This is a genomic window from Aerococcus sp. HMSC062A02 (assembly GCF_001809535.1).
In the GTDB taxonomy this organism is placed as follows: Bacteria; Bacillota; Bacilli; order Lactobacillales; family Aerococcaceae; genus Aerococcus.
Genome location: NZ_KV797949.1, coordinates 1 through 57671, shown reverse-complemented (window position 1 = coordinate 57671; position 57671 = coordinate 1). Strand labels below are relative to the sequence as shown.

General features: G+C 45.8%; 56 protein-coding genes and 1 riboswitch. Of the genes, 15 read left to right on the top strand and 41 right to left on the bottom strand.

Going from position 1 to position 57671, the window contains the following annotated elements; all coding sequences use genetic code 11:
- Positions 1–330: 330 nt before the first annotated feature.
- From HMPREF2626_RS09535 to HMPREF2626_RS09455, 17 genes are all read right to left on the bottom strand, one after another.
- The gene (locus HMPREF2626_RS09535) at positions 331–711 is read right to left on the bottom strand and encodes a PTS sugar transporter subunit IIA (RefSeq protein WP_070620632.1); all 381 of its coding nucleotides are present in this window, start codon (positions 709–711) and stop codon (positions 331–333) included.
- 26 nt (positions 712–737) lie between these two features.
- A complete protein-coding gene (locus HMPREF2626_RS09530; protein WP_070620629.1) occupies positions 738–1583 on the bottom strand; it encodes a PTS system mannose/fructose/sorbose family transporter subunit IID in 846 nt (281 codons plus the stop codon).
- A complete protein-coding gene (locus HMPREF2626_RS09525; protein ID WP_070620626.1) occupies positions 1570–2514 on the bottom strand; it encodes a PTS mannose/fructose/sorbose/N-acetylgalactosamine transporter subunit IIC in 945 nt (314 codons plus the stop codon). The genes HMPREF2626_RS09530 and HMPREF2626_RS09525 overlap by 14 nt, the downstream gene beginning before the upstream one ends.
- Positions 2515–2543: 29 nt before the next feature.
- The gene (locus HMPREF2626_RS09520) at positions 2544–3032 is read right to left on the bottom strand and encodes a PTS sugar transporter subunit IIB (RefSeq protein ID WP_070620623.1); all 489 of its coding nucleotides are present in this window, start codon (positions 3030–3032) and stop codon (positions 2544–2546) included.
- 6 nt (positions 3033–3038) lie between these two features.
- Positions 3039–4826 (bottom strand): glycoside hydrolase family 35 protein, encoded by a 1788-nt coding sequence (locus HMPREF2626_RS09515; protein WP_070620621.1) that lies wholly within the window; start codon positions 4824–4826, stop codon positions 3039–3041.
- Positions 4827–4869: 43 nt separating this feature from the next.
- Positions 4870–6036, bottom strand: coding sequence for an AgaS family sugar isomerase (locus HMPREF2626_RS09510; protein WP_070620618.1), 1167 nt, complete (start codon positions 6034–6036; stop codon positions 4870–4872).
- A 17-nt stretch (positions 6037–6053) separates the two neighbouring features.
- Positions 6054–7202 (bottom strand): N-acetylglucosamine-6-phosphate deacetylase, encoded by a 1149-nt coding sequence (gene nagA / locus HMPREF2626_RS09505; protein ID WP_070620615.1) that lies wholly within the window; start codon positions 7200–7202, stop codon positions 6054–6056.
- A gap of 161 nt (positions 7203–7363) precedes the next feature.
- Positions 7364–8098 (bottom strand): GntR family transcriptional regulator, encoded by a 735-nt coding sequence (locus HMPREF2626_RS09500; protein WP_070620612.1) that lies wholly within the window; start codon positions 8096–8098, stop codon positions 7364–7366.
- A gap of 558 nt (positions 8099–8656) precedes the next feature.
- Positions 8657–9658 carry an SIS domain-containing protein gene (locus tag HMPREF2626_RS09495; protein WP_070620609.1) on the bottom strand — a complete coding sequence of 334 codons (1002 nt, stop codon included), beginning with the start codon at positions 9656–9658 and terminating at the stop codon, positions 8657–8659.
- A 9-nt stretch (positions 9659–9667) separates the two neighbouring features.
- Positions 9668–10729: an SIS domain-containing protein gene (locus tag HMPREF2626_RS09490; protein WP_070620606.1), complete on the bottom strand. Its 1062-nt coding sequence runs from the start codon at positions 10727–10729 to the stop codon at positions 9668–9670.
- 1 nt (position 10730) lies between these two features.
- Complete coding sequence (locus tag HMPREF2626_RS09485; RefSeq protein WP_070620604.1) at positions 10731–11558, bottom strand: PTS system mannose/fructose/sorbose family transporter subunit IID; 828 nt, start codon at positions 11556–11558, stop codon at positions 10731–10733.
- Positions 11539–12363 (bottom strand): PTS mannose/fructose/sorbose/N-acetylgalactosamine transporter subunit IIC, encoded by an 825-nt coding sequence (locus HMPREF2626_RS09480; RefSeq protein WP_070620601.1) that lies wholly within the window; start codon positions 12361–12363, stop codon positions 11539–11541. The genes HMPREF2626_RS09485 and HMPREF2626_RS09480 overlap by 20 nt, the downstream gene beginning before the upstream one ends.
- A 12-nt stretch (positions 12364–12375) precedes the next feature.
- Complete coding sequence (locus HMPREF2626_RS09475) at positions 12376–12855, bottom strand: PTS sugar transporter subunit IIB (protein WP_070620598.1); 480 nt, start codon at positions 12853–12855, stop codon at positions 12376–12378.
- A gap of 141 nt (positions 12856–12996) precedes the next feature.
- Positions 12997–13818: a PTS system mannose/fructose/sorbose family transporter subunit IID gene (locus HMPREF2626_RS09470; protein WP_070620595.1), complete on the bottom strand. Its 822-nt coding sequence runs from the start codon at positions 13816–13818 to the stop codon at positions 12997–12999.
- A 15-nt stretch (positions 13819–13833) separates the two neighbouring features.
- Positions 13834–14727 (bottom strand): PTS mannose/fructose/sorbose/N-acetylgalactosamine transporter subunit IIC, encoded by an 894-nt coding sequence (locus HMPREF2626_RS09465; RefSeq protein ID WP_070620592.1) that lies wholly within the window; start codon positions 14725–14727, stop codon positions 13834–13836.
- 11 nt (positions 14728–14738) lie between these two features.
- A complete protein-coding gene (locus HMPREF2626_RS09460) occupies positions 14739–15230 on the bottom strand; it encodes a PTS sugar transporter subunit IIB (RefSeq protein WP_070620589.1) in 492 nt (163 codons plus the stop codon).
- Positions 15231–15255: 25 nt separating this feature from the next.
- Positions 15256–15657 (bottom strand): PTS sugar transporter subunit IIA, encoded by a 402-nt coding sequence (locus HMPREF2626_RS09455; RefSeq protein ID WP_070620586.1) that lies wholly within the window; start codon positions 15655–15657, stop codon positions 15256–15258.
- A 207-nt stretch (positions 15658–15864) separates the two neighbouring features.
- On the opposite strand from HMPREF2626_RS09455, the gene deoC reads away from it, so the two are divergent.
- The gene (deoC, locus tag HMPREF2626_RS09450; protein ID WP_070620583.1) at positions 15865–16575 is read left to right on the top strand and encodes a deoxyribose-phosphate aldolase; all 711 of its coding nucleotides are present in this window, start codon (positions 15865–15867) and stop codon (positions 16573–16575) included.
- 61 nt (positions 16576–16636) lie between these two features.
- Complete coding sequence (locus HMPREF2626_RS09445) at positions 16637–17344, top strand: GntR family transcriptional regulator (protein WP_070620580.1); 708 nt, start codon at positions 16637–16639, stop codon at positions 17342–17344.
- 69 nt (positions 17345–17413) lie between these two features.
- On the opposite strand, the gene HMPREF2626_RS09440 is transcribed toward HMPREF2626_RS09445, so the two are convergent.
- The 10 genes from HMPREF2626_RS09440 to HMPREF2626_RS09395 all read right to left on the bottom strand — a co-directional run bounded on the left by HMPREF2626_RS09440 (position 17414) and on the right by HMPREF2626_RS09395 (position 25689).
- On the bottom strand, positions 17414–18535 hold the full coding sequence (locus tag HMPREF2626_RS09440; RefSeq protein WP_083294433.1) for an acyl-CoA dehydrogenase family protein: 1122 nt from the start codon (positions 18533–18535) through the stop codon (positions 17414–17416).
- 14 nt (positions 18536–18549) lie between these two features.
- A complete protein-coding gene (locus HMPREF2626_RS09435; RefSeq protein ID WP_070620577.1) occupies positions 18550–19617 on the bottom strand; it encodes an ABC transporter substrate-binding protein in 1068 nt (355 codons plus the stop codon).
- A 9-nt stretch (positions 19618–19626) separates the two neighbouring features.
- Complete coding sequence (locus HMPREF2626_RS09430) at positions 19627–20385, bottom strand: ABC transporter permease (protein WP_070620574.1); 759 nt, start codon at positions 20383–20385, stop codon at positions 19627–19629.
- A 1-nt stretch (position 20386) separates the two neighbouring features.
- Positions 20387–21187 carry an ABC transporter ATP-binding protein gene (locus HMPREF2626_RS09425; RefSeq protein WP_070620572.1) on the bottom strand — a complete coding sequence of 267 codons (801 nt, stop codon included), beginning with the start codon at positions 21185–21187 and terminating at the stop codon, positions 20387–20389.
- A 26-nt stretch (positions 21188–21213) separates the two neighbouring features.
- Entirely contained in the window at positions 21214–22050 is an 837-nt protein-coding gene (locus HMPREF2626_RS09420) for a phosphate/phosphite/phosphonate ABC transporter substrate-binding protein (protein WP_070620569.1), read from the bottom strand.
- A gap of 34 nt (positions 22051–22084) precedes the next feature.
- Entirely contained in the window at positions 22085–23032 is a 948-nt protein-coding gene (cysK, locus tag HMPREF2626_RS09415) for a cysteine synthase A (RefSeq protein WP_070620567.1), read from the bottom strand.
- 23 nt (positions 23033–23055) lie between these two features.
- Positions 23056–23505, bottom strand: coding sequence for a GNAT family N-acetyltransferase (locus HMPREF2626_RS09410; RefSeq protein ID WP_070620565.1), 450 nt, complete (start codon positions 23503–23505; stop codon positions 23056–23058).
- A gap of 3 nt (positions 23506–23508) precedes the next feature.
- Positions 23509–24150 carry a glutathione S-transferase family protein gene (locus tag HMPREF2626_RS09405; protein ID WP_070620564.1) on the bottom strand — a complete coding sequence of 214 codons (642 nt, stop codon included), beginning with the start codon at positions 24148–24150 and terminating at the stop codon, positions 23509–23511.
- Positions 24151–24239: 89 nt separating this feature from the next.
- Positions 24240–25256: a glutathione S-transferase C-terminal domain-containing protein gene (locus HMPREF2626_RS09400; protein ID WP_070620561.1), complete on the bottom strand. Its 1017-nt coding sequence runs from the start codon at positions 25254–25256 to the stop codon at positions 24240–24242.
- A gap of 1 nt (position 25257) precedes the next feature.
- Entirely contained in the window at positions 25258–25689 is a 432-nt protein-coding gene (locus tag HMPREF2626_RS09395) for an OsmC family protein (protein ID WP_070620557.1), read from the bottom strand.
- A 594-nt stretch (positions 25690–26283) separates the two neighbouring features.
- On the opposite strand from HMPREF2626_RS09395, the gene HMPREF2626_RS09390 reads away from it, so the two are divergent.
- The 8 genes from HMPREF2626_RS09390 (at position 26284) to HMPREF2626_RS09355 (ending at position 32704) form a co-directional block, all read left to right on the top strand.
- Positions 26284–27441: a 5-methyltetrahydropteroyltriglutamate--homocysteine S-methyltransferase gene (locus HMPREF2626_RS09390; protein WP_070620554.1), complete on the top strand. Its 1158-nt coding sequence runs from the start codon at positions 26284–26286 to the stop codon at positions 27439–27441.
- Positions 27442–27459: 18 nt separating this feature from the next.
- On the top strand, positions 27460–28344 hold the full coding sequence (locus HMPREF2626_RS09385; protein WP_070620550.1) for a transporter substrate-binding domain-containing protein: 885 nt from the start codon (positions 27460–27462) through the stop codon (positions 28342–28344).
- A gap of 12 nt (positions 28345–28356) precedes the next feature.
- Positions 28357–28821 (top strand): GNAT family N-acetyltransferase, encoded by a 465-nt coding sequence (locus HMPREF2626_RS09380; protein ID WP_070620547.1) that lies wholly within the window; start codon positions 28357–28359, stop codon positions 28819–28821.
- Positions 28814–29773, top strand: coding sequence for a glutathione S-transferase family protein (locus HMPREF2626_RS09375; protein ID WP_070620544.1), 960 nt, complete (start codon positions 28814–28816; stop codon positions 29771–29773). The genes HMPREF2626_RS09380 and HMPREF2626_RS09375 overlap by 8 nt, the downstream gene beginning before the upstream one ends.
- 11 nt (positions 29774–29784) lie before the next feature.
- Positions 29785–30729 carry a glutathione S-transferase C-terminal domain-containing protein gene (locus tag HMPREF2626_RS09370; RefSeq protein WP_070620540.1) on the top strand — a complete coding sequence of 315 codons (945 nt, stop codon included), beginning with the start codon at positions 29785–29787 and terminating at the stop codon, positions 30727–30729.
- Positions 30730–30751: 22 nt separating this feature from the next.
- A complete protein-coding gene (locus HMPREF2626_RS09365; RefSeq protein ID WP_141744624.1) occupies positions 30752–31480 on the top strand; it encodes an amino acid ABC transporter permease in 729 nt (242 codons plus the stop codon).
- Between the two features lie 3 nt (positions 31481–31483).
- Positions 31484–32224, top strand: a complete 741-nt coding sequence (locus HMPREF2626_RS09360; RefSeq protein WP_070620537.1) for an amino acid ABC transporter ATP-binding protein — start codon at positions 31484–31486, stop codon at positions 32222–32224.
- A gap of 156 nt (positions 32225–32380) precedes the next feature.
- Complete coding sequence (locus HMPREF2626_RS09355) at positions 32381–32704, top strand: hypothetical protein (RefSeq protein WP_070620534.1); 324 nt, start codon at positions 32381–32383, stop codon at positions 32702–32704.
- 539 nt (positions 32705–33243) lie between these two features.
- Here HMPREF2626_RS09355 and HMPREF2626_RS09350 read toward each other — a convergent pair.
- Both HMPREF2626_RS09350 and HMPREF2626_RS09345 read right to left on the bottom strand, forming a co-directional pair.
- Positions 33244–34410 (bottom strand): M20 family metallopeptidase, encoded by a 1167-nt coding sequence (locus HMPREF2626_RS09350; protein ID WP_070620532.1) that lies wholly within the window; start codon positions 34408–34410, stop codon positions 33244–33246.
- 14 nt (positions 34411–34424) lie between these two features.
- Positions 34425–35840, bottom strand: coding sequence for a YfcC family protein (locus HMPREF2626_RS09345; RefSeq protein ID WP_210382816.1), 1416 nt, complete (start codon positions 35838–35840; stop codon positions 34425–34427).
- Between the two features lie 833 nt (positions 35841–36673).
- Positions 36674–36762: riboswitch (TPP riboswitch) on the top strand.
- A 66-nt stretch (positions 36763–36828) separates the two neighbouring features.
- On the opposite strand from HMPREF2626_RS09345, the gene thiM reads away from it, so the two are divergent.
- The 4 genes from thiM to HMPREF2626_RS09325 all read left to right on the top strand — a co-directional run bounded on the left by thiM (position 36829) and on the right by HMPREF2626_RS09325 (position 40505).
- Positions 36829–37662: a hydroxyethylthiazole kinase gene (gene thiM / locus HMPREF2626_RS09340; RefSeq protein ID WP_070620525.1), complete on the top strand. Its 834-nt coding sequence runs from the start codon at positions 36829–36831 to the stop codon at positions 37660–37662.
- Positions 37662–38372 (top strand): thiamine phosphate synthase, encoded by a 711-nt coding sequence (locus HMPREF2626_RS09335; protein WP_070620523.1) that lies wholly within the window; start codon positions 37662–37664, stop codon positions 38370–38372. Before thiM ends, HMPREF2626_RS09335 begins: the two co-directional genes overlap by 1 nt.
- Complete coding sequence (gene thiD / locus HMPREF2626_RS09330) at positions 38373–39161, top strand: bifunctional hydroxymethylpyrimidine kinase/phosphomethylpyrimidine kinase (protein ID WP_070620520.1); 789 nt, start codon at positions 38373–38375, stop codon at positions 39159–39161.
- Between the two features lie 207 nt (positions 39162–39368).
- Positions 39369–40505: a haloacid dehalogenase-like hydrolase gene (locus tag HMPREF2626_RS09325; RefSeq protein WP_070620517.1), complete on the top strand. Its 1137-nt coding sequence runs from the start codon at positions 39369–39371 to the stop codon at positions 40503–40505.
- A gap of 78 nt (positions 40506–40583) precedes the next feature.
- Here HMPREF2626_RS09325 and HMPREF2626_RS09320 read toward each other — a convergent pair whose 3' ends face one another.
- From HMPREF2626_RS09320 to HMPREF2626_RS09265, 12 genes are all read right to left on the bottom strand, one after another.
- Complete coding sequence (locus HMPREF2626_RS09320; RefSeq protein ID WP_070620514.1) at positions 40584–41969, bottom strand: MFS transporter; 1386 nt, start codon at positions 41967–41969, stop codon at positions 40584–40586.
- 2 nt (positions 41970–41971) lie between these two features.
- Positions 41972–43453: an alpha/beta hydrolase domain-containing protein gene (locus HMPREF2626_RS09315; RefSeq protein WP_070620511.1), complete on the bottom strand. Its 1482-nt coding sequence runs from the start codon at positions 43451–43453 to the stop codon at positions 41972–41974.
- A complete protein-coding gene (locus HMPREF2626_RS09310) occupies positions 43437–44354 on the bottom strand; it encodes a ChbG/HpnK family deacetylase (protein ID WP_070620509.1) in 918 nt (305 codons plus the stop codon). The genes HMPREF2626_RS09315 and HMPREF2626_RS09310 overlap by 17 nt, the downstream gene beginning before the upstream one ends.
- Before the next feature lie 89 nt (positions 44355–44443).
- Positions 44444–45178 carry a helix-turn-helix transcriptional regulator gene (locus tag HMPREF2626_RS09305; protein WP_070620505.1) on the bottom strand — a complete coding sequence of 245 codons (735 nt, stop codon included), beginning with the start codon at positions 45176–45178 and terminating at the stop codon, positions 44444–44446.
- Between the two features lie 162 nt (positions 45179–45340).
- Complete coding sequence (locus HMPREF2626_RS09300; RefSeq protein WP_070620502.1) at positions 45341–45868, bottom strand: hypothetical protein; 528 nt, start codon at positions 45866–45868, stop codon at positions 45341–45343.
- A gap of 191 nt (positions 45869–46059) precedes the next feature.
- The gene (locus HMPREF2626_RS09295) at positions 46060–47388 is read right to left on the bottom strand and encodes a GntP family permease (protein WP_070620499.1); all 1329 of its coding nucleotides are present in this window, start codon (positions 47386–47388) and stop codon (positions 46060–46062) included.
- A gap of 456 nt (positions 47389–47844) precedes the next feature.
- Positions 47845–50259 carry a flavocytochrome c gene (locus HMPREF2626_RS09290; protein WP_070620497.1) on the bottom strand — a complete coding sequence of 805 codons (2415 nt, stop codon included), beginning with the start codon at positions 50257–50259 and terminating at the stop codon, positions 47845–47847.
- 14 nt (positions 50260–50273) lie between these two features.
- The gene (locus HMPREF2626_RS09285) at positions 50274–50885 is read right to left on the bottom strand and encodes an NADPH-dependent FMN reductase (RefSeq protein ID WP_070620494.1); all 612 of its coding nucleotides are present in this window, start codon (positions 50883–50885) and stop codon (positions 50274–50276) included.
- Positions 50886–51224: 339 nt separating this feature from the next.
- Complete coding sequence (locus HMPREF2626_RS09280; RefSeq protein WP_070620490.1) at positions 51225–52445, bottom strand: dicarboxylate/amino acid:cation symporter; 1221 nt, start codon at positions 52443–52445, stop codon at positions 51225–51227.
- A gap of 103 nt (positions 52446–52548) precedes the next feature.
- Positions 52549–53493 (bottom strand): L-threonine 3-dehydrogenase, encoded by a 945-nt coding sequence (locus tag HMPREF2626_RS09275; protein ID WP_070620487.1) that lies wholly within the window; start codon positions 53491–53493, stop codon positions 52549–52551.
- A 9-nt stretch (positions 53494–53502) separates the two neighbouring features.
- Positions 53503–54693 carry a glycine C-acetyltransferase gene (locus tag HMPREF2626_RS09270; protein ID WP_070620485.1) on the bottom strand — a complete coding sequence of 397 codons (1191 nt, stop codon included), beginning with the start codon at positions 54691–54693 and terminating at the stop codon, positions 53503–53505.
- Positions 54694–55083: 390 nt separating this feature from the next.
- Positions 55084–56223, bottom strand: a complete 1140-nt coding sequence (locus HMPREF2626_RS09265; protein ID WP_070620483.1) for a glycerate kinase — start codon at positions 56221–56223, stop codon at positions 55084–55086.
- Between the two features lie 94 nt (positions 56224–56317).
- Between HMPREF2626_RS09265 and HMPREF2626_RS09260 the strand changes: the two genes are divergently transcribed.
- Complete coding sequence (locus HMPREF2626_RS09260) at positions 56318–57619, top strand: GntP family permease (RefSeq protein ID WP_070620481.1); 1302 nt, start codon at positions 56318–56320, stop codon at positions 57617–57619.
- Positions 57620–57671 lie beyond the last annotated feature (52 nt).

Genomic DNA, 57671 nt, shown 5'->3' with positions numbered 1-57671 from the left:
ATTGGAAGTAGAAAGTAACGAACTTTCAAATGGGAGCCCTAGTCAAAAGTCGCCCGCCCTGAACTTTCAAACAGAGCCCTCATTCGAAAGTAGCTCATTAAAAGATCTATTCAACTCTCTACAATAAAAAACAATCTAGCAAGCTTAAACAGTGCTTTGCTAGATTGTTTTCGTTAGGAATGATGTGTTACCTGCCTTTGCTCATGGCCTTTAGTCGGGTTCGCAAAGGCAGAAAGGAAGTGACTTCAGAAAAGTGGAGCGATCGGCTAAAGCCGCTCTTATCCACTTTTCCTCCAGTCATCCCTTTCTGGACGCCTTTGCTCTCACCCTTTAAAGTCCGAGTTGTTCGTTCACGTTGACTGTATTGGTCTTAGCTTCTTCGAGATAGTTCATATCTGTATCAAGGAGTTGACCGTTGACGAAAGCAATCACCATGGGTAGGTTCATGCCCGCATAAAGTTGAAAGTCTTTGCCTTCCAGTAATTGGCGGGCGGCAACATTGTTAGGTGTCCCCCCGGCTAAGTCGGCGAAGACAACGAAATCATCCAACTGATCGATGAGGTCAGTAAATTTCTTCTCAAAGTCTTCCGCTCCTTCTTCAGGTAGTAGACTGAGCGAATAGATATTTTCTTGTGGTCCCATAATCATTTCGGCACTTTCTTTGATGCCTTGACTGAAGCTCCCATGACTGATTAAAACTAATGCTTTCATTTTAAATTCTCCTTTATTTGCTTAAACTATCCGAGTACACCTAAAGCTGATAAGGCAATCGATAAGATCAATACGATAAAGATAGCCTTAGTTGAAGTAATGTTCTTCTTACCCAGTAACCAGTAGACGAATCCCACAATCAATGCTGGTACCATTTTCGGTAAGATTTGGTCGAGAATATTTTGGAAGTTAACTGTTACACCTGCAACTTCTGGGGCGAAGGCAATTTCTACATTGACCATGGTAGCAATTAACCCCCCCACCATGAAGACCCCCATGAGAGAGGCTGCTTCTGTTAGAGCACTTAGCTGTCCTTGCATTTCATTAACTAAGGAAGATCCTTCCCGGTAGGCATACTTTAATTGTCTCCAGCGGAAGACACAGATCACTAGGCCAGCAGCGACCCATAAGAGAACACCGAATGGATTTCCTTGAGAGGCGAGGTTAGCAGCAATAGCCCCAAAAATCGTTGGTACTAAGGCTGCAAAGAGTGAGTCCCCAATCGCAGCGAAGGGGCCCATTAAACCAGCTTTCAAACCTGCTACGGTATCCAGGCTCTCTGCTCCCTCCTCTTCTTCGATGGCAAGGTCAATCCCTGTAACAATCGTATTGAAGAAGTTTGAGGTGTTGAAGAATTGGGCATGGGTCTTCATGGCTTCCTTCAATTCATCCGTCTTATCACCATAGATCTTGCGCAATTGGGGCAGGATGGTGTAGAGATAACCTGAGCCCTGCATCCGTTCATAGTTCCAGCCCGCTTGGAAAGCGAATAGACTTCTTAAGTTAATTTGTTTAAAATCTTGTTCAGTGAGTTTGTAGCCTGTTTTCTTCTCAGAAGTTTTTACTTGAACTTGTTCCTTAGAGTTCGTCATCGAGAATCTCTCCTTCCTCTACTGGATTGCCTTCAACTGCTGAGTCTGCTGAACCTTCATTAACCGCTCCCGCAGCAGGCGCCTTAGCTAACTTATCCTCTAAGGCTTGGCGTTCGACAGTATTCTTGTAGTGGATAAAGGCTAGGGCAAAACCAATCAGGGATACCCCTAACATTGGCAGTGGAACGAATGTCCCGCTCAATTCTTCAGCGAGTTTGCCTAATTCGCCACTGATCGCAGTAATATTTGAGAAGACAGTTGATAATAAAGCTGTAATCACAAAGCCAAGCGCTAAGTAAGCAATGTTCTTCTTAACAGGGAGGTAACGCAAGAGAATTGCGAAACCTACTGCAGGTAGAACACGTCCAGCTAGGGTTAAGCCATCTGCTAACCAAGCGAGGTTAGTGTTCAGATAGTCCACTGCGGTTTGAACTACGCCACCACCGAAGGCCAGCGCGAGGAAGATTGGAATCATCCGGGATAAGGCCCAAGGTAGGATCCCCATGAGATAGTTGCGTTCAATTCCCTTGTAGTCATGTTTCTCGATTGCAGAGTCGATCCGGTGTGCAAAGTAGGTATTGGCAAAGCGTGCCAAGACGTCCGTTTGAATCATAAGAGCTGCTACAGGCACTGCCAAAGCTGCCACTGCTTGTTCGGGTTCCATGCCGATTGCTACAGAGAAAGCTGTCGCTAGAACAGTCCCGGAGTTGGCATCGATACGTGAAGCTCCCCCGAAGGTCCCTACACCGAGAATGGTTAACTGCATGGCCCCACCGATGATTAGACCCGTCTTCACATCACCCATTACAAGGCCAGTGAATAAACCTGCGAAAACGGCTGACCCGGCTGAGGTCACCAAATGGAGCTCGTCCCAAATTTGATAGCCAGAATACAACGTGAGTAATAAAATTTGCCACCATTGAATAGCCATTATAATCCCTCCTTAAAATTTTTAATTCATTATGACTTAAACTTAGATTCAAGTAGGGGCATGAATTCCTTAGCGGGATCGCTCGGTGCCATTTGGGCGATTAATTTCACCCCATGGTCTGCGATCTTATGGAAATCATCCACATCTTTTTGAACCACATTAATGGAATTACTAATCGAAGTGGTTTCATCTGTTTGGGACATATTGCCCACATTGATCTCTTCGATTGGAACGCCTGCTTCAATCAATTCGAGGAAGATCGCTGGCGTCTTAGCGACAATCAGAACGCGTTGCGACTTGTAACGGTCTTCATTAATTTGTTTGGCTGCTCGGGCCACGGGCAGGACACTGAGGCGGACACCATTAGGGGTTGCGAGGCGCAAACCGGCTTTGTCGATCTTATTCTCCGAAACCACGTCGTCAACAACGATGATCCGTTCGATCGATAACTTAGGGGTCCACAAGTTAGCCACTTGCCCGTGTACCAGGCGGCCATCAATACGACATGCAATAATCATGGCTGATCACTCCTTAATATTAATAAATGTATGTTCTTCTCTTAAATAAATATGGTCTGCTGACCGACCTTCTGTTTCAAAGACCAGGATCTCATTCTTGCCTGCTTGTAAGAAAGCACCTGGGCAGTAGAGGCTACGAATCGGGCCACGCTCCCAGTAGCGGCCGAGATTATGACCGTTGACTAGGACAATCCCCTTGCCAAAGCCGGTCAAATCGAGGAAGGTATCTTCCACTTGGTCTAAGTCTAACTCGAAGCGATAGAAAGCAGCTTGTCCTTCTGACCAGTCCTTGCTGAAATCGATTTGGTCTGCACGGTCAAAGTCGATCAGGTAATGGTCCCAATTGAGCATAAAGTGCAGGTCGGCCATGGCCCCTTGACGGAGTCCTTTTTCCTGGGTGTCAGCTTGTAGCTTGTGCCCATAGTTGACCCGGCCCATGTTCTCAAAGAGAATATCTAATTGGTTCTGGTCTTCACTTAAATCAACTTCAATATCCTCCCCAATTTCCTCTTGGTATTGGGTAGCCACCAAATCTTGGTTGACATAGACATGGGCCCGGTCCCGGCCATCGATGAGGCGGAGGCGCTCTGTCTCAGTATCCTTCTCAAACTGGGTCCGGTAGACCATGTAGCCATAGTACTGGCCAACTTGGTCCATGGATTGAGGGTAGAGGCTCGACTTCTTATCAGAGATGTCCTCTAAGACTTCAAAGAGATTAACTCGATCAGCCAGCTTCAGCTCTTGTTCAGCTAAGCAAGACTTAATCCGAGGTTTAGCTTGACTCAGATCTGGGAACATCTCATGGATAAGTTCCTGGATGGCATAGTACTTGTCAGTCGGATTTCCCTGTTCATCTAGGGGAGCCCCGTAATCATAAGAACTAATTTGGGGCAGGTCCCGCGTCCCTCGGGCAGAACAGCCATTCATGAAGCCGAAGTTAGTTCCCCCGTGGAACATGTAGAGGTTAATACTACCGATTTCTAGTGCTTCTCTAACAGCATCGACCAACTCGGAAGTTTCCCGAGTAACAATGTCGCTTCCCCAGCGGTTAAACCAGCCGTCCCAGAATTCCATACACATAAGAGGACCGACCTGACCAACTTCTTCTTGGTAAGCGCGTAGGGCCGTGAAATTCTTCTTGGCCCGGGAGCCGAAGTTACCTGTCATGAGGATGTTTTCCTCTTCCAAGTCAGTTAAGGTCCCTGCTCTTAGGGTGGCCCGCCAAGCGCCATCTGAGGTGAAGAGGGGGACATCGATGCCGCCTGCTCGAAGCATCCGATAGATCGCCTTGAGATAAGCCTTATCCTCGCCATAGGACCCGTATTCATTCTCAATCTGAACCATGAGAATGGGGCCCCCTTCAGTGATTTGATAGGGCTTAAGCTTGGGGAGGAGGACATCATAATAGTTTTGCACGGCCTGGAGGTAATCGGGGTCAGAGCTCCGCATCCGTTGACATTTCTTAGGCAACCAGCCGGGCAAGCCGCCAAATTCCCACTCGGCACAAATATATGGCGAGGGACGGATAATGACATAGAGGCCTAAAGCTTCGGCCGTCTCGATAAAGGCGCAGACATCTTTGTCCCCTTCAAAATCAAATTCACCTTCTTGGGGCTCATGCCAGTTCCAAGGAATATAAGTCTCTACAGTGTTGAAGCCCAACGCTTTTAGATTATAGAGGGAGTGCTCCCAATCTGCGCGCGGCAGTCGGAAGTAGTGGATAGCCCCTGACAAGATCTTAAAGGGCTGGCCATCGAGGACAAAATCTTCGCCTTGGATGTTGAATGAAGTCATCGGTCAAATCCTTTCCAGTCTTGGTCGCGTCTGTCGTTCACTCTTAAGCTTGGTAGTCGTGTAAGATTACCCCTTTTACAACCCGGTTCACTGTACCTGTAGGCGATGGGGTATCTGGTTTATTGCCAACTTTAACGGAAGTATGGAGGGAGACGATTTGGGCAAAGATGACGTCAGCTAAAGCCAGGTAGGCATCTGGCAGGTCTTCCCCACTTTGGTAAGTGAAGGCATCCCCTTCATAGGCTGGTTCTGCTGGAGCCCCAATGCCGACCACTGCTTCCGCAATCTGGTCTGCTGCCACTTCCTTCAAGAGGTCGAGGTCATATAGACGTGTATAGGGATGGTTGGATAAGAAGAGGAAGACCAGGGTGTCTTCGTTAACAATGGATTTAGGCCCGTGTCTGAAACCGAGTGAAGATTCGAAGCTAGCTTCAACTTGACCTGCTGTCAATTCCAGGACTTTCAAGTGGGCTTCATGGGCGAGACCGGCTAAGCTGCCAGAGCCTAAGTAAACCACGCGGTCGAAGTCGCCTTCTAAGTACTTAGCGACCTCTTCTTCCCGGTCAATCACCTCACGTCCAATTTGGGCCAGTTTGGCGACATGAGCTTCCTTGTCTTCTAAGCTTTCTTGGCCGAAAACTAGGAGACTAGCTAAAGCCATGCAGGAGTAGGACCCTGTCATAGCGAAGCCCTTGTCATTCGAGCGTTCAGGCATTAAGAGGGAGAAGTTCTTAGGGTCGCCTTGGGCATTCTGTGCGAGTTTTCCTTCAGGGGCACAGGTGATGGTTAATTGGTAGAGGTCATCGATTACGTCTTGAGCCAATTGAACCGTCTTTACAGACTCTGGGCTATTCCCGCTGCGCGCATAGGAAACGAGAAGTGTTGGAAGTTCCTTCTCAAGGTATTGGTAGGGATTGCTGACAATACTGGTTGTCGCAATGGCTTCTACCCGCCATTTCTTGGCGTCCAATTGTTCGCTCACATAAGGAAGAACGGTTTCGCCGACAAAGGCGGAAGTCCCTGCCCCGGTGAAGATGATGCGAATTTGATCATGTTTAGCTTCAATCTTGCCTAAGAAATCAGCTAGAGCTTCCCGGTTTTCTTTGTAGATTGCTAGGGTTTCTTCCCAAAGTTCTGGTTGTTGTTTGACTTCAGGCGCTGTATTGACAGCCCCTAAGCTTTCTAATTTTTCTTGACTTTCTAATAACATTCTATAGCCTCCTCAAATTATTTTTGATAAGCGACTTGTCCGTTGATATAGGTAGCTTGGAGTTCAAGCTGGGGCGTCATGACGATGAAGTCAGCGGCACGCCCGGCCTTGATTGACCCGCAGCGGTCATCAATTCCGACACTGCGGGCAGCTACTGCACTCGCCATATTCAGGGCTTCGTGAACGGTCGTTAATTCCCAGTCAACCAAGTTGCGAACGGCATCCTTGAGTTGGAGGACCGAACCAGCCAAACTACCATTACTTAAGCGGGCAGCCCCTTCTTTCACCTCTACAGGGTACTCTCCCAGCGTGTAATTGCCATCTTCCAAGCCACCTGCTCGCATGCAATCTGTGACTAAGAGGGTGTTATTGACATTGCGGGCATTCAGCAGGGCCTTAATAGCTGCTGGGGTGACGTGGTGACCGTCTGCAATTACTTCGGCATAGGTATTCTGCAGGGTCATGGCAGCACCAACAACGCCAGGTTCCCGGTGGTGGAGCCCACTCATCCCATTAAAGGTATGGACGAATAAACTAGCTCCCTGGTCGACTGCACGTCGGGCCTGGTCATAACTGGCATCGGTATGGCCAATAGCTACCTTGACATCGAGTGCCTTAGCCCGTTCAATGAAGGCTGCCGTTTCAGGATATTCAGGGGCCAAGGCCGCCTTGCGGATTAAATCCTTAGCTGATTTCTGCCATTGGTCAAGCACATCTGGGCTTGGTGCAATGAAGTAGTCTGGATTCTGGGCTCCTTTGTGGGCTTCCACAAAGAAGGGCCCTTCCAGGAAGATGCCCTGGATCTTAGCCCCCTGGTCTTCCTCTGCCACTTCTGCCACTACAGCGCAAGCTCGATCGGTTTCTTCAACAGAAGCCGTCAGCGTTGTCGCTAAGAAACTGGTGACCCCGGTTGCGGGCAAGCCTTGACGGATGGTTTCAACGGCTTCTGGCGTCGCATCCATCACATCTGAGCCATTAAAGCCGTGAATATGCGTATCAACCAGTCCCGGCCCCACCCAGTAGCCAGAATAATCTAAGACATCCTCTACTTCTTCAAGCTCTTCTGAGCTATAAGTAAGGAATTTGCCATCTTCAAGAATTAAGTATCCAGGACCTAAAATTTCATTTTCTAAGAAAAACCGGTCCGCTTTTATAGCTTGTCGCATCGGAGTCATCCTTTCTTTTTTGAACATCCTGACAAGTGGTATTACATGTCATTACCAGTTAATGTAAGCGTATTCTTTTTTGGGCGATTTGTCAAGTCTTTTTAAAGAATTGCTTAATATTTTATTTCTAGAACAGATAGACGATCTCAATAAATATCTCTTTATTGACCTTGGAAGCTTAAATGATAGGAAAATTGGTCAGCCCGTGCGGTTGAAATAGTGAATTCAATAATTTCGTCAGCCAAGTTATAAGAGAGACGCTCAATCTTGAGGCAGGGATTATGGGGGCTCGTCCCAAGCACTTCTGCTTCTAGCTTGGTCATAAGGGCCGCGGTGATCTCCTCATTGGCAACGGAAATTTCCTGGCCATAATTCTGGCGAAAGACCTCATAAAGGGGCTTCTTCTCAAGGAGATCGGCTGTCAAACCTGGGAATACCCGACCAGGTAGATAGCTTCGCTCCACCATCATCGGATCGCCATCCGCTAAGCGTAAGCGGTCGATCCGGTAAACTTTCTCATCTGGTAATAAGCCAAGCTGGCGCCCCAAGAGATAGTTAGCTGGCTCCAAGGCAAAGTCTAAGATCTGAGTCGACGGCTCCTTCCCAATCTTCTTCATCCCCTCAGTAAAGCTATAGCTCTCAGCCAAGTTCTTGCGGTGGGACTGGCGGTCTGCCACAAAAGTTCCTAGGCCGTGCCGCTTGTAGATATAGCCCATATTGAGCAATTCCGTCAAAGCCTGTCGCACCGTCGTCCGACTCACCCCATAAGTTTCGCAGATCTCTCGTTCTGAGAGGATCTTATCACCTGGAGCATACTGGTCAGCAATCAGTTGGATCAAGGCTTCAACCAGCTGAACATATAAGGCTTCGGAAGAATTCTTCCGTAACGCTGTCATAAAATCATCCTTCGTATTATTAAATTCACTGGTTACTTGTATCCACTTGTCATTACCAGTTAAGCTAACTTTAACCCCTTTCATAGGGAAAGTCAATTGGAAATCACATATATCGACCAAATATGAATAATAAAACCATTTTTCATAATAAATAAAATTGATCAAATTATCTTAGTGCATATTGCATTCCGTTTCTGCATTTGTGTGTTGGTTGTGCAAAGAACCAACTCTAGCTAAAGCTCACGATTTATAATTCACTTCAGTTGGAGTCGAAAAGAGGATATTGAAGTGCTTTCTCCAGTTGGAAACATGCAAGTGAACTTGTCTCTATTCCAACTTACTCCAAGTTTTCAGGAATAGGCTCTCTGGCTTGCACCTTGATGCTCACTTGATCATGGCTAGCCATCAACTTCAATACTCTGCTACTGTTCAAAAATAATTAGCACAGATTTTTGGGTTACTAGTCACCCATACTAGAAATTAAAAAAACTTCTAAAGTAATTATCAATCAAGATTTTTACTTTAGAAGGTTTTGAGAAAGTTAAACAAGTAATTAGATTAATAATCCAATTGACGATAATACCGTCTAATCTCTGTAGGGTGACAATTAATTTTTTCAATATGTGCATCAATTCGATGGCATACTTCCATCATAACTAAGTGGGAAATATCTCCTCTAAATTCTTTTGGAATCCCTTCTAAGGGAAACTGAGCAGTATCAATAACTGTATAACGTGCACAAACTTTCGGTAAAAATTTCTCAACACGTTGACTAAGTTCTCGCTGACTATCCTCACCAATAAACAAGGTGACATTAGTATCTCGATCAACAATTTCAAACATCCCATGGAAGAATTCAGCTGAGTGAATCGATTTGGTTCTTAGCCAATGTTGTTCTTCCCAGTAACACATTGCATACGAATAAGTAGCTCCATATTGATTTCCTGCACCTACAAAATAATGAATAGGATCTTCATGATGCTTCTGAGCAAACTCAAGTGCAAAACTGTCGCTCTCCTTAGCCACTTCAACTAAAGCTTGAGCTAGATATTTATCAAGAGCACTATACAAGTCTTCGTATTTATTAAATTCTCCTGCATTATACATTAAACGATCGGCAACCATAAAAAATTTCAATTGTTCATTTTCAGGATACATAATGACATAATCTGCTAAATGCCCGATAGGCGTATCTTCGCCCTTATCTATAAAAGCGAGTACTTTTGCCTGGCAATTCTCTTTTAACTTTTTTAGACTTCGAACCATATCATCCGTAGTACCAGATACCGAGGAGATGATAACTAAGGTCTCATCAGTAATTCGACGATTACCAGTAGTATAGTAAACAGAGGCATTCTCTGCCCAAGTTTCAATCTCAGACCGCTCTTTCATATGGACTTCTGCCTGTAAAGCTGAAGCGTAAGTTCCTCCGATACCCAACCAACAAATATTTCGATAGCCTTGTTCACAAATCGCATCAATAATTTGGTTAATTTGAGGACGAAGTGCTAGTGCGCCTTCAACTGCCTTTAATTTCTGCTCTTCATTAAACTTTATCATGATATCCTCCTATATCTTAGATTTAGTTATTTCATCAAAATCAGGATAAAAAGAAACTGTTAAGTCAATCCCCTTAGCTTGAGACAATTCGTAAGCTAGTAAATGAATTGGAATTGTCAGTAAGAGGGGAGCAAAATACTCACTGCAATTTAATTTAAATTCTAAATCTCTACAGCCCTGACCACTTTGGCCAATGCTTATCTGGTAAGTTCGCTTCATATGCTTATCTAAAAATATCCTCAATTGCTTCATTCTATCGCTCAACTGGCCACATGGATCAATAAGAACAAGGATATCGTTTGGATTCAAGCCCAAATAAGGTCCATGCATATATTCCTCTAGTTCGTGTCCATGGGCAGGCAAATGCAGGGTTTCTGTAAACTTTGTCTCCGCCTCCTTGGCTACACCATACGCTGCTCCATAACCAATAAAGACAAAACGCCGAGCTAATTCAAAATCATTAAAATTTGCTTTGATCCAAGTTTCACTTAAAGCGATCACAGAATCTGCTTGCTTAACCACTTTCGTTAATTCGTCTAGGTAAGAGCTGTAAGTTTTTTTAGAAATTATCTTTTCTTTATAAGCTACTTTTAAGGCAAAGAGATACAAATATAGGATAGTTGCCGTATATCCTGCTGTGACATAAGGCATTTCTTCGATGGGCATATCTAAATGTAAAAGATTACTAGAAATTTTAGCTAGAGGACTCTCTAGGTCAGATGTTAATGTCCATACTTGATGGTTTTCGTGTTGAAGTTGTTCAACTAGGTTAATCACAGAAGAACTGTGGCCGCCTTGCGAAACCGCTATATATATATAATTATCTTGCCATTGATTATCATAGCTAAGTGCTAAAGAGGGTTCACTCACAAAAATAGGTAAGTTAAGGATTTTTGCCATGAAAGGTTTAGCGGCATTAACTGCATTGGCACTGGAACCTGTAGCATAAATAACAATTCCTTTACAAGCCTTTAAACTTAAATCTTGTATTGGATCTAGTAAATGTTTATTATCAAGTAATTTTAAATTAATTTCTTTTTCTTGATGAACATAGTGGTGCATCGATTTCATTTTATTCCCCCAAACCTAAGATACCTGTATAAGCACCGAGGATACCAATCGCAGCGATTAACAAAAGAATCCAATACGATTTAACACCTTTTTTAACCAGATAATAAATAAACCCTGTAAATGCTAGTGGAAGAATTCCAGGTACAACACTATCTGCTAGTCCTGATATAGTCAATGCATCATCCCCAGAACCAATTGTAAATGGCATATTAACAGTAACCATAGTTGCTGTCATGGCGCCCACAACAGCAAGCCCAATAACCGAAGCTCCATAAGTTAAGCGCTCCATTAAGCCTGATTTTTGAACACTTCCGATAAAATCTGCACCTATATTGTAACCCAAGAAAAGTCCGTAGTACCTTACAGCAATAGCTGGAATATTGAAGATAAGCAAGAAAAGAATAGGGCCTAGGACATTCCCTTTCATAGCTAATGAGGTACCAATACCTGTAGCAATGACTCGAAGTGTTCCCCAGAAAAGAGAATCGCCAATACCGCTAAGGGGGCCCATCAATGCAATCTTAATATTATTAATAGTTGAAGGATCGAACTGATCATCTCTTGCATTTGTTTCCTCCATAGCTATGGTTATCCCCATAGGAAAAGTCGATATCCACGGTGTTATATTAAAAAACTCCATGTGGCGTTTCATCGACTCAGAAAGTTTATCTTTTTGAGGATAAATCTTTTGAAGTACAGGGAGTAAAGAATAGGTATAACCTAAGTTCATTTGGCGTTCATAGTTCCATGACCATTCAATTGTAAAGGACCGCCAAAAGACTTTCATCATATCTCTTTTTGTTAAGGTATTAGAATTCTTCATCTTCATAATCAATTTCTCCTTCTCCTACACCTACAGTGGACGATGCAGCAACTGCTTCAGAAGTATTTTCTTCTTTCAAATTCGCGTAGCCCGTCAGAATCAAAGCTAAAATAGCAGCAAAAATAGCTACACCTGTTACGGGAACTTTAAGATAAACAGCTAAAGCAAAACCTAAAATAAAGAAAACAACATTACGTTTATTAACCATCATATTTAAAAGTAAAGCAAATCCATATGCTGGTAATAATCCCGTTGCAATACCTAAGCCATCAATAATAAATTGGGGGATATTATCAATTAATGTTTGAATAAAAGGGCTTCCCAATAAATAAGAAATACAAACAATTAAACCAATAGGTAAGTTAACTGCAAAGAAACCACCTAGGAAGTTCATACGACCGATCCCTTTCACATCTGCATTTTCTGCATAAGTATCTGCCTTATGAACAAAGTAGGGAAGGATAGATAAGAAACCAACATTCTTAGCGATCAATACAAGAGAGGCTATTGGCAGACCTAGTGTTAAAGCAACAGCTGTATCTTGTCCCGTTCCGATTGCAAAAGCCGTTCCCAGTATACTTCCTGAAATAATCTCTGGTGGTATGGCACCTCCAATTGAAAAGGACCCAACAAAAGCTAGTTCTAACATGGCCCCAATCTTAATACCAGTGACCATATCTCCCATGATAAGTCCTGTAATCGTACAGGTTACTAATGGACGACTCAACATGCTTGACCCTAGCCAATATTCACCATTCGCAAGCATAGCTGTTAAACCTAAAAGAACAGCTATTAATACATTATTTTCCATCACCCTAGCCTCCTATTTATTTAATAATTCTTTTCCGATATCATGTTTACTTTCACCAGGAACTTGTCGTAAGTCCAGTTCAACTCCTCGCTCTGCCAGCTCTATTAAACCGCTTTCATCTTCCTCTGAAATAAAAAAAGCTTTCCCAATTTGAGTCCGGCCTTCTTCAAATTTCTGGCCACCAAGATTAATCGATTGAATATCCGGTACTTGATCTGCTAGTTTTTTAGCGTCTTTTACACTTTCAACTAAAACAATTAACTGATACTTATCTGTTACTCCACTATTCAAGGCTTCAATCGCATCATCCACTGTTTTCATAACCAATTTAGCATTGCTAGGTTTCGCTAAACGTAAAGTATTCTTCCATACCTCATCCTCAGCAACTTTATCATTAGCAATCAAATAGCAATTTGCTCCTAAAAAACTAGTCCAAGCCATTGCTACTTGACCATGCAGCAAACGATGGTCGACACGGCATAACTTAATCATAATAAAATACTCCTTCACTTTTTTACAATCTATATAGAATAAGAAAATTAATCCTAGCTTCTCTAATCCAAAACATTTCTATTACCCTATTAAAAACGCTGCCGAAATATTCTTATCGGCAGCATTTTTTCTTAATAGGCCCTAGAAGATCCCAAGCAAGCAACCTACTGTAATAACCGCTGTAAGGATAAGAATTACTTTAGTTGCTGTCATCTGTTTAGCTGAAATCAGCCACCAAGCAAAGAGTACCATCGCTAGAGGGAGTATCCCTGGGAAAATTCCATCCAGCACGTCTTGAAGCGGTTGAACCTCTTCACCCATCGGGATATTTAATTGAGTGGTCAAATGGATGGTTGAGGCAGACAGGGCCCCAATAACCATAATCCCTAAAACATTAAAGGCTTCTGTGATCCGTGAAGCATTCTCGCCAATGATCGCATCAATAGCGTTAACCCCTAAACGGTAACCATACATGTAGCTAAAGTAAGAGATCGCCGTCCCGATGATTCCGTAGGCGATAATATAGAAAATTGGACCGACCGCACTCCCATTAGCTGCTAGGCCCATACCGATTGAGAGCAAGAGGGGAACAATAATCCCTTGAATAATAGAATCTCCAATCCCCGCTATAGGGCCCATCAAGGAGGTTTTGATATTAACAGGCATTTGTTCATCAACATCTTCACCTAGGGCAATTTGTTCTTCCAAGGAAGTTACGATCCCATTAATCAGTTGTCCCGTTTGAGGTTCTGTGTTATAGAACATGGAATGGCGAACAAGGAGCCGGCGTTTACTATCTGGATCTTTAGCATAATATTTATTTGCAAATGGAAGATAAGCGAAGGCCCAGGAATGCCCCTGAATCTTCTCATAAGACATAGAGGACAGATGGGTAAAGGCCCAACGTCTCCAAATTTGTCGTAATTCTTTCTTCGTTAATTTTTGTTGTACTTCTGCTGACATCTTACGCGCTCCTTTCTAAAAGAGATCTTCATCTTCAAACCAGTCGTCCTCGTCATCAACTACTGGCTGGCTAGACGATGCTGAACTCGATTTGTCATTCACTGTTACTGAAGTTCCTGAAGAGGCTGCAGCCTTTGCTGATTGAGCTGTATTTTGTGAAGACAAGTAAACCAGATAGGCCACTAAAGCTGCAATAAAGACGAGCGCAATCATACTTAAGTCTGCGAAAGCTAAAAGGACAAAGCCAGCAAAAAAGAAGATCAGATGTAATTTTTCTTTAATAACAATGGCCATCAGCATGGCAATCCCCAATGCTGGGAGTACGCCACCTAGAACAGAAATAATATGAGTGACAATTTCAGGTACGCTCTTTAAAAGAGCGTCCACTAGGTCACGACCGAAGTAAATGGCTAAGAAGATTGGAACAGCCCGGATTAGAAAAGTTGTAATTTGAGGCAGGATGAAGTGGTTCAGGACAATGCCTCGATCATCTAAGTCTTCCGCAGCTTTTTGGGCGCGGTTATTCCAGAACGAATAGAGAGCCATCCGTGTATTGTAGAAAATAAGTCCGAAGGTTTGACCAATTAGCACAGACAAGGTCACCGCAATAGCGGGATCTTTGGTTGTAGCTAGTGCTAAACCAATCCCCCCATAAGAGGCATAAGTAATCTCAGAGTTCGTTGCACCACCCGTTGAGAGGTTAGCGATAAAGACCCCTTGGACAGCCAGACCACACAAGACCCCGGCCTGGACATCACCGAAAGCTAGACCGACTAATAAACCTGCAACTAGTGGGCGTCCCACAATATAAAAACCACCTGTCATCCCTAGAAGAAGGGAAGACTCAATCGCGCCTAAATAACAAAAGATAGCGGTTAAAAGCGCGGGCAGAAATAAACTTGTATCCATGATTTCTCCTCCTATAGGCTATCAAATTTCTTCTTCATCGCAGCCCATGGCTTCTTCTCATCATCTGGAAGGAGCTGGAAGTAGACCTTAACCCCTTGGGATTCAATATACTCAAAAGCAGCATAGTCTTCTTCATCAATAGCCACGGTTCGTCCCAGGACCTTAGTTCCAGGTCGGGTATTCATCGGTCCCACATTGAGAGCATCCCCAAATTTAATCCCAGCTTTCAATAAGCTAGCAAAGTTTTGCGGTGAATCACTAATAAGGAAGTAATTCTTATCGGAATCAATCGCTTTTTGAATTCGATCTGAGCTTTGTTTTTCGGTATAGATACCCAGTTTATACTTGCCAGCCGCTGCTTTAAGCACACGCCGGCGTAATTTATCGGCATGAATCTTATCACTAACTACCAAAATACCATAGCATGGGCGCGCTTTAGTCCAGCGCGTTGTGGTTTGCCCATGGATGACCCGGTCATCAACACGTATAAGTGAAATTGTCATAATGGTCTCCTCCCTTGGATAAAGATTATAAGTCGCCTAAGATATCATCCGTTGATTGAATGCCATTTTTCCCGAATTCTAAAGCCGTTGCCTTTAAGTCGTCTAGGGTTGAACTTGAAAGGCCCATTCCGACCTCAATCAACATCGGTAAATTAAGTCCTGAAACAACACCCAAGCCTTGTGGGCGTTCTAACTGATAGGCTAAGCTTTCGTTATAAGGTGTCCCACCTGGTAAGTCAACTAAGACCAAAACTTCATCTGTCGCCAGGAGTTGGTCTAAAGTCTGGTGAAGGCGGCTTCGAAAGTCTTCGATGCCTAATTCATTTAAGATGACAGTTGAAATATCGGCACTGTCACCCGCAATCATTTCATAACTCTGCAAAATCCCCTCTGCAAAGTTCCCGTGGGTCGCAAGTAGTAATTTCATAATAAAGTAACCCCTTTCATATCCTTGTTTTACTATATGTTATTACATAATATTATGAATGTCAATTATATTTTAATACTTTGTTAATGTTTTTACAAACTTTTACAACAAAATACAAGTAATGAATGCGCTTTTATATTTCTTGTTGACTTTTTTTATAATAAATCATAATATTATTATGTAATTACATATTTAGGAGGATAAATTATGGCTGAATATACCCTTGACCAACTTGCTCGACTCATTGACCATACCAATCTTAAAGCTGATGCGACTTCAGAGGATATCACAAAACTCTGCGAAGAAGCTAAGGACTACCATTTCAAGATGGTAGCCATCAATCAAACACAAAGTAAACTCTGCGCTAAGGTCCTATCTGGAACTGATATCAATGTCGGTGCCGCAATCGCCTTCCCCTTAGGCCAAACAACCATTGCAGCTAAATGTTTTGAAACCCAGGATGCCATAACTCATGGCGCAACTGAAATCGATTATGTGATCAACATCACAGAATTAAAAGACAAAAACTATACCTATATCCAGGAAGAGATGGAAAAAATTGTCAAAATTTGTCGCGATGCTGGGGTTGTATCTAAAGTTATTTTTGAAAACTGCTACCTAAGTAAGGGAGAAATTAAAAAGCTGGCTGAAATCGCTAAAGAAGTGAAGCCTGATTTCGTCAAAACATCCACTGGTTTCGGTTCTAGCGGAGCAAAAGTAGAAGATGTGAAGCTAATGAAAGAAACCGTTGGCGACGCCGTTAAAGTCAAAGCAGCAGGCGGCATTCGGGATGCTGATAGCTTCCTTGCCATGATTGAAGCAGGGGCGGAGCGCATCGGTTGTAGTTCAGGCATTGCGATCATTAACGAGCTGAAAGAACGTATGGAAAGTCAAAAGATTGACAAAATTATCATTTAGCGGAATAATAAATCGATGAGCTCTGCCTCATCGATTTTTATTTAAATAAGAAGGAGATTCTATGAGTAAATTACATGAACAAGTCGCTGATGACCTGCGTAAAAAAATCGAAAATGGGACCTATCCAGAAAATTCCCTTATCCCCAAAGAACTGGACCTCGTTAAGGAATATGAAGTGAGTCGGACAACCATTCGTACCGCCATCCAAACACTTGTTGATGAAGGCTATCTCCACCGCAAGAAGAAAGCTGGCACCAAGGTAATCAGCAGCAAAATCGACCAAAGCTTTACTCATATTATCGAGTCTTATAATGATGAAATGAAAAGAAAAGGGCTCGATCCCTCAACCCAGGTCATTAGCCAAGTTGTCATTCCAGCAGATGAGGAAGTAGCTGACGCGCTCGAAATCAAAAAAGAAGCGCCTGTCATCAAGCTCATCCGTCTCCGCTTTAGTAATGGGACGCCAATTGTCTTGGTCACAACTTATATTCCTTACGAGGGGAATGAAGCCCTCGAAACAGTTAATTTCACAAGTCAAAGTTTCTATCACACCCTGAAAACCATGGACAAAGAAATCACCCAAATTAAACGCCACCTCGAAATAAGAAAAGCAGATGAAACTGAAGCTGCCCTCCTAAATATCGCCAAGGGTGATCCCCTCTACTACTTCAAATCAGTCGCTCGTATTGCGGATAACACAGCCATTGAGTACTCCAAATCGACTTATCGGGGGGACATCAATTCATTTAGTTTTGTGATTAAGGTGTGAAAATAAAAAGTTGCTAAAGCTATAAAACACTTTAGCAACTTTTTTTCTGCTCAATTTCCTATTGATGAATTACTTAAAAGTTCCCGCTAACATTTGTTTAAGAACATCAACACTTGGTGCCATGACCTGTCCAGCATAAGAATCACGCATCATACGTTCAATTTGTCCTACACGATTATACGCTTTACCCCCACCTACACGCATAGCATATTTTGATGAATCGATAGCATTTTCAGAGGCTACAATTCTCGAAGAAATAATCTTTTGGAAGGCATCTTCGCTGTCATTTTCATACGCTTGCACAGCTTCATGAGCAAGACTAACCGCTGAAGCTGAATAACAGTAAATTTTTGCAAGATGATCGCTAACAATATCTACATCAGCTAAAGTCCTACCATCCGGATAGGTCCGACTAATTGCATGTTCTTTCGCAGCTTCAAATAGACTCGTGCATAAACCAGAATAAACTCCTGTTAATCCTAATAGGAAATAAAGCGTATCAACTTTTAAAGGCTTAGTTTCTACTTTAGCGGCGTCCACTGCATGACTGACATCTACCTTAACATCTTTGTAATGCATCGGTACTGAGGCATTGGCTCGCATTCCTACTCCATTCCAGCCATTTTCTTCAAAGCTTACACCTTCTGTATCTTTAGAAACAAACCAGTTAATGATATGGTCTGATCCCGTTTTTTCTGGTGCAATCGTCATATACCAAGTAGCAAAGCCCCCACTTGTAACCATATGCTTCGAACCATTAATCGTTGCTGTATTTCCTTCAATATCAACAGTAAAGCTTGAATTTTGCATATGAACACCTGAACTCGCTTCAGTCCCACTAAGAGCACAGAAAACATTATTTTCAACGATGTCCTTAACAATTTTTTCTTTAATCGTATCATTGCCATATTTTAATAAATAGCTTAACGCCACATTATGCATCATATAGCACAAACCAACGGAAGGATTGCTTTCAGCTATTGCTCGAACAACTTCAACATCTTCTCGGATGCCTCCCCCTAAACCTCCCATTTCTTTAGGAATAATTAATTTGAAATAACCTTTTTTCCCCAACTCTTCAAAAACTTCTTCAGCAAACCGACATTCCTTATCCAAATTCGAAGAGATTGGATCAATAAATTCTTTAGCAAACTTTCTGGTTTCTTGATAAATATTGGTAATATCTAACATAGTAACTCCTTTTCTTAGTTTAATTCTACGTTTTCTTGGGCTTCCTTAATAAAGCTTTCATCTATAACTTTTTCTTTTTCGATATCATTCTTCAAAACGCCTGCTTCTTTTGACATGCGTTTGATTGCTTCAAAACCTTCATCAGTGAAGCCACCGTCTTTAGATAATAACTCTTGCTCTTTCATTTCTGTAACGACTTCTTTTAAATTCTTCATTTCAGGAAAATCGGCTTCTAAATTCTTCACTACTTCGTCAACACTATTTTCATTCATCCATAAAATAGCTTTATATACAGCATTTACATACTTTTGAACAAGTTCTGGATTCTTTTCGATTAGCTCATCCTTCACAAAAGTAATGTACATTTCATAATCTTCTGACCCTAAAATATCTTTATGTACCTTAGGATCGTACATGTCTACGAGAAGATTATTTCCTGCATCAAGTACTTGTTTTCTAATTTCTGGCGAAGCAACTGAAGCTGACAATTCGCCGCTATCTAGAGCAGCTAAAACAGCAGGATTAGCAACATTAGCATAAGTTACATCTGAGTCTGGATTTAGACCGGCCTTTTTCAGGCTCGCACGGGCAAATTGTCTTGGAGAACTCCCGCTATCCTGTGCATTAATAGTGGTCCCCTTTAATGATTCAACAGTTGGAAAATCCTTCCCAGACACTAACGCATATGGGAATTTTTTAGTTGTCGTTACTATTAATTTAGTTCCTTGACCCTGTTCATTAAAGCCTGTAATCATTTCTGGCCCAAATAAGCCAAATTCCGCTTGACCTGACAATACGGGTGCTGTAGGTGTATCCCCTTGAACAGTCGTAATTTCAGCATCTAAACCTTGTTCTTCAAAGTAACCTAAGTTTTTCGCTAAATACACTGGTGCCCAAAGCACTACATGTGCTGGCTCAGTGATTGTCACTTTTTCTAGTTCCTTGTTTTCATTAGCTTGACTTACTTTTTCTGTCTTTGAAGCCTGATTATCTCCGCTATTCGTGGCAGCTTCATTACATCCTCCCACAACTAACGCCAGTAATAATAAACTAATTACTCCAAATATACTTTTCTTTTTCATAACAAATTCCTACCTCCATACTAAAATCTTCTTTTCTAATGACACTAGTAGCCAATCGATAACATACATGATAACCATCAGTAAGAATAAACAGGACATTACTCTCGTAATATTAAAGACGCCACCTGCGTTCTGGATCATCCAACCTAATCCTTTAGTAGCACCTAAATATTCACCAACAATTGTCCCTTGAAGAGCAGCCCCCATGCCTGTACGAACAGATGGAACTAACCAAGGGAGAGTCGAAGGTAAAATAACTTTAGTTACAATTTGACTGCGGGTTGCCCCCATCATCTTCAGTGAACCGATCAAATCTTGGTTAACATTTTTAAAACCTGCATAGGCATTAAAAAAGAAGAGAAAGAAAACCATAATAGTAGACATCACAATTTTTGCATAAGTTCCTATACCAAACCAAACAACAAATAAGGGGCCCAAAGCCAATTTTGGTATACCGTTAATCATAACAATTATTGGACTCAAAACGGCTTCCATGAAATCAAAGCGGGATAAGCAATATGCGACAATCATGCCCGTAAGTCCCCCAATAATAATGCCGATTATAGAGATTCCAAAAGTAAATACTGTATGCTCCCAAGCCAAACCCGAAGTGATCATTTCTACTAAATCTCGCACTATCAAATTTGGGGCACTAAAATAAAAAGTGTTTATCCAACCGAAGTTTGCACTTATTTGCCAAAGTACAATCAGGACAACAAGGAATATTAAAGAATACAAGCTTGGAGCTTTTAATGTTTTTTTACTCATACTATCCTCCTATATCCTGACGCGATCGTGCAACCTCTTCACGCATGACATTCCAAATTTCCTTCTGAATTTCAATTACTTCTGGGTGATATTGAATATCCTCAATACTACCTTCTAATGAGAAATCCACATCAAATTCTGCCTTAATCCTAGCAGGCCGATGGGTTAAGACAACAATTCTAGAAGCTAAATAGATAGCCTCCATAATATCATGAGTGACATAAAGAAAAGTTGTTTTCTCCTCTTTCCATATTTTTAAAACCTCTTGCTGTAAAACTTCCCTAGTAAATACATCTAACGGGCCAAAAGGTTCGTCCATAATAATAATACTAGGTTTCATCACTAGAGCTCTAATGATTAAAGCGCGTTTACTCATACCTCCAGATAATTCTTTAGGATATTTATATTCAAAACCACTTAGGCCAAATTTATCGATAAATTCCTTACTACGTTCATAGCGTTCCGCCTTATTAAAACCTTGCATTTCTAATCCTATAGAAACATTATCTAATATATTACGCCAAGGTAATAATGTATCACTTTGAGAAATATATCCAATTCGATTTTTTTGAAAATCGACTGGCCCACCATTAATCTCTACTTCTCCAGTGGTTGGCTCCATCAATCCAGAAATAATTTTCAGCAAGGTGGATTTCCCTCCGCCACTCGTTCCAATTAAAGCAACAAATTCTCCTTCCATAACATTTAAATCAATTTTTTCGATAGCTTTTATTCTTTGCCCATCTTTAGATTCATAAGTATGCGATATATTTTTTGCGCTTAGAACCGGATATTCTTTCAAATTTTTTCCTCATCCCTTAATTAATGTTAGAAATTAATATCTTTAAAATCATTATCGAAGATATTTAAATATTCACAACCATCTTGAAGTAATTTAAAATTACTAGTTCGGCCTTCTATCCATTTATTTAGGTGCTCCATTTCCATACCTTTTTGTACTCTTGGATCTGATTTATCCATATTAATCATAAGATCTACAAACTTCTTATAAAGATCAGGATCAATATCAGGTCGTCCACAGAATATACAATGATCAAAAGTCGATGTTTCAGTTAAAACCCGAATTCCCTCTGTATCGACTTCTGGATTATTAATCCAACCATTATACATACCAATCCAGCAAGCAGAAGCATCTACCTCTCCATCTTGTAATGCTTTAAGAGCTTTTCTTTCTCCTTGAGCAAAAGTACCAAACAATTGATTAGGATCTGCAGAAAATGATTTTTCAGTATAATCTTTTCCAATATCTAAGCCGTTATTTCTAAGATAACTAATTGGAGCAATTCTGCCTTCAGCAGAATCAGAAGACCCAAATCCTATGACTTTACCCTTTAGATCTTCAAGACTCTGAATATCGCTATCTTCTCTAACTAATATAAGGCTCTTGGTATCTAAATCAGTATCTCTCATTGGACCATTTAGTTGCTTGCCTTTTGCAAAATGATTAGTTGCAACAAACCCTAATGGACCATTCCATGTAACATCAATTTCTCCTCTTAAAAAACTATTAATTTGAGGTTTATAGAAATCATGGTAAACCATTTCTAATTCTAAACCATGGTCCTTAAGATATTTCCCAAACTCCCACCAAATTTCTGGAACAGAAGGCGAAGACATTACTGCACCTAATCTAATTTTATCCATTATTTTATCTTCCTTTCTTCTTCTAAGTTCTTAATTAATCTTTCACTGGGGTATAACTTCCCTTATCCATAAATATCCCTGAATCCATATAACGTTCACCTGTATCTGGAGCAATAGCAACCACAATCTTACCTTTACCTAACTTTTTCGCTACTTCAATAGCTCCAATGGTGTTTGCACCACTAGAAATTCCAGCAAAAATGCTTTCTTCTTTACCTAAGCGCCGGGTCATTTCTATTGCCTCTTCAGATGGAATATCTAAAACTTCATCGTAAATTTTTGTGTCTAAAGTGTCTGGAATAATCCCTGCTCCAATACCTTGAATTTTATGAGACCCTTTTTCTTCACCGTGCAGAACAGCTGATTCAGCAGGTTCTACCGCGTATACTAACATGTCAGAACTCTTACTCTTTAAGTAACTTGCTGTTCCTGTCAAAGTCCCTCCTGTTCCCACTCCAGCAACAAAAGCATCTGGTGCTTGACCAAGTGCCTCATAGATTTCAGGACCAGTTGATTTTATATGAGTTTCCGGATTTGCTGGATTAGAGAACTGGCGCATAAAAGCATACCCATCTTTCTTATCGTAGCTTTCTCCCACTTCTATCAAGCCGTTAACGCCACCTGAATGGTCAACAAATTCAATATCGGCACCATAGGCCCTTAAAATTTCTACCCTAGCAGCATCAACATTATCAGGCATAATAATGAGAACTTTATAGCCCTTAGCAACACCAATCAAAGCAAGTCCAACTCCAGTATTTCCCGTAGTTGCTTCTACTATCGTATCGCCTTTTTTTATTCTCCCTTTTTCTTCAGCATCCAAAATAAGATTCAAGGCTGTTCTCGTCTTAATACTTCCGCCTACATTGAAGGATTCTAACTTCAAATATATGTCAGCTACATTCTCAGGTACAATATTATTCAATTTGAAAAGGGGCGTATTGCCTACTAAATCTGTAATGTCATTTGTTACTATTGCCATAATTTCACTCTTTTCACTCTTGCTTAACTATTATCTCTTAAATTTTTCTCAGTATAAACACATTCAAAAGTTCCACTACCGATGACCTTATTAAAGTTTGGAACATAACCTAGACTCGTATAAAAATCTAGAACAGCACGCCGAGCATTGATGACGACTTGCTGACGACCTGTATCCTTAATCCAACTCTCTGCTTCTTCAATCACTCTATGACCATAACCCTGATGCCAATAGTCTGGGAGTGTAGCCACCCTTTCTATTTTGCCCTGATAGTCGTTTATCCAATTGATCCGACAAGTTGAAATAGGAAGATCATTCTCCATTAGAAGCACATAGCTATGCTCCGGTTTATCTTCAGCAAATTCTCCTTTCAGAGAAATTTCATCTTTAAAAGCAACTAGATCAGTAGCAAATCGAACATAGTAAACTCCTGCCTTCAACCATTCTTGATCTGTTATTCGATAAATTTCCATATTTTAATTCCTTAATCTAAACTTCTTATATGCATTGAGACTTAAATATTCTCGCTTAGCTGGTCTTTCCCAAATAGTCCGCCAGTCTGTTTCACGTACGACAATGTCATAGTAAGAACTAATCCAATAATCCTTGTCTTGTTTATCAATAGGATAGGATGCTGCAAAGTCCTTGAAATGAAGACAATCAAATAGGGCCTCAAACTGATAAAGATCCCGGCAGTAGTCCCACAAATTATGATAGTCTACCAGACGAGCTTTACTTGGCTGTAAGTATCTTGAATAAGCTAGCTCGTAATAAGCTAATGTTATGACTAATTTAAAATCCATCTGAGATACTCTGTCTCCACAAAGATAACGACGATTCTCTAAGATATGATTCAAATAGGTCAAGGACTCATAAAAATAATCATAAGACTCAATATATACTGGCAAATCATTGGTTATTAACAGAGTCTTTAGACATGATCCTGTAAGTTTATCTACAAGCTGTAACTCCTCTTGGTAGTCTAGAGGATTAAGTAAATCCAAACCTTGCTCTAAAAGTTTGTCAATAATCCAGTTTTCAATACTTTCTACGTCTTTGAAAATCGTATTGTCATCTATCTTTAGACTAACTGCTTCTGCATAACCTTTTTTTTGCATAATTTGACTCATTACTACCGCTTAATAAGTGACTTAAGCAAGCCAAATAACAAGCTCGATGATCATAGGGGTCCCACGTTAATTGATAGTTAACCATCAATCAGCCTCCCTTTTTTGTATACATTATCAGGATCTGAACTTAAGTAGTCTCTCGATTGCCCCGCTCTCCAAATGGAATCAAAATCAATTTGCTTTGCGAAACGGCTATTGAAAGACAAATAAGGTTCGGCTTCTTCCGTTTCACTAGGTAACATAATTTCCTCAAAGAAGGTATTGGTTGAAAAAGCAGGAATTTGATAAAGTTCTCTCGCATAATTCCATAAATTTGGATAGTCAACCAATCTTTTCTTAGTTGGACCTAGCTGATAAGCATAACGTATATCTAAACGAGTTAAAGTAGTATATAGGCGAACATCACTATCCGTAACATAGTCCCCCAATAAAAACCTTTGTTTACTTAAACGTTCTTCCAAACGATCCATTCCTGCATAGAAGCCATAATACGCCTGCCAATAAGCTCGTTTAGAGCGAGCAAATGTGGCTCGGTATACGGCATTATTAACATTATGAAAAAGCCAATCATTTAGCTGGTCGATTATTTCTCTATCTGCTTTAGGGTATAGATCAGGTGCATATTCTGATTGATATTTCTTGAAATCTCTTTCAAAATACAAGGTCAAATGATGGAAATCATTATTGACCACTTTTCCTGTATTCGAATCGATCAAAGCAGGGACTGTAGGACGTAAAGTATAGTCAGTAGAGGCCTTTGAGTATGCATCATTTAAATAGCGGATACCTAAGACAGGATCTACCCCCTCTTGGTTACCAGTAAACTGCCAACCTAGTTCCTTTTGTCCCTTTAGTTTTTCTACTAATGTCTTACTTATACAATCTGTAAGACCTAACAGATCTAAGACAATTGCAGCTCGATTAGACCATTGACAAATTTTAGCCCACGCTAAACGATATCTCCCTGGTTCAACCGGTAACTCTCCAGGGCCAAAGCCTTGACTCAACTGATTAGATTGCCTATTAAAATATCCTCTATTATCAATTTCTGCTAGCATCTGTTTCTGTCTAGATGAGCCATGTAGTTTCTCCATCTTACCGTCTCTTCTCTCCCATCAATTCTCCATTGACATAGGTTTTCATAATCGGCTTCAGTTCAGTCAAATGATTAACAACCGGACAATCCATAAAGCTTTGAACCATATCAGCAATCGAATCTTCAGGTAAGTTATCAGGAATGGTCACTTTCAAATCATATTCTGGAAATTCATCACGACGTGTATCTTCGACCTTAGCTTCTAGCTCAAGTTCTATATCTGAATAATCTAAGTTATGAGCTTGACAGTATTTGGCCAAGTTGACTCCTTGACAGGTCAGAATAGCCGATAAAAAGACTTTCCAAGGGTTAAATGAAATACCATTTCCCCCCCGTTCCTCTGGATAATCGGTAATTAAGGTTGTTTCTCCAATTTTAGTCTTCGTTACCAGACCACCTGGAAACGTTAATTTTAAATTTTCTTCACTCATGTACTACCTCCATTCCACGCAAAAAAGCCTTCGCATTTGCGAACGCCTATCTCGTCATCAAAATAATCAGATTAATTGAAAAAAGCAAGTTCTCTATAGGAGGTAATTACGGATTATTTAAAATATCAAAAGATAAATACTCTAATGGTAAAATTTACACACTCTTGCTCAGATCTATCATCCTTTGATTTATACTTTTTATAATCTAAAAAATTATTTCTAAATTATCTCCAATTGCTGATCATATTGAAGTCGAGGGCTGCATTCACAAATTTCACTAACATAGTGCGCATAGTGTCCATTCATCGTCTTTTCATTTGTATTTGCACCCCCATCTCTTAAATCGTTCTCATTATAGCACGCTGCATTCTCTTGTTCAATATTTATCATAGCCATATCTAATCAAACTTTAATAAAAACTATCTCATTATTAATATTTATCATATTTCCTTTCTCTTCTTGATCACTTGTGATCGTTTTTTTATTCTAAAAGTATTAGGCTATTGATTGACAATACCGATCATAGAGACTAATATTAAATTGATTATTTATGCTATATAAAAGTAAGTTGAATAGAAGGAGAAATTAGAGACCATGAAGAAACGTTATAACATTGTAGGGAGTTTCCTGCGACCTGCCCAAGTCCTCCAAGCCCGTAAGCAACACAGCCAAGGACAGATTTCGGACGCCGATTTACGTCAAGTGGAAGACCAGGCCATCCGAGAACTTGTCGCTAAGCAAGTTGAGCTAGATTATGGCCAAGTGACAGACGGCGAAGTCCGCCGCACTTGGTGGCACCTCGACTTTTTCTGGGGGCTGACTGGTATTGAAGCGGTGAATCGCCATCGGACCGCAGCCAATTTCCACCTATCAGAAACAGAAGTCAAGTACCAGGCCGATAGCCTAGACTTGGTGGCCAAGCTATCAGGAAGCAACCATCCCTTCATTGATGATTTTATTTTTCTCCGGGATGTGCTGGCTGACTATGAAGGTGTGGACGCCAAGCTGACCCTGCCTTCGCCAGCCCGACTCTACTATGACTTGACCTCAACAGAGGCAGGATTAGCCAATGTTAAACGGATCTACCCCAACAAGGAATCCCTCTTCGAAGATATCCAGTCGACCTATCAGACAGTTCTCGAAGACCTTTACCAGGCTGGGGCTCGCTTCCTCCAGTTCGATGACCCGATTTGGATTACTTTAGTCGACCGCGAGCGTTTCGAGAAAATCTATGCCTTCCGCAATGAAGCTTTCGATCCATTAGCTGAATCTTTAGCCAAAGACTTCGTTCAAGTCAATAACGCGGTGCTTAAAGGACGGCCAGATGACCTGGTGATTGCCACCCACAACTGCCGGGGCAACTTCCGCTCGCAATGGGCGTCCCAGGGGGCTTATGATGCCATCGCTCCTTATGCTTTTGCCCAGCAAGACTTCGACCGTCAGTTCTTAGAATATGATACGGACCGGGCAGGCGGGTTCGAAGCGCTCCGCGAAGTTCCCAATTCTGTTGATGTGGTCTTGGGTCTGATCACTTCCAAACAAGCTGATCTCGAAGATCCCGATACCATTATCCAGCGTGTCGAAGAGGCTAGCCACTATCACCCCTTAGACAAGCTCTATCTCAGTCCCCAGTGCGGCTTCGCATCAACGGAAGAAGGCAACCTGTTGACCGAAGCCGACCAATGGCAGAAACTCGCCCACATCCGCGATATCGCCCGTCGTATTTGGTCCGATGCCGACCATGTCCACTAAGAAAGAAGGATACCCATTATGAATAAATTAACCAAACGCCTCAGTCTCAGCCTTGTGAGCCTTTTATTCCTCGGGGGCTGTGCCCTCGCTGACAGTGGGGCCAGCTCGACTGCCTCGTCAGCATCTAGCGAAGCTGACTCAGCCACTGTCGTAGCAGGGACAGGCGGAATGCCCGCCCCCTATGTCACCGTTGACAACCAGAATAATTTAACCGGTTATGACATTGATGTCATCAAGGAAGTCTTCAAGCGCCTGCCTGATCGCGAGCTTAAATTAGAGCTCACTGATATCCCTTCAGTCCTCACTGGAGTGAATACTGGCAACTATGATATTGGGGTCAATAACTTTAGCTACAACGAAGAACGGGCTCAAAACTATCTTTACTCCTACCCTTATAACAATGCCAAGTATTGCTTTATCCACCACAAAGATAATAAAATCGAGAGCCTCGACCAAGCCGCTCAAGCTGGCCTGACCTATATCGGCGACCCTTCAACCAACAATACCGCTGCGGTCAAGAAGTATAACGAAGACCATCCCGACAAGCCGATCACTATCGAATACTCAGACGCTGAAATACCGGTGAAATACCAACAGATTGAAGCGGATCCGAAGAAGTTTGCGATCGATGACTATCCGATCTACAACCTTAACCAGGAGAACTACCACTATGACCAACTGGAAGCCCATCCGATGAGTGACCAAGATAAGGATTACTTGAACTCTTCCATCTTGGCCTACTTCCTCTTCGCTAAGAATGACAAGGGGCAAGCCCTGCGCGATGAAGTCAACCAAGTACTCAAGGAAATGGCTGAGGATGGCACCATTAAGAAATTAACTGAAGAACACTTCGGCCAGGACCAAACCCCTGCCAAAGAACACTATGAGAAACCCTTAAACTAGGAGGCTAATGAGATGGAAATCCACCGAGTTCAAGGTCCAGGCTGGCAGCTAGCAGGTGTCCATTATATCCGTATTGCGGCTTCTAACCCAGCCCCTCTCTCTGCGCCCCTGCCCTTGGAGTTCGCCGATGACCAAGCAGATAGCCGTTATATCCTGGTCATGGAAGGCGAGCAACCTGTCGCCACTTGCCGGATCCGTCAGATTGATCCCAAAACCGGTCAGATTGAACGGGTAGCCACTGTTCCCTCTCAGGAGGGACATGGCTACGGCCGGGCAGCGGTTCAAGCCGCTGAAGCCTGGCTGGCCGAATCCGGTTGCCAACATTTCTTGATCAATTCCAGGACAGCTGTCCAGGCCTTCTATGAGAAACAAGGCTACCGAGTCATCAGCCAGGAAGTGACCGGCGAACCACCTTTTGACTGTATCTTAGTCGCTAAAGACTACTCACCAAGTAAAGGAGACGATAATCATGACTAAAGACCACATTGCGCGTAGAGAAGATGCCCATGAAATCAGTGAATCTGGTGCCTTTGTCCGCCAGAAGAACCGTTTTGACACTCCATTCGGTGATGGACAAGGCCAATTGCCGGTTGAAGCCGGTCGCTACCGCCTGCTCTGGGCGCCCATCTGCCCTTGGGCCCACCGGTCTGTGATCGCCCGGGAACTCTTAGGCCTCCAGGATGTGATCTCTCTGGGCACTGCCAAACCCGTTCGGACGGATGAAGGCTGGGAGTTCTCCGAAGATCCTAATGGGGGCATCTTACCAGGCTCTGACTATAAATACCTGCCTGAAATCTACGCTGCAACGGATCCTGATTATGAAGGTCGGGCTACCGTGCCAACTGTTGTCGATACGCAGACGGGCAAGGTGGTCAACAATGACTACTTCAACCTCACCTACTACTGGGAGGAAGAGTTCAAGCCCTTCCACAAAGAAGGGGCTCCGGACCTCTTCCCTAAGGCTCTCCAGTCCGAAATTCGTGAATTTAACGATATGCTCTTTAATGAGGTCAACAATGCGGTCTACAAGTGCGGCTTCGCCCAAAGCCAGGAAGCCTATGAAGAGAACTACGACTTGCTCTTCAACCGCTTGGACCAATTGGAAGAGCGCTTGAGCACACAGCGCTATCTCTTCGGTGACCAAATTACGGATAGCGACATCCGCTTCTATGTGACCCTGGCCCGCTTCGACGTGTCCTACTATCCTGAATTCAAGGCCAACCGCAACCGCATCATCGACTTCCCGAACATCTGGAACTATGCCAAGGACCTCTACCAGACACCGGGCTTTGGCTCCACAACTGATTTTACCCAGATCAAGATGGGCTATTCGCTAGGTAATGTCGGTCATAATCCCTACCATATCCTGGCTAAGGGGCCTGATACGTCTATTTGGAATGCCCCCCATGACCGCGACCGCTTCAACTAAGGAGGTTAAACATGAGCAAACACCCTGTCTTCGCTAAGGAAATTCAGGCTGATGGGTCTTTTGTCCAGCAGGGTAATGTCCTGTCTAAGCCCTTCTCTTATGAAGAAGGGGGCCTAAAACCTGAAGCCAACCGCTACCAGCTGGTTTGGATGCCCGCCTGTCCCCATGCCCACAAAGTCGTGATCGCCATTCACCTCTTGGGCTTGGACACGATTATTCCGATCTCTGCAACCGGCCCCTACCGGACAGACGAGGGTTGGGTCTTCTCCGACTATCCCGGCGGCCGTGATCCACTCACAGGGGCTAGGTCAACTCTGGAGCTCTACCAGCGCAGCATTCCGGACTATGACCTCCGTCCCACCGTTCCCCTCATTGTCGACCTCCGCACCGGTCAGGCGGTCAACAATGACCACAAGACCCTGACCCTCCAGCTAGAGACTGTCTGGCAGGACTTCCACGCTAAAGGCGCCCCTGACCTCTACCCTGAAGCCCTCCGTCCAGAGATTGACCGTCTCAACCGACTCATCTATGAAGAAATTAACGTTGGCTTCTACAAGGTTGGCTTTGCGGAGAGTCAGTCGGCTTACGAGCAAGCCTATGATAACTTATTTGAAAGTTTAGACTTTCTAGAAGATCGCTTGAGCCAAAGTCGCTATCTCTGCGGAGACCAGTTGACCGATGCCGATCTGAGACTCTACCCTTCCTTGGCCCGCTACGACGTGGTCTACTATGATGAATTTCGTTGCCGCGAACGTCGGCTCAGAGACTATCCCCATCTCTGGCGCTATGCCCGAGAGCTCTACCAGATCCCTGCTTTTGGGCAGACGACCGACTTTAACTTCATCAAGGCATCCTACTACCGGTCGCCCCATCTCAAGGCCCTCTTCGGCAACAGCCACAACATCCTGCCTAAGGGGCCTGACCTTACGCCTTGGCAGCAGGGACCGACCAACTAAGTGATTGCAAAGGAGTGTTATCTTGGAGAAATTATTTGACTTTAACTACATGCTGGAGGCCATCCCCAGACTACTCGAACGCCTCCCCGTTACCCTCGAATTAACTGCTCTCGCCATGGTCCTAGGACTAGTCTTGGGGATTGTCATCGCCCTCATCCGCCTAGAAAAACTTCCTATCCTAACCCCCTTGGCCCGGCTCTATGTCTCCTTTGTGCGCGGGACACCGATTATCGTCCAGCTCTATATTTCCTACTTCGGTCTGCCCCTCTTCTTGAAGTACCTCAACGCCCAGTTCGGCTGGCAGCTCAATGTCAATGGCATTCCAGGTTATGTCTTCGCCATCCTAGCCATGGGCATCAACCAGTCGGCCTACCTGTCCGAGATCTTCCGCGGGGCCTTCCTGTCTGTTGACAAGGGGCAGATTGAAGCTGCCTATTCGGTGGGAATGACCAAGGGCCAGTGCTTCAGACGGATCCTCTTCCCAGAAGCCCTAACCATCGCTATCCCGGGGCTCGGCAACTCCCTAATCTCTCTGGTCAAGGGAACTTCCCTGGCGTTTGTAACTAGTGTCGTCGAAATGACCGCCCAAGGGAAGATTATCGGCGGCCAGACCTACCGTTATTTCGAAGTCTATATCGCACTAGCTCTTATTTATTGGTTGGTGACCATTCTCCTCGAATTGATCTTCTATTTGATTGAAAAACGTCTGGCCTTACCAGACCAAGCACCCCAAGTGAAGGAGGGAGCCTAAGCCATGATCCACATCAATGAATTGAGTAAATCGTTTGCAGATAAGACCGTCTTGGACCACTTGTCCTTCGATATCCAAAAAGGAGAAGTGGTTGGCATTATCGGACCTTCCGGCACCGGCAAGTCGACCCTCCTCCGCTGTCTCAACCGCTTAGAGACGCCTGATCAGGGTCAGATTAAGTTTGATGGCGAGTCTTATTCGCTCACCAGCCAAAAAACAGATGAGATTACCGAAATCCGTCGCCAGACAGCCATGGTCTTCCAACAGTTCAATCTTTTTAAGCGGAAGACTGCCATTGAGAATGTGACCGAAGCTCTAGTAACCGTCCAGAGGCTTCCAGCTGACCAGGCCCAAGCCAAGGCCAAGACGGAACTCCACCGGGTCGGCCTGGCAGGCCATGAGAAACACTACCCCCACCAGCTATCGGGCGGCCAGCAGCAGAGGGTCGCTATCGCCCGAGCCATTGCCCTAGAGCCCCAGCTCCTCCTCCTCGATGAACCCACCTCTGCCCTCGACCCTGAACTCGTTGGCGAGGTCCTCAGTGTCATTAAGGAAATCGCTCAAGCTGGTTATACCATGCTCCTGGTCTCCCACGAAATGGCCTTCGTCCGCGAAGTCGCTGACCGCGTCTTCTTCCTCGATCAAGGCCACATCCTCGAAGCCGGCCCCGCCGACCAAGTCTTCGACCAGCCCAAGAGCAACCGGGCCAAACAATTCTTCTCCAAAGTCAAAGAAAGATATTAACTATACAGCTTCTCCCACAAGCAAGACTCGCCCCGTTTGGATTTCTCTCCAAATTGGGCGAGTTTTTCGCTTATAAATTACCCTTACCTTCTCATTTGACAGCCTGTAAGCGCTGCCCTATCCTAGACTTAGAAGCTTTTCCAGGGAGGATTAATTATGAAGAAAGGTCAACTAAGCCTCGCTACCGCTTGCCTATTTCTTTTTGCCTGTCAGGCCGAACCCATTCCTGAACTCAACCAAGCCAAGGTCCAAGCAGAACCCGACGAAGAGATTGCCCAGATTTTTGATCTGCCCTTAACCAGCGATCCGACGATCAAGGCCCGGCGCTACCATTTCATTGACTTACAAGGGACTCAAGAAAATGAACCCTATATCGACTACTTCCAGGCCCTGCGCCAAGTCAACCAAGAGCTCACCGACCTCCAGCTCCCCTCGGGCAAAATGCAGGATCTCAATCTCCCCTGCAGGTATGGGGGTTAAATTGAGAGCTTCTGGATATCTCGTATCAGAATTTGCCCTTGTTCAAGATGATTCAACCAGACCTAGTTGACAATCCCCTTCGATTAAGCCATGTAGGAAAGAAAGTAGGCAGGTGTTCTCCCTAGCTTGGGAAGAACACCTGCCTACTTATTTCGTTATTCCTATTTGCGCGCAGCTGCCTCAAAAGCAAATAGAGGCCGGCTATTTGCTCTCAGCTGGTCTGAAAGCAAGTTGAAGGCGACAGTTTGCATTCGGCAGGGTTGAAAGCAAATTGAAACTGGCTATTTGCACTCGGATGGTCTGAAAGCAAATAGAAGCTGGCAGTTTGCATTCGAAAGCTCTGTGTGCAAATAGAGACGGCAACTTGCGAAAATACTCCCTAGCTGGTTTCGTGATAAGAACATTCATCCAATTAGCATGCACCTCCAAATACAAAAGCGCAACGAAAGCTCACCCATATGATTTAACAAAGAAAGACAAAGCAAGCCGGTGTTCCCTCCCTAGCTTGGGGAGAACACCGGCTTGTTTTTTTTGATTGCTTATTCTGCTTCAAAGTCTGCTTGGATGGCCTTAAGCAGCTCAGGATCGCTGAGGACGTCGTAGCCGGTCCGGGCCAGGATTTCAATGGTAGTCATCATGGCCTGGTAGCCGGCTTCTGTCTTGGTACAGTCGCGGAATTCGGGGGTGTGGCCGGAGATTTTTTGGCCGTTAGTGATACCGTAGTAAGGATTAGTAGCGGGCACGACATGGCTGACATTGCCCATGTCTAGGGACCCGACCACTTCATTGGGATCGGGATCTGACATCTCCACACCTAGAGCTTCAGCGTTGGCGTTGTAGGCGTCGTCCAGGGGCCGGTTGGTGACCATGTCGTCGTAGGTCTTCTCATAGTTACGATACTTCATGGTGCAGCCAGCTGCCTGGGCGGCGCTCTCCGCCATGCGGATCATCATCTCGCGCAGGACTTGGACATAGGCCTTGTCGCGGGCCCGCACATAAAAATGCGCCCGGGTGTAGTCGGGGATCACATTAGCGACCTCGCCCCCATCCTTGATCACCCCGTGGACGCGGGCGGTCGGTAGGATCTGCTGGCGTTGGGCATTGACCAAGTTGAAGAGGTTGATCACTGCGTCAAGGGCATTGATTCCCTGCCAGGGTGCCGCCGCGGCGTGGGCATTCTTACCGAAGAATTCGAATTCGAGAGCCTGCATGGCCAAAGAGGGGCCGCTCTTGGTGTTGGCATCGGAGGGGTGGGTGCAGAGGGCCACGTCAATGTCATCGAAGGTATCGGCGGCGGCCATGTCCACCTTGACCCCGTCCGTTTCTTCGGCGGGCGTGCCCAAGACCACGACGCGTCCACCTGTCTCAGCCAGGACCTTGGACAAAACAATCCCGGCAGCTGTGTCAACAGTCCCCAGCATGTTGTGGCCGCAGCCATGCCCGATTTCAGGCAGGGCATCGTATTCTGAGAGATAAGCTACTGTTGGGCCGGGTTTGCCAGAATCATAAGTCGCCCGAAAAGCGGTCTCAAAGCCCAGGTAAGGTTTTTCAACTTGGAAGCCGTGTTTTTCCAAGAGGTCAGCGTGAGCCTGGGAGGACTTATACTCTTCCAGTCCAAGCTCGGGATGGTCGTAAATATAATCGCTCAAGGCTTGGAATTCTTCTCTTAAATCTGCACAAATTTTACTTAGTTGTTCTTTTCCCATAATATACCTTCTTTCTAGAATGGACCGTAACCCATCAGGTGCGCTGCAATGACGAAGACCAGGCCAATTAAGAGCCAGATCAACATCAGGGGCATGGCGAATTTGACCCACTTACTATAAGGAATCTTGGCGATCGCCAGTTGAGCCATGAGGATGCCGGACATGGGCATGATGGAATCCAGGAAGCCGTTGCCCAATTGGTAGCAGAGGACAGCGGTTTGCCGGGTCACGCCCAGGGCATCGGCCAGGGGCACAATAATCGGCATGGTAACCGCCGCCTGGCCACTCCCTGAAGAAATAAAGAAATTGATGATCACCTGGACCACATAGATCCCCACGGCACTCAGGACGCTCGGCAGGTTGGCGATGGCGTCCGACATGGCATGGATAAGGGTATCAATAATCATGCCGTCTTCGAGAATGACAATCAGGCTCTGGGCCAGGCCCACAATCAAGGCCGCATAGACCATATCCTTGGCCCCTTCGATGAAGCCATCCGCAATTTGACCGGCTTTTAGGCCGCCAACCATGCCGGCTAGGATGCCAGCGCCGATGAAGACCGCGCCGATCTCCGTAATATACCAGCCGTAACCGATGACGCCGACCGCAATCACCACGAAGCTCAGCACAAAAATCGCTGCAATAATCTGCTGGCGGCGGGTAAAGGCTAGGGTCTCACTGGTCTTGCCTTCCGACGCTTCCTCAGCCTTGGCCGCCTGCTCTTCCTCATAGACAATGGACTGGCTGGGATCTGCTTTGACTTTTTTCGCATAGCGCATCAGGTAAACGGTTGTCGACAGCCAAACGACTGCGAAGAGGACCAGGCGGAGGCCAATCCCCGAGAAGAGGGGCAGGTCAGCGATGGACTGGGCCACCCCAACTGAGAAAGGATTCATAAAGCCCGAGGTGAAGCCCAGACCAGCACCCAGGCCGATCATCCCCACACCAACCAGGGCATCATAGCCCATGCCCCGAGCCAGAGTCACGCCTAGAGCAATGAAGAGGATGGTCTCCTCACTCAAACCAATCGTCGACCCGGCAATCCCCATAATCAGAAGAACGGATGGAATCACTAGGGTCTCCTTTCCCCGCAAGGCGTGGACCAGGCGGCTGAGCGCCGCTTCAATAGCTCCAGTCTGGTTCATCACGCCAAAAGCACCGCCCACGATAAATAGGAAGTAAGAAATATGTTGGCTCCGCTCAAAACCAGCTGGCAGAGACTTTAAGATATCAAAGATTCCCTGGGGCTGCTGGGCCACATAGCGGAAGGAGTTAGGATCGATCACCTCCCGGCCATCCACCATAGTCCGGGCAAACTCCCCCGCTGGCACGACCCAAGACATCAGAGCCGCAATCACAATAAAAGCAAACAACAAAACATAGGTATGCGGGACCCGGAGCTCCCGCATATCCGACCACAATCTACTCACAATACTCGCTCATTTCTATCTAGTGTATCCTGTTGCCATTCACCTTAGTTCACCTATGTAAGCGCTACCATAAAGTTCACTAATCCAGGCCAATGTACAACACAATCAGTTCAGATTCTACCATAAGTAGAGGGTGTGAACAAGAGCGGGTAGACTTGAATGATTGGAGGCTCATCAAAAAAGGCTGACGCCAGTCAGACGTTTTGATGAGCTGAAATCACTTCAAGTCTGCTCTTGTGAACCCGACTAAGCAGGGTGTGAACAAGAGCGGGGAGCTTTCGTTCACTGGAGCAAGTCGCCAGAGCAGTGTGCAAGACTGCGGCGGAGACTTGTGAAGTGACACGAAAGCTGCTCTTGTGAACCCGACTAAAGGGTGTGAACAAGAGCGATTAGCTTGGGATGCTTGGAGCAAGTCAGAATAAGGGCAAGCCATGCTTGCACGTTTCTGACTTGCGAAAGCACTCCAAAGCTGCTCTTGTGAACCCGACTAAAGGGTCTGAACAAATGCGGGTAGCTTGGGATGCTTGGTACAAGGCTTGCACTCCTCTATTTGCGTGCACCAGGTCTGAGAGCAAATAGAAACTGGCTATTTGTGCTCGGCAAAGCCTGAAGTCAAATTGAAGTTGGCTATTTGCATTCGATAGGCCCTGAAGGCAAACTCCAGTCGGCTATTTGTCCTCAGCCGTCATGCAGGCAAATTCCAAAAGCCAACTTGTCTTCGCTGACCCCTGAGTGCAAATAGGGAGCCGACAACTTACGAGAGCACTCCCAATTAAACCGACACAACATCTTCCTTGACAAGGACTGCGCTTTGTTTTAAAGTGGCTGTAAATAAAGAAAAATTGAGGTGCCAATTGGCTGAGATTAGACTCATTGAACCTGTCAGGATAATGCCTGCGTAGGGAAGATATTTTTTCGTGTGGCTAGATGCAGCTAATTGGCAATCTCAAAAGAATGAGATTGTCTTTTTTTATGGGAGGAATTCAATATGGAAGAATCAATGCAAGAGGCCATCCAAGCCTGTGTCGAGGCAGTTAAGGCAGACCAGCCCCTGGTCCCCTCGATTACCAATACCGTGACCATTAACCTAGTAGCCAATACCCAAATCGCGGCGGGTGGCTCGGCAGCTATGGTCTACATGGCGGATGAAGGAGCAGCCATGGCCCAAGCCGGAGAAGCCTTCTACATCAACGTGGGAACCATCTTCCCCCTCTACCAGGAGAGCATCCCTCGAACCATCAAGGCCCTCAATGCAGCCGGCAAGCCCTGGGTTCTCGACCCGGTAGCTGTAGGCATGGGCGGTCTGCGCACGGAACTCCTCCGTGGCATGCAGGAAGCTAAGCCCACAATCATCAAGGGCAATGCCAGTGAAATTATGGGCTTGGCCAAGGCTTGGGGGCTTCTCGATCAGGACCAATCCGTCGCTAACAAGGGGGTCGACAGCCTGCATACGCCCCAGGAAGCCCGGCAAGCGGCCCAGCTCCTCGCCCAAGAAACGGGTGGCGCGGTCGTGGTCTCCGGTGAAGTGGACCTGGTCACCGATGGCCAGGCTGTCTACGCTTCTTCTGGAGGTTCTGAGCTCATGAGCCATATTACGGGCGCCGGTTGTGCCCTGGGTGGTCTGCTGGCAGTCTACGCCGCTAAGGCCGATCCCCTCACCGCTGCCCTAAGCGGTGTCAATGCCTTCAACTATGCCGGTCAACGTGCCGCCCAAAAAGCCCAAGGCCCCGCCTCCTTCCAAATGCACTTACTAGATGAACTCTACCAAGCCAGTCCCGAAGCCATCGCTTCTAATCCTTGCCAGAGAGAGGAGGAAGCCTAGTGAAGTCGGCACGAAAAAACTTTGACCTCTCTGCCTACCTCATCATCGGTCCTGAAAATACTCCCGACCGCTCGCCCCTTGACATCATCCAACTGGCCTTGGAGGCGGGCTTCACCTTCATCCAAATCCGGTCCAAGGTCCTCGATGCCAAGCCCTGGATCGAACTCACCATCCAGGCAGCTGACCTGATTAAAAAGATGGGCCTCCAGGACAAGGTCTCCCTGGTCGTCAACGACCGCCTGGATGTGGTACTGGCAGCCCGTGAAGCTGGTGCCAAGGTGGACGGTATCCATGTTGGTCAGACCGACCTGCCCGTCGCCCTCTGCCGGAAATACTTAGGTCCCGACGCTATTATCGGTCTGTCTGCCACGGCTCTCGAATTAATCGACTATGTGAAACATGAAGATGTCAGCGAAGTCGATTACTTTGGTGCCGGCCCCCTCCACGCCTCCCCATCCAAGCCGGAAGCAGGCCACTTCGAAGGCCAGGACCTGGTTACCCGGACCTACGATGAACTGGAGCAGCTCGCCCAGGTGAGCCCCATCCCTGTCACTATAGGAGGCGGCGTGACTCTGGCTGACCTGCCTGACCTGGCCCAGACCGGGGTCGACTCTTTCTTCGTCATCTCGGCTGTCACCACTGCCGAAGATCCTGGCCAGGCTGCCAAAGATCTCGTCTCTAGCTGGAAGCAATATCGAAAGGAGCACTAAATGAAAACTGCCTTAAGCATAGCCGGCTCCGATTCCTCAGGCGGCGCCGGTATCCAAGCTGACCTCAAAACTTTTCAAGCCACGGGAACTTTTGGCATGACCGCCATCACGGCTATCACGGCCCAAAATACATTGGGCGTCCAAGCCAGTGAGATCGTCTCCCCCGAGCTCCTAGAAGCCCAGATCCGCAGTGTGTGCGACGATATCCGGCCTGATGCTGTTAAGATTGGCATGGTCGGCAATGCTGACTCCATCCGCTGCATCGCCCGCCTGATCCAGGACTATCAGCTCAAAAACATCGTTCTCGACCCGGTCATGGTAGCTACCAGCGGCGCTAGCCTCCTCGCCTCCGACCAGGTCCAATCCCTCCAGGAAGACTTGATTCCCCTGGCCAAGGTCATCACGCCCAACCTCTCAGAAACCAGCGTCCTCTACGGGCAAGAAGTTACAGACGAAGCCAGTATGGAAGAAGCCGCAAAGGCCCTCTCTGACCGTTACCAAGTAGCCGTCCTCATCAAAGGCGGCCACCTCAAAGGCAAGGCTTGGGATGTCCTTGCCGACACGAACGGTTTGCACTGGCTCCAAGCTGCCCACATCGACAACCCCAACACTCACGGGACGGGTTGTACCTTGTCCAGTGCCATCGCCTCTTATCTGGCCCAAGGCTATCCCCTAAAAGAAGCCATCCAAAAAGCCAAAGTCTATCTCACAGGCGCCATTGCTGCTGGCTTGGACCTCGGCCATGGACATGGGCCGCTCAACCACGCTTATCAGTATCAGAAAAATTAGGATTAAGCTATGCGAAAGACCAGCCCTAAAGAAACAGAGGGCTGGTCTTTTGATGTTGTACTACATTATTGGTGAGCATACGTTCCGCTTATCTTTATCATTCATAACAAAATTAACCCCCGTAAATTTAATGTAAATTAATGGTAAATTTACGAAGTTCCCCTCCCCCTTCTGCTACAATACATAAAAATAAGAAAGGAGATCCCTATGCCAATCGATTTCCCCCAAGGCAACTTGGAAGCTAGTCTTCACCGCAAACTCAAAGATCTCATCACCAACTACAGCCATGCCGGCCACTATGCGGTCTTTGACTTTGATAATACCTCTGTCTTCAACGATATTGAAGATAGCCTGATGATGGCCATGCTGGACCAGTTCACCTATTTATTGACGCCCGATGACTTCTGCCAGACGCTCAGCTCCGGTCCTTTTGACTACCAAAAAACTTTCTTCAACCGACCCGAGCTCAGCCTGACCAACTTGGTTCAAGACCTGGATACTCTCTACCGTGAGCTCTACCACCAGGATGATGTCAAAAGTCAACCCGCTTATGCTAGCTTTGCGGCCAAGCTCCGTCTCTTCTATAACCTGATCAATACCCATTTTGACAAGGTTGCCGGTCAGACCTGGCCGACCTATCTCTTCAAGAGCTTCCTGCCCGAAGAATTCTGCCAGATTGGGCAGGCTGCCCTCCAAAGCAACCTACAAGCTCCCTTCGACCAGGTCATCCTCCAGTCTTCGAGCGACCATCCAGGCTTAGCCGGTCCTGTCCAAGCGACCTTTGAATCGGGGCTCAACTTTCCCGAGGAGGTCCACCAGCTCTTCGCCTGCCTGACCGACCATGGGATCCGGCCCTATATCGTCTCGGCCAGTCCCCGGCTACTAGTTCAAATGGCCGTTGTGCTCGGTGACTATGCCATCGCTCCTGAAAATATCTTCGGCATGGAGATTGCCTGCGATGCCAATGGGCGGCTGACAGACCAAGTCGCAGCTGGCACTTACGTCACTAAGAGCCAAGGCAAGGTGGACTGCATCCAAGACCTGATCCAGCCCCGCCATGACGGCAAAGACCCCCTCATGGTCTTTGGCGATTCTATGGGCGACTATGCCATGCTGACCGCTTTTGAGGGCACCCAGGCCCGGGTCCTCTTCAACCGCTACCAGGACAACGCGACCCAGTACCTGGTCCGAACCGCACAAGATCCTGCTTCAACCTACTTCGTCCAGGGTAGGGATGAAAATACAGGCCAACTCCGGCCCTCCCAAGCCACCATTCCCCTGGGCAGCCAAGAGCCCGTGCTCTATGCAAGTGATTTCAAAGGCGAGCATTCTCTATCTGAATAATTATCTTCATAAAAAACAAAAATGGACCCCAAGCAGAATATTTCTGCCTGAGGTCCATTTTTGATTTATTTTCTTTTATTATTTACGATGCTCAGCTTGGAGCTCTTCATAAATGGCGTCTGTTTTTTCTTTATTTAAGTTAAAGATGAGACCAATCCCGATGATTTCAAGAATAGTCGTCACAACCGGAACAGCTGTATAGAGCAAGCGAATATGCTGGGAAACTTCGGCTGATTGGGCAGCAACCCCAGAGACAAAGCCGATTCCTGCTAGGGCATAGCTGGCTAAGGTTGAGGCGAGGGTCGATCCTATCTTACGCGAGAAGGTATAGATGGAATAGAGCGAACCATCGCTACGATAACCAAACTTAAATTGATGGTAGTCCAAACAATCAGAAACCAGTGCCCAAATCAACATGGTAAAGCAGGTCTGTCCGATGTTAGCAATAATGAACAGGGCGGCAAAGAGATAAGGGTTAGCAATCGGAACTAGCATCAAGAAGAGTGACAGGATGAAGTTTCCTGTTACCGCAAAGAGGATCGTCTTTTGCTTACCCAAGCTATTAGCCAAGCGAGGAACGGTGGGTAGGGCGACTAGGAGAACGAATAAGGAGGCGAAGTTCACATAAGCGAGGATATCAGGTCGATTGTAGTACTCTTTGAACATGATCTGTCCGAGTTGGCTATTGCCTGTAATATAGATCAGAGACCCAACCGTTGCGACCATGACACCGATTAAAGGACGGTTGCGGAAGGCATCCTTAATCACAAGCGAATAGTTGAAAGTTTCTTCTTTGGGCGCTTCTGCAATCCGCTCGTGGGTCATATTCATTAAGGCAGTATAGCCCAAGAGCGAAAGAATGGCGAAAACAACCGCAATAATGAAGAAAGCCTTAGGGATTGGGGCATTGTTGGCATCCCAAGCAAAGAGAGGGACAATCGATAAGGCACCGAAGCCAACTACTGTCCCACCAATTGAGCGGGCCCGTGATAGCTTGGTCCGTTCTTCAGGCTTGTCCGTGATAACGTTGGCCATAGCACCGAAAGGCATGGAAGTTCCGGTATAGGAGATCCCATACAAGATATAAGCAAAGCTGACCCAAACGTGTAAGGCCGTATCACTAAAGCTAGACACATCCGTAAAGCAGAGGATATTAGCGAGGGCAAGCGGCCACATAGCAATCTTAATATAGGGCTTGAACTTGTCCCCCTTCTTCCCTAGCCGCCAGCGGTCAGGGAATGACCCAATAACCGGGTCATTAATGGCATCGAAGAGGCGGGCGACTAGAAAGAGGTTCCCCATGAAGATAGGACTCACCCCCAGGACATAGGTACAAAAGGTCAAATAGAAAGCATCAATAAATAAGTTAACGAAAGAACCTGCCATATCTCCAAAGATATAGCCCACTTCATCCCGCCAAGAAAAAGGCGGTTTATTGGTCTTCTTGATAGTATTTTCGGCCATATTTAACCATCCTTCCATAATTTCTGAGCCATCTCTTGGGCCCAGGAACGCATGCGTTCACCATCAGCTGCTGTCACTTCTTTAGCTTCAAGCGCCTGATTCAGCCTTTGCTTAAATTGTTCCAAATAATCGTCCTCATCACGATAGCGGTCTGCCAATTCATCTTCTGTAAAATAGGTCATCGACCCGTTAACATTGCCCACATTTTGGTCAATCTGAGACTCATCTGCTTGGGCATTAGCATGATAGTGGGCAATCGGAACATCCACATAGGGACTCCTCAAGCCGCCTTCAGCATTGCCATACTCGTCCCGGCGCACTTGCCCTTGGTCATCGCGGTCAATGACTTGACTGGCAGGTGCTTCCTGTCCCTCAATAGCCCAATCGTGGAGCCACTCCATGCAGCTGTTAACATAGTAGGCTAATTGAAGGTCGTTGACGGTATAGTGATATTCCCCATCCAGTATCTTGGGTGGATTCTTAGTCTTAGCGATTTCACTATTATCTGGAATCAAGGGTGAAGCCGGGTCGGTATGGGGTGAGCCAGCCAATTCATAGTGGCGGCTCATAGGATTCACAGTCTCTGTCTTAACTGTTGAGGGTTTCATGGGACCGAATAAGTTAATATCCCCCTCTGAAGAAAGGTAGAGGACAGGCACTTGGCTAGGCTTGAATTGCTGCTCACGGACAGCAAACATTCTTTCCTCATCATCTTGTTGGTCTAAGGTTCGCATGACGCCGTAACCGACCACACTGAGATAGCCATCAAAGAGAGGCTGGTCAAAGGCTTGGCTCAGGATATCTTCAAAATAATACAAGTAAGTATTCAGATACATGGCCGATTGAGATTGTCCCGTGAGATAGACTTCTTTAAGATCCAAAGCTTCAAGGAAGGGGGCCTGGTCCGATCGCATGCTCCAAGCTAATTGACTGATCATATCCCAGACCAGCCCTTCTTCGGTTCCCGGAATGGACATCTGCTGGTTGACTGTGGCGGGCTGAGGCGCAGCTTGGCGGCTAGCCCAGTTAATCTTCTCATAGCGCCCATAGTCAAAATTCTTTAAGGACAAGGCATTGATCGGTTTAGAGCTAATGCCAATATAGATATGACCATTTTCCAAAATATGCTGGTAGCTCCGCCGCCAAATGTCCTCGATATCGTATCCGTTAGAGGCATTGTAGATATCCAAGTAGACCCGGCCGGAAAACTGGTCAGCCTGGATAGGTTTACGCACCATGATGCGAGTACAATAGTCCAGGCCCTGGTCTTTAAGGGCTAGGCCCTGCCCTAAATCTTGGTAGACATTGGCTTGGCCAGCCTGCAAGTACTCTTCTTCGACATAGCCATATGCTGACAAGTCCAGGGGCTCACGGGCGTAGGCCATGGACGAGAAGGGGTGGCTATCTGCTGTCACTGGCAGCGGGCCCTCCCAGTTGACTGGTCGCTTGATTGCTTCTTTTACGACCTTATTTACTGTTGTCATCACTAGACTCTCCTTTCACAGCTCCTAGAATTTCTCGGTATGAAATCAAACGGATACCTTCGTCTGCCATGAATTGTTTCATCTCTGGACGGCTAAAGACTAGGTAATCGCCAATCCGTCCACCTTCATAGCGGTTGAGAGCCCGGGCTTCAGGCGTATCCCGCATGGGGTGGAAGGCGAAGTGGGTCAGTTGGCCCGGTTCAATAGCCTTGAGGATCTTTTGCGCTAACTTAAAGCGGTCATCGGGGTCATAAGTATGTTCCACCGGCATGCCCGAAATGCCATCCATCAGAGGGAAGCCTTCTGCCTGCCAGGTCTTCAGCTCTTCTTCTGGATAATTATCCGGCCCGATCATCTCTTCTAAGATGGGATTGTCCTCCCGGTGCCGGCAGATGACTGGCAGGATACCATGCTCATCATAGACATCGTGGTAGGGTTGAATGTATTTCTTATTCCACAAAGTCCCAGTATGGGTATCCACATGGGAAATGCTTAAACCCATAGCCTGGGCCAGCTGGACTTGGGCCTCAATCTCTACCGCAATTGCTGCCGGCTCGGCTGTCTCTTGGACCTTGTGCTTGTCCTGGACGAAGTAGCCTAGTTCATCGACGAAGCCTGAAGCAGGGTCCGAGGTCGACAAAGGCCGCCACTTATAGCCGCTGTACTCAGCGTTGAAGGCTAGATGAAGGCCCAGATCCCATTCCGGATGCTGGCTGGCCCGCTGGACGACTTCGGGGAACCAGGAACAAGGCACCATGGCCGATCCTGAAGAGATAGTCCCCAGGGCCATTAAGTCCTCATAAGCATCGATTGAAGCCTGGGTAATCCCCACATCATCTGCATGGACCACGACCAGGCGTTCATCGGCGCTATAGCCTAATTTTTTAATGATTGGATTCATTTTGAATGCTCCTTTATAAAACGCTTACATCTTCTTGTTAAAGATAGTTTAACATTATTGAGAAAGCATTCACATTGCATGCTGTGACCTTATTGTGTACTTTTGTGACCTTGTTTGCGGTAGTGGCTTGGTGAACAGCCGACTTTTTGCTTGAAGATCCGGCTAAAGTACTGGCCATTCTTATAACCAATCAGGCTAGCCACTTCCGCAATGGACAGTTTAGAGAAGCAGAGGAGCTGCTTGGCTTCATTTAGACGCTTATCTTGAAGATAGTGGGAAGGTGACTGCCCCATCTCCTCTCGAAAGCACCGCGCTAAATACTCCCGGCTAGTGAATAGGTGCTCAGCTAGTCCCTGGATGCTAATGTCTTGGCTGTAGTAGCGGTCGATAAAGTTAACCGCCGCTTCTACTAAAGGAGAGAGCTCCCCTCCCTTGATCTGACGCAGATCAGAGCGAGCATATTCCATGGCCATCTCATCATGGAGGCGGATCAAGTCCTCTTCCTCGCTGGCTTTTTCAATGATAATGGCAAATTTCTCGGTGAGGTGATGAGACAAGGCAGCGTCAAGGCCTGCCCGCTCAGCTTCAAGAGCCATCATAGAATTATGGGAGAGCATGAGATTCTTGAGCGAACGTAAAGAAGACCCCTGGACCCGGTCTAAGAGACCTAAACGGCGATTATAAAAGAGCGGCCGCATCTCCTTGAGCAAGACTTTGAGCTGGTCTTGGTCAGCCTGGTGAATCGCTTCAAAGAAAAGTTCCCGCAGCCGGTGGGTCTTACGGATAAAGGCATCCTCTGCTAGTAAATATTGGTCTTTAGTCATGCTTACGCCTCCTTCACCTGTGAAGTATAAAACAAAAAGTCACAAAATGGAATGTTGACCCCTCCAATTACTGACCTATCTGCCCTCTTCTTGCTCCTTCTCAGCTTATATTAGACACAAAAAAAAGCCACCCCAAATACATTAGGAGCAGCTCACTAATACTTAAATATAATCTTCAAGGCAGCTAACTAAGAACAAAACGAAAGCAGTAAGCAAGGCCCATAAGCCAACTTGAAACTTCTTACTACTTGCACCCACCTTTGGAAGCTCAGGATGGTCTACTTCGGCTTCTATTTTCGGAAGCTTAGCTTGCTTAGGACTCGGGAGGGGGTCTTCCTCCTGGTCTTCCTGATCAAGTGCTCGCGACCAGATCACTGACCGCCGTGGCACAAGTGGGGCCTTGTCCGGTTGGGCTAATTCCAAATCGTCGCTTGGCTCGCTAGCTGGTGGCTCTGCTGTGGGTGCTTCAGGTGCCTGAGTGGGAGGCAGGTCATCTTCCTGGCTCTCCTCCTCTTGGGGAACGAAGCCCACCTCTTCTTCCATAGAGGGTCGGTCCATTTCTAAGCTTGGAAAATCTTCCGGCCGTCCTTGGTCAGCCGCTTGGTCTTCCACTTCCTCTGCAAATACCGTGGGCAAAGCTGTTAATAGGACCAAAAAGCCGCTTACTAGCGCTCGTTTTATCGCAGACATCCTGTCACTCCCTTTCATGATCCTACTATAGCAAAGTCACTTTAACAGCAGGTAAAGACGGCTTGACAATTTTATTAATAAAAGGCTTTCTTTGTTACCAAACTGTCATTTATGAGATATAGCTGTTAAAAAAGCAGGGATTCTCCCAGTTACTGAGAAAATCCCTGCTTGGATATAGGCTATTTTGCTTATTAATAGAGCACACCAGCTAGAATCAAGGTCACAATTAAGGCCAAGAGGAAGCCCCCGTTGCTGACAATGAAAGCTTGCTTGAAGCCATGCTTGAAATCTAAACCTGAGATACTATTGAAGGCAATGACCGCCCCAGATTGGGGAACAACAGTCAGCACGCCCCCACCGATAACAACTACCCGGTGGATTACAGCTGCTGGAATCCCCATTTCTAAATAAGGTTGGGCAAATTGGGAAACTACTGTACCGATTGCACCGGAAGCAGCCATTACCCCAGATAGGAGGGCCGTAATGACACCCAGGGTCACTAAGGCAGGTCCAGGCATATTGACCAAGGCCTCTTGGACCACCGCAAAAGTTGGTGCACTGGTCAAGACAGCCCCAAAAGCAACCGCTGAAGCGGCCCCAAAGGAGGAACCGACTGCCCCAGATGCCCCTTTGTTGAGGACATCCTTTTGGTCTGGCAGATACTTGCGGAAGAGGAAGGCGCAGCAGAGGATGGCTACTGTTAAGGCAATTAAGATAATATTAGGCACCTTACTGAAAACCAGGATAAGGACAATCAGGAGAAGAAGGGGCAGGATACTTACCATAAAGCCTGGCTTCTCTTGGTCAGTCACCGCCTCTTGGTCTTCTTTTGGAACTGGCTTACCATCGAGGTAGCTGTAGAAGTTTTCCCCTTTCTTTATGCTCTTATCTAATTCGTGTTTCATATACCAGAGCCCAAATATCAGGATCGTAATGGTCGCTGCAATCCCTAAGAGTGGAGCAGCTGTCAGAGTCGTGCCGAGTTCTGTTGTGGGGATGGCATTCTGAACAGAAGGTGTCCCCGGGATCATTGACATGGTATAGGTCCCCGCCCCGAGGAAGAGAGGGATAGAGACCAATTCCCAGTTAATATCTAACTTCTTAAAGATAGGCCGGGCTAGAGGGATCAGCGTGAAGAAGACCACGAAGATTGAAATCCCACCGAAAGTTAGGACACTACCGATAATTGTTAAAGCGATAAGAACGCGGAAGGGGCTATCCGTCCCAATCTTCTCTAAGAGGACTTCCGCAATCCGCTGGGTGGCTCCAGAACGGTCCATGTATTGGCCGAGCATGGCCCCCAGTAAAAAGATAGCAAAATTCTTAATCAAGAAGCCTGCTAGACCTGCCATATAGGAATTTTCTGACCCTGTTAAGGCCTCAAAGAAGTTCATCTGATTGCAGACGATTACGATGATAGCTGCTAGAGGGGCAGCGACCACAATATTGAGTCCCTTAAAGGAGAGGTAAATAATTGCCATTATGGCTAAGGCCAGGCCTAAAATACCAACGATTTCCATTATTCATCTTCCTTCTATTGTTTGAAATGTTATCAGTGCTAAGAGAATACCAGCAAGCCGGTTGAAGACCGGCCCCTGCTGGTTTCTTGGGTGGAGTTGGGTTCGCAGAGGCAGAAGCTTCTCCACTTCACACGAGCGAAACGTGCAAGCTGAGCTTGCCCTTTTTCGTTCGTGCTCCAGTGGTAAGCTTCTGACCGCCTCTGCTCACACCCTTTATAGTCGGGTTCGTCTTGGCAACTTTCATGTCACTTCACAAGTCTCCGGCGCAGTCTTGCAGACTACTCTGGCGACTTGCTCCAGTGAATGAAAGTTAACCGCCAAGCCTCACACCCTTTTATTAGTTGGGTTCGCAAGTGCAGCTGGAGTGCTTTCGCAAGTTGGAAACGTGCAAGCCTGGCTTGCCCTTATTCCAACTTACTCCAAGCATCCAAAGCTAACCGCTCTTGCTCACACCCTTTAATCTGCTGCGTTTTCTCCGGCGAGTTTGCCGAAGACGAAGATGTCGGCGAGGGCATTGCCGCCTAGGCGGTTACCGGCGTGGACGCCACCTGCAACTTCCCCTGCAGCATAGAGGCCTTGGATGGCTTGTCCTTCTGTGTTGAGGACGCGCGTTTGAGCATCAATCTTAAGCCCGCCCATGGTATGGTGGGTTGCGGGGCTTCTTGGGGTAGCATAGAATGGTGGCACAATGACTTTATGGTTGAAGGCACCTTTTTGGAATTCTTCATCATAGCCTTGGTCCACATAGGAGTTGTAGTCTTCAATCGTCTTCACGAAGACTTCAGGATCGATGTCTAGTTGCTTAGCCAGGTCTTCTAAGGTATCCGCCTTGAAGCAGGCGCCTTTCTTAACATCATTAGCCAATTGTTCATCAGTTGAGTTGAAACGTGTTTTGGCAATCTCAGCATCCGAGATATTATAGATCACGCCACCTTGGTCAAAGAGCGCCTTAGCTAGAACGTCACGGGAGGCATATTCGTCAACGAAGCGTTTCCCTTCTTTATTCACGAAGATAAAGTCTGATGGTGGGCAGTCGATCCCGCTGAAGATATTACCTGTGATAGGGTCAGCTGACGGCATTAATTGAACGAAGCCCATGCCAACAACATCTGCGCCGACTTCTTGCCCCATTTCAATTCCATCACCCGTTAAGGCTGGTGAGTTGGTGGTTGGGATGCTTTCTGGTAGGTTGCCCCAGTAGTTATCATACTTCTTAATCATTTCGATATTGGCACCGAAGCCACCTGTAGCAATGACAACCCCCTTATTCACATGGATCGTAACTTTTTGGTCATAGCGGCCTGTCGCTTGAATCCCAACGATCTTACCGTCTTCTACGATGAAACGGTCAGCCTTGGTGTCGGTCATAATTTCGCCACCATGTTCTTCGATATAAGTGGTCAATGGATCAATATATCCGAAGCCTTCAGAGGCTTGAGGTTCGCGAGCCCGACGCCAGAGTGCGCCAACAGGTTCGGCTACCATATGTTCGTCAAAAGAAACACCTTTCTCTTTGAGCCAGTCAATGGTTGGCAGGGCATTCTTCGTCAGATAGTGGATCAATTCGATATCGGAATGGATTTCATTACCGTCTAGGTCCATCCGTTTCCCGCCGATATAGGTTTGAATCGTGTGAAGGTGAATGGAGTCAAAGAGATAGCTCTTACCTTCATCAAGATCCTTGAAGTATTGGTCGAGTTCTTCTTTGAGAGCGCGGAAATCTTCCCGGTATTCTTCTGCAATCTCCTCTTCAGGAGTGTTATAGATCTTCTCTAGGGTAGCACGTTCGCCGTGGATCGCCTTGAATTGATGTTGCCATTCAGGGTCGGCTGCATTAATTTGCCCCCCTGTCCGGACCGTATTCCCACCGATAACAGGGAATTTCTCAAGAACTAAGGCAGAGGCTCCCTTGTCTAAGGCAGCTACTGCTGCTGCTAAGCCAGCCCCACCAGAACCGATAACCGCTACATCCACTGTTTTTTCAATCGGATCAAGTTGCATGCTTTCGCTCACTTTAGGGCGTTTTTTCAAGATTTCTGGGTCAGAGCCGGCTTGGTAAACCGCATCCGCTACCCCATCAACCACGCCGTTAGAGGTCACTGAGGCCCCGGATACGACGTCCACATTCAAGGTTTGCCCATCGATAATTTCTTCTGGTAGACGAGTGAAGACCAGGTCAGCAATCCCTTCTGTTTCGCCTTCCGTATCGATATCAATGGCTTCAATCCGGTCCTCTGAGAAGGTCACCACCATAGGCAAGTCGCCGTTATGGCCCACTGCGGAAACATGGTAGTCCCCTGGCTTGAAGCTCACTTCTTCGGGTTGATTTAAGATCTCAGCCACTTCAGTGAAACGTTTGAACTTACGGAAGCAGGATGACAAGAATTGAACCGTGCGTTTGTCTTTTAATTTTCCGTCTTCATCGAAGGCTTCGTGAGCCCGTCCCAGTAAGAATTCATTCCCTGGCATAACAATCGCATTTACCCCAGGTGCATCTAAGATCTGGCGGAGGTGCAATTGCGAACGCGAAGACCCTTGCACGCTGTAGGAAGCCCCGACGATCATAACAGGCTTGCCATCTAGGGGATGGATCTTATAGGACAACCATTCAATCACACTCTTCAAGGCTGAAGGAATGGAGTGGTTATGCTCAGGGGTTGCAATAATGACCCCATCTGCCGCTTCAATCTTCTCTTTGAGTTCTTGGATAGGCGCGGCATCGGTCTGGTCCTTGGTCTCATTAAACATGGGCACCCGGTCGATATCCAAGACCTCGATCGTATCTTCTTCATAGTAGTCGGCCATGAATTCGAGCAACATCCGGTTATAGGAGAACTCGGCATTGGTCCCGACAATTCCAACAAATTTCATTGCTTATCTCCTCCCTAGTCTACAATATCTTTCCAAGAAAAGCTTTCTTTCTTAGCCCGACGTGTCTTCTGTTCACTCGTTAACTTCTGGGTAATATCCACAAAGTGTAGGAATTCTTCGAAGACATCTTCTAATTCTGTCACTTTGTCTTCATACACTAGCTTCCCTTCACTGTCAAAAGCATCCCCAGAACGTCCCAGCAAGAATTCTGAACTAGGCATCACGCGTGCTTGGATTTCTGGTGCATCCAGGATTTGGCGCAGGTGAGCTTGGGCACGGGAAGAACCGAGCGAGCCGAGAGAAGCACCGGTAATCATAACAGGCTTATCAATTAAGGGTTGGACACTGTAAGAGAACCATTCTAATACGCTCTTCAAGGCTGCGGTAATCGAGTGGTCATATTCTGGTGTTGAAATAATCACCCCGTCTGCTGCCTCAATCTTATCCGCTAAGTCTTGGATAGGAGCAGGTGCTGTCTTATCCTTAGGTTCGTTAAAGGCAGGACAGTCGGCAATTTCTAGAACTTCAATCTCAGCTTGGTCGCTGAAATGCTTGGCCATAAACTGTAACAACTTTCGATTCGTGGACCGGTCGGAATTGGTCCCTACAATCGCTGCAAGCTTCATTCGAATAACCTCCATTTTTTAGTCATAGATTCACCTTCAGATTACCATTAATAGACCCCTATGTGAAAAGTTAAGCAATAATTAAGGGAGCCCTTTTCTCTTCGTTTTCTCATTCCCCTAGCTTAAACTCCTGCTAATTCTCACTTCTTGGGTAAAATCTTTCATAATGATTCCCTATAGCCATACAAAAAGTTTGTGAAAAGGCTAATATCAAAGTTTTGGGTTTCTGAGCAGGCTATGATGAAATTTTAATTTGTTTGAATAAGCTTATAGCTTTTAATATACAACATTTGTATTTAAAAAGAGGCTAGCAGTCATACTACTAACCTCAAAAGTCTGTCAGTCCTCTACGCTAGTTGGTGTGGACTTTATTTTCTGGCTGTGAATGCGATCAACGATAACTGCGATCGCATTATCTCCCGATACGTTAGCTGCTGTCCCGAAGCTATCTTGTGTAATATAAAGTGAGATCATCAATTGTTGCATAGTATCTGAAACAATGCCAACCATTGGTAGGAAGGGCAGGGCTGACATAATTGCTCCACCTGGTGCACCTGGCGCTGCGACCATAGCTACTCCTAGCATCATGATAAAGCCAAGAATCATAGTAAATGGATGTGGCATATCATACATCAACAAGAGGGTCATCGAACAGCAAGTGATTGTAATCATTGATCCCGCTAAATGAATCGTCGCACAAAGTGGAACAACAAAATTTCGGATATCTTCAGAAACACCGTTGTTTTTTGCTGCCTCCACATTAACAGGGATTGTAGCCGCAGATGACTGGGTCCCGACAGCTGTCACATAACCTGGTATCTGGTTTTTAATAAGGGTGAGTGGATTTTTTCCTGCATACAAACCAGCAACTACAAATATAGCACTCACATATAATAAATGGAGAACTAAGACAACGATAAAGACTTTCCAGAAGACATTAAGGATAGTGAAAACGGAGCCTGAATAGGATAAGTTAGCGAAATTTCCAAAGATATAAAGCGGAAGTAGCGGAATAATCACTTTGGCCAAAACTTGCATGATAATGTCGCCAAAGTCACTAAATCCCTCATAAAGTACCTGTCCACGTCCTTTAGTTTTTAACCAAGAGATACCTAAGCCAATCATAAAGGCAAAGATAATAGCACCAGTCACATCAAAAAATGGTTCCAAAGGGATTTCAAAGATAGGTGTTAGCCCCTCACCAGCATCTGTTAATTTTTGTACTAAATCTGAAGTAATAAAATAGGGAAAGATCGTAATCGAAACAAGATAGGCTAAGCTTCCAGCTATAAGCGTCGAGCCATAAGAAATTAAAGCCGTTAGTCCCAATAATTTCCCTGCTCCTTCACTTAAATCGGCAATGCCTTTAATCACTAAACCTAAAATCATAAAAGGAATGATGAAATTTAAAAAACTTGAGAAGATGGCTGAAAAAGTCACAAAAGCACGTAAGGCCCATTCTGGCACAAAATTTAGTTGACCGAAAATTACCCCCAATACAATAGCAATCAACAGTTTTGGAACGAGTCCTAATTTTCTTTTTTTGTTTTGCTCAGTCATAAGTTTTCCTCCAACTTTTATAGAAAGCGTTTACATAAAACTTTATAAATCAAGGGAATGGGCAAAGGCTCATCCCCTCATCACTACTTCCCAGTCTAGACGACTACTTCACTGATAATTTTTCCAACATGTCTTTGGTCATTGCTGCTAGGTCATAGTCTGGACTAAAGCCCCACTCCTCTTTAGCAGCACTCACATCTAAGGCATTGGGCCAACTTTCAGCAATACCCTGTCGACCGGGATCGACCTGATAATCTATCTTGAAGTCAGGAATATGTTTTCTAATTTCTGCTGCAATTTCCTCTGGTTCAAAACTCATCGCACTGACATTAAAGGCATTGCGATGAACTAAGTTCTCAGCAGGTGCTTCCATTAATTTAATGATACAGTTAATGGCATCCGGCATGTACATCATGTCCATGTAGGTGCCTTTGTCAATAAAGCTAGTATAAGACTTATTCTTAAGGGCTTCATAGAAAATTTCCACTGCATAGTCTGTGGTTCCCCCACCTGGCAGAGCCTCATAACTAATCAAACCAGGGAAACGGACCCCACGTGTGTCGACACCGAACTTCGTGAAATAATAATCACAGAGAATTTCCCCGCTCACCTTTGTCACGCCATACATCGTTGTTGGTCTTTGCAAGGTGTCCTGGGGCGTTTGGTCCTTTGGTGTTTCTGGTCCAAACGACCCAATGGAGCTAGGAGTAAAGAAGTGTAGGTCATATTGACGGGCCACTTCTAAGGCATTGACTAAGCCTCCCATATTTAATTCCCAAGCCAAGTTGGGCTTTTCTTCTGCGACTGCAGATAGCAGTGCTGCTAAATGAATCAGAGAATCAATCTCATATTTCTCAACCAGAGCACCCATTGCTTCACGATCCATAACATCAAGTTCTTCAAAATATCCCTCTTGGCAAACTGGCGACTGGTCATCACGGCGAATATCACTTGCTAATACATTATCTATCCCATAGACTTCACGTAGCCTTAACGTTAAGGCTGTTCCAATTTGACCCAAGGCACCTGTAATCAGTATTTTTTTCATAGTAACCTCCTAAATGACACCAAGTTCTTTACCAACTTTTTCGTATATCTTTAATACTTGATCGAGTTCTTCTTTGGTATGAGCTGCGGTTGGCATGTTACGAACCCGCCCCGTCCCCCGTGGAACAGTTGGGAAGACGATCGATTTGGCATAGACACCTTCTTGGATTAAAGCAGAGGAGAACTTCTGCGTTAATTTCTCTTCTCCAATAATACATGGGGTGATAGGAGTCTCTGAATGACCAATATCGAAGCCCAAATCCTTCAAACCTTGCTTGAGGTAATTACCGTTATCCCAAAGTTTTTCTACTGCTTCATTAGACTCTGTCATGATATCAAAAGCTTTGATACAGGCATTTGCTGCAGAAGGGGTGAGTGAGGTTGAGAAGAGGAAAGGCCGTGCCCTGACCTTAAGCCAATCAATAAGATCCTTAGTTCCTGCTACATAACCTCCGACAACACCAATAGCTTTAGATAAGGTCCCAATTTGAAAATCAATCCGGTCTTCCAAGCCAAAGTGTTTTACTGTCCCATGACCGTCGCCTGTCACGCCTGAACCATGGGCATCATCGACATAAGTAATTAGATCGAATTCTTCAGCAATCTCTATACTTTCATCTAACTTAGCAATATCACCATCCATAGAGAATACACCATCTGTAATATACATAATCTTATCGTATTGTCCACTTTCCACAGCTTCTTTGGCCTTAGCTCGTAAGTCTTCCATATCTTGGTGTTTCACACGAATGATCTTGGCACCCGATAAGCGACAGCCATCAATGATGGATGCATGGTTTAATTCATCAGACAAAATAGCATCTTGCTTACCCATAACAGCAGAAATCGCTCCCATATTACAATTAAAGCCTGACTGGAAGGCAATCGCTGCTTCAGTTCCTTTAAAGGAAGCAATTCTTTTTTCTAATTGATTATGGATAGTTTGAGTACCATTAATTGTTCGAACGGCTCCAGCCCCCACTCCATATTGCTCGGTCGCCTCAATAGCTGCTTGTTTTAAACGGTCATCATTAGCGAAACCTAGATAATTATTTGAAGACATATTAATTAAAGACTTCCCATTAATCTGAATCTCGGCACCATTAGGACCTTGGACTGTATCAATTTCGTTGTATAGTCCCTTTGCCCTTAAATCTTGTAAATTCTCTTCAAGAAAATTTTCTAATATTTTACTTGTCATAAGACGACCAACCTTTCTATAAAAGCGCTTACATTTATGTTTTCGATACTAGTATACCAAGCTTTAACTAATATTCAATTTTATTCATAGCTATAACTAATAAAAAATAGAGACATAACGGGGAATGTGAATGAGAAAACAAATTCAAATTATCATAATTGTAAGCAGTTACTATAGCTACTTGTACTTATTTATGTGAAAATAATAAAGAAGTGCCAGCATTTGATTACTTTGAGAAATTATTAACAGAACAAATATTGTATTTCAATAAAATTATATCGCTGTCAACCGATATAAAGAGAACACCTATATTTTGACAGCACTATCTCATGAATTTATTTCTCTTTTCATTAGTCTCGAATCCTTATTGGACTTACAGTCCAAAATTGACTAGCGCATAGTGAGCAAGCGCATAATGTTTTCACAAGTTCTTTCAAGATTTCTCCCAGTCTCGGTTAAGGCAGTCTCCAGAGAACTTGGCTCTCGGCCAATAGCAAAGAGCGCCTGGACACCTTCATCGTAGAGGGCCTGCGCCCCTGGTCCGATTCGGCCAGCTAGGGCAATCACTGGGACGCCAGCCGCCCGTCCGATCTGAGCCACGCCCTGGGGTGTCTTACCGAAGACACTTTGACCATCTAAGGAGCCTTCGCCCGTCAAGAGATAGTCGGCATCTTGGCAATGATAGGCGAGCTGGCTTTCGGCAATGACTAGGTCAATACCGGACTGGATCTGGGCGCCAAGAAAGGCCTTTAAGCCAGCTCCCAAGCCCCCAGCGGCGCCGCCTCCTGGGTAGTGGGCCATGTCCCAGTCGAGGCTCAAGTCTCTCATCGCACAGACAGTGAGCTGGTTCAGATGGCGGTCAAGGGCTGCTACCATGGCAGGGTCTGCCCCCTTCTGCGGACCAAAAATCGCCGCTGCCCCCTGGTCCCCCACTAAGGGATTGGTCACATCGGAAGCGACCAGAATTTCCGTATGCTTGAGCCGGGGATCCAGCTGACTGAGGTCAATCTGAGCAAGATCGGCTAAAGCCCCGCCACCCCATCCAATCGACTGCCCCTGGTCATCGAGGAAGCGGCCACCAAGGGCCATGGCCATCCCCACGCCAGCATCATTGGTCGCGCTACCGCCAATCCCTAAGATAATTTTACGACAGCCTGCATCCAGCGCTACTTGAATCAATTCACCCGTGCCATAAGTTGTTGTGTGCCAGGGATTGCGTTCAGCTCGCCCTAACAGTTCCAAACCTGAAGCGGCTGCCATTTCAATTACAGCTGTCTCCCCGTCCGCCAGACGCCCCCATGCTGCCTGGACTTTTTGCCTAGCTTGGGGGCCAGTTACCCAGGACCTCTCCAAGCTCCCTCCGCGGGCCGCTAAGAGAGCCTGAACCGTTCCTTCACCCCCATCCGCCATGGGGAGGGCCTGGATTTTTGCTTCTGGGCAGGCGCGATGAATTCCAGCTGCCATCGCCTGACAGACTTCTTGGGCTGTTAAGGCCTCCTTAAAGGAATCAGGTGCGAGAATAATTTTCATATCATTACCTCCTATAGTCAGTCTATGGTATCCTAATTATAAAAGCCCTTACATTATATTTCGAGTCCTAAGCCCTAGATTGGAGGCCTATACCATGTTTATTTCTAGTTTTGGCGCCTTAGCTGCCCTCCTTATCGCTCTCTTGCTCATCCTCAAAAAACTCCCTGCCCCCTATGCCCTCATGGTCGGTGCCTTAGTTGGTGCCCTCTTAGGGGGTGCTAGTCTGAGCCAGGCTATAACAACAATGGTCGATGGTGCTTCCTCCATGATGAGCGCCATCCTCCGTATCCTAGCCTCGGGTGTCCCGGTGGGCTGTCTCGTTCAGACCGGCTCTGCCCATCGCATTGCTCAGGCTATTGTCAAAGGCCTCGGGCAAAAACGTGCGCTAGCTGCCCTAATCCTCGCTAGCCTCTTAATTTGTAGCATCGGCGTTTTCATTGACATCACTGTGATTACTGTCGCCCCCATTGCCTTAGCCATCTGCCAGCAGAGCCAGATCAGCAGAGAAGCCACCCTCCTCGCCATGATCGGCGGGGGCAAGGCCGGAAACCTCATCTCCCCCAACCCTAACACCTTGGCTGTTGCGGCTAGCTTCGATGTGGACCTTAGCCGGCTCATCCTACAAAATCTCATTCCTGCCCTAGTAGCTGGCCTAGTAACCCTCCTCTTAGCTCAAAGCCTCAACCGCAAGCGCGAAAAGTCAAGTCTTCCCACTGAGCAAGCTTCTAAGCCAGAAGCCACCGCTAAACAGGTAGGACAGACCTCTGAAAACCCTAATAGCGACCAAAGTCCGACCTTACTGGCTGCCCTCCTCGGCCCCCTCACAGTGGTGGTTTTATTGGCCCTGCGCCCCTTGGCCGGTTTCAGCATTGATCCGATCCTTGCCCTGCCCCTAGGTGGACTGGTCACTTTATTGGCCTGCCGACAAGGTCAACAGCTTATCAGCTACTGTCAATTTGGTCTGGACCAAGTCAAAGACGTTTGCTTGCTCTTGATTGGGACTGGGACCGTCGCTGGCATTATCACCGCTTCCCAGCTCCAAAGCGATCTCAGTCAGCTCCTCCAATACCTCCAATTGCCAGCCTTTCTCCTCGCCCCCTTATCTGGTCTCTTCATGGGAGCCGCTACAGCCTCAACCACGGCAGGGGCCAGCATCGCCAGCCAAAGCTTTGCTCCTAGTCTGATTGCCGCTCAAGTTTCTCCTCTGCCAGCCGGTGCTATGCTCCATGCTGGGGCTACCGTCTTGGACTCTCTCCCCCACGGTTCTTTCTTCCATGCGACAGCCGGTAGTGTCCATCTGAACTTCCGCCAACGAATGACCCTCATCCGCTACGAAGCTACTATCGGAGCCAGCGCCACTCTACTTGCCATCCTAGCCTATCTCATAACCACTTAGGGTGTGAGGGAGCACGGCTAGAAGTGGACCTCTGGAGCAAAGAGCCATAGAA

Bases quoted from the DNA above. Each gene is read 5' to 3' on its own strand.
- HMPREF2626_RS09535 (WP_070620632.1), bottom strand. From the start codon at position 711: ATGAAAGCATTAGTTTTAATCAGTCATGGGAGCTTCAGTCAAGGCATC.
- HMPREF2626_RS09445 (WP_070620580.1), top strand. From the start codon at position 16,637: ATGAGTAAATTACATGAACAAGTCGCTGATGACCTGCGTAAAAAAATC.
- HMPREF2626_RS09280 (WP_070620490.1), bottom strand. From the start codon at position 52,445: ATGACTGAGCAAAACAAAAAAAGAAAATTAGGACTCGTTCCAAAACTG.
- deoC (WP_070620583.1), top strand. From the start codon at position 15,865: ATGGCTGAATATACCCTTGACCAACTTGCTCGACTCATTGACCATACC.
- HMPREF2626_RS09355 (WP_070620534.1), top strand. From the start codon at position 32,381: ATGAAGAAAGGTCAACTAAGCCTCGCTACCGCTTGCCTATTTCTTTTT.
- HMPREF2626_RS09460 (WP_070620589.1), bottom strand. From the start codon at position 15,230: ATGACAATTTCACTTATACGTGTTGATGACCGGGTCATCCATGGGCAA.
- HMPREF2626_RS09275 (WP_070620487.1), bottom strand. From the start codon at position 53,493: ATGAAAAAAATACTGATTACAGGTGCCTTGGGTCAAATTGGAACAGCC.
- HMPREF2626_RS09405 (WP_070620564.1), bottom strand. From the start codon at position 24,150: ATGCAAAAAAAAGGTTATGCAGAAGCAGTTAGTCTAAAGATAGATGAC.
- HMPREF2626_RS09440 (WP_083294433.1), bottom strand. From the start codon at position 18,535: ATGTTAGATATTACCAATATTTATCAAGAAACCAGAAAGTTTGCTAAA.
- nagA (WP_070620615.1), bottom strand. From the start codon at position 7,202: ATGCGACAAGCTATAAAAGCGGACCGGTTTTTCTTAGAAAATGAAATT.
- thiM (WP_070620525.1), top strand. From the start codon at position 36,829: ATGGAAGAATCAATGCAAGAGGCCATCCAAGCCTGTGTCGAGGCAGTT.
- HMPREF2626_RS09300 (WP_070620502.1), bottom strand. From the start codon at position 45,868: ATGTCTGCGATAAAACGAGCGCTAGTAAGCGGCTTTTTGGTCCTATTA.
- HMPREF2626_RS09435 (WP_070620577.1), bottom strand. From the start codon at position 19,617: ATGAAAAAGAAAAGTATATTTGGAGTAATTAGTTTATTATTACTGGCG.
- HMPREF2626_RS09485 (WP_070620604.1), bottom strand. From the start codon at position 11,558: ATGAAGATGAAGAATTCTAATACCTTAACAAAAAGAGATATGATGAAA.
- HMPREF2626_RS09260 (WP_070620481.1), top strand. From the start codon at position 56,318: ATGTTTATTTCTAGTTTTGGCGCCTTAGCTGCCCTCCTTATCGCTCTC.
- HMPREF2626_RS09265 (WP_070620483.1), bottom strand. From the start codon at position 56,223: ATGAAAATTATTCTCGCACCTGATTCCTTTAAGGAGGCCTTAACAGCC.
- HMPREF2626_RS09375 (WP_070620544.1), top strand. From the start codon at position 28,814: ATGACTAAAGACCACATTGCGCGTAGAGAAGATGCCCATGAAATCAGT.
- HMPREF2626_RS09295 (WP_070620499.1), bottom strand. From the start codon at position 47,388: ATGGAAATCGTTGGTATTTTAGGCCTGGCCTTAGCCATAATGGCAATT.
- thiD (WP_070620520.1), top strand. From the start codon at position 38,373: ATGAAAACTGCCTTAAGCATAGCCGGCTCCGATTCCTCAGGCGGCGCC.
- HMPREF2626_RS09475 (WP_070620598.1), bottom strand. From the start codon at position 12,855: ATGATTAAGTTATGCCGTGTCGACCATCGTTTGCTGCATGGTCAAGTA.
- cysK (WP_070620567.1), bottom strand. From the start codon at position 23,032: ATGGCAATAGTAACAAATGACATTACAGATTTAGTAGGCAATACGCCC.
- HMPREF2626_RS09455 (WP_070620586.1), bottom strand. From the start codon at position 15,657: ATGAAATTACTACTTGCGACCCACGGGAACTTTGCAGAGGGGATTTTG.
- HMPREF2626_RS09310 (WP_070620509.1), bottom strand. From the start codon at position 44,354: ATGAATCCAATCATTAAAAAATTAGGCTATAGCGCCGATGAACGCCTG.
- HMPREF2626_RS09325 (WP_070620517.1), top strand. From the start codon at position 39,369: ATGCCAATCGATTTCCCCCAAGGCAACTTGGAAGCTAGTCTTCACCGC.
- HMPREF2626_RS09380 (WP_070620547.1), top strand. From the start codon at position 28,357: ATGGAAATCCACCGAGTTCAAGGTCCAGGCTGGCAGCTAGCAGGTGTC.
- HMPREF2626_RS09350 (WP_070620532.1), bottom strand. From the start codon at position 34,410: ATGGGAAAAGAACAACTAAGTAAAATTTGTGCAGATTTAAGAGAAGAA.
- HMPREF2626_RS09285 (WP_070620494.1), bottom strand. From the start codon at position 50,885: ATGAAGCTTGCAGCGATTGTAGGGACCAATTCCGACCGGTCCACGAAT.
- HMPREF2626_RS09430 (WP_070620574.1), bottom strand. From the start codon at position 20,385: ATGAGTAAAAAAACATTAAAAGCTCCAAGCTTGTATTCTTTAATATTC.
- HMPREF2626_RS09525 (WP_070620626.1), bottom strand. From the start codon at position 2,514: ATGGCTATTCAATGGTGGCAAATTTTATTACTCACGTTGTATTCTGGC.
- HMPREF2626_RS09490 (WP_070620606.1), bottom strand. From the start codon at position 10,729: ATGAAATCGATGCACCACTATGTTCATCAAGAAAAAGAAATTAATTTA.
- HMPREF2626_RS09465 (WP_070620592.1), bottom strand. From the start codon at position 14,727: ATGGATACAAGTTTATTTCTGCCCGCGCTTTTAACCGCTATCTTTTGT.
- HMPREF2626_RS09400 (WP_070620561.1), bottom strand. From the start codon at position 25,256: ATGGAGAAACTACATGGCTCATCTAGACAGAAACAGATGCTAGCAGAA.
- HMPREF2626_RS09305 (WP_070620505.1), bottom strand. From the start codon at position 45,178: ATGACTAAAGACCAATATTTACTAGCAGAGGATGCCTTTATCCGTAAG.
- HMPREF2626_RS09390 (WP_070620554.1), top strand. From the start codon at position 26,284: ATGAAGAAACGTTATAACATTGTAGGGAGTTTCCTGCGACCTGCCCAA.
- HMPREF2626_RS09530 (WP_070620629.1), bottom strand. From the start codon at position 1,583: ATGACGAACTCTAAGGAACAAGTTCAAGTAAAAACTTCTGAGAAGAAA.
- HMPREF2626_RS09420 (WP_070620569.1), bottom strand. From the start codon at position 22,050: ATGGATAAAATTAGATTAGGTGCAGTAATGTCTTCGCCTTCTGTTCCA.
- HMPREF2626_RS09385 (WP_070620550.1), top strand. From the start codon at position 27,460: ATGAATAAATTAACCAAACGCCTCAGTCTCAGCCTTGTGAGCCTTTTA.
- HMPREF2626_RS09500 (WP_070620612.1), bottom strand. From the start codon at position 8,098: ATGACAGCGTTACGGAAGAATTCTTCCGAAGCCTTATATGTTCAGCTG.
- HMPREF2626_RS09510 (WP_070620618.1), bottom strand. From the start codon at position 6,036: ATGTTATTAGAAAGTCAAGAAAAATTAGAAAGCTTAGGGGCTGTCAAT.
- HMPREF2626_RS09395 (WP_070620557.1), bottom strand. From the start codon at position 25,689: ATGAGTGAAGAAAATTTAAAATTAACGTTTCCAGGTGGTCTGGTAACG.
- HMPREF2626_RS09495 (WP_070620609.1), bottom strand. From the start codon at position 9,658: ATGATAAAGTTTAATGAAGAGCAGAAATTAAAGGCAGTTGAAGGCGCA.
- HMPREF2626_RS09370 (WP_070620540.1), top strand. From the start codon at position 29,785: ATGAGCAAACACCCTGTCTTCGCTAAGGAAATTCAGGCTGATGGGTCT.
- HMPREF2626_RS09410 (WP_070620565.1), bottom strand. From the start codon at position 23,505: ATGGAAATTTATCGAATAACAGATCAAGAATGGTTGAAGGCAGGAGTT.
- HMPREF2626_RS09360 (WP_070620537.1), top strand. From the start codon at position 31,484: ATGATCCACATCAATGAATTGAGTAAATCGTTTGCAGATAAGACCGTC.
- HMPREF2626_RS09480 (WP_070620601.1), bottom strand. From the start codon at position 12,363: ATGGAAAATAATGTATTAATAGCTGTTCTTTTAGGTTTAACAGCTATG.
- HMPREF2626_RS09270 (WP_070620485.1), bottom strand. From the start codon at position 54,693: ATGACAAGTAAAATATTAGAAAATTTTCTTGAAGAGAATTTACAAGAT.
- HMPREF2626_RS09290 (WP_070620497.1), bottom strand. From the start codon at position 50,259: ATGAAATTTGTTGGAATTGTCGGGACCAATGCCGAGTTCTCCTATAAC.
- HMPREF2626_RS09470 (WP_070620595.1), bottom strand. From the start codon at position 13,818: ATGTCAGCAGAAGTACAACAAAAATTAACGAAGAAAGAATTACGACAA.
- HMPREF2626_RS09315 (WP_070620511.1), bottom strand. From the start codon at position 43,453: ATGACAACAGTAAATAAGGTCGTAAAAGAAGCAATCAAGCGACCAGTC.
- HMPREF2626_RS09520 (WP_070620623.1), bottom strand. From the start codon at position 3,032: ATGATTATTGCATGTCGTATTGATGGCCGCCTGGTACACGGGCAAGTG.
- HMPREF2626_RS09320 (WP_070620514.1), bottom strand. From the start codon at position 41,969: ATGGCCGAAAATACTATCAAGAAGACCAATAAACCGCCTTTTTCTTGG.
- HMPREF2626_RS09515 (WP_070620621.1), bottom strand. From the start codon at position 4,826: ATGACTTCATTCAACATCCAAGGCGAAGATTTTGTCCTCGATGGCCAG.